Raw genomic sequence first — 56196 nt, 5'->3', positions numbered from 1 at the left:
ACCGGATCGAGCTCGAGGCCCGCGCGCGGCTCCGCACCGGCCTCGCGCGCCTCGTGCCCGCCTGGGGCCGGCGCCTCGGGGACGACCACACGCTGGCCCTCGACGCGCTGGGCCAAGTCTCCGACACGGCGCTGACCCGCGAGGCCGAGATCGGCTACGCGGCCTCCGGCCTGCCCAACACCTTCGTGCCGGGCCGCAACCTCGTCTTCCTCACCTTTGCGGCGGCGCTCGCCTACCGGCGGGGGATCCGCCACATCGTCGGCGGCATGTGCGAGACCGACTTCTCTGGCTATCCCGATTGCCGCGACGACGCGATCAAGGCGATGCAGGTGGCGCTGAACCTCGGCATGGACCGCCGCTTCGTGCTGCACACCCCGCTGATGTGGATCGACAAGGCGCGGACCTGGTCGCTCGCGCACGACCTCGGCGGCCAAGGCCTCGTCGACCTGATCGTGGAGGACAGCCACACCTGCTACCTCGGCGAGCGTGGGAGTCGCCACGCCTGGGGCTACGGCTGCGGCACATGCCCGGCCTGCCGGCTGCGGGCCGAGGGCCATGCCCGCTTCCTCGCGGCCGAGATCGGCCAGCCGGGCTGAGGCACTTGGACCCGGTCCCGACAGGACCGGCGCGGCTCGCTTGACGCCGCGGATGCATGCGCCTCAATGGTCGGCAACGATCAGGGAGGCGAGACATGCGGGCACCTGCTGCCGCGTCGGGAAACGGCGCGCGTGCCGCGCTCTCGCGCCGGGAGGCGCTCGCGACGGCCTTCGGCGGGTTCTGCCTCTGCTGCCTGCCCGGCCGCGTGCGGGCCGAGGCGCTGGTCCTGGAAGAGGTGGGGCCCGGCGTCTTCGTGCGGCGCGGACCCAACACCGAGGCCGCGCCCGGCAACGCCGACGCGATCGCCAACACGGGCTTCATCATCGGCCGCGACGGCGTCCTGGTGACGGAATCGGGCGGCAGCCTCGCCGACGGGCAGTGGCTGCGCGGCGAGATCCGCAAGCGCACCGACAAGCCGATCCGCCACGTCGTGATGACCCACGTCCACCCGGACCATTGCTTCGGTGCGGCGGCCTTCACCGAGGACAAGCCGTCCTTCATCGGCCACCACGCCCTGCGGGCGGCCCTGGAGGCCCGCGGCGAGTACTACCGCAAGCGCCTGGAGGAGGTGCTCGGGGCCGACAAAGCCGGCACCGTGGTCTACCCGACCCTTGCCGTGACCGACTCCGCGCAGATCGATCTTGGCGACCGCACCCTGCGCGTCACAGCCCATCCGACCGCGCACACGACCTGCGACCTCTCGATGACCGACACGGGCAGCGGACTCCTGTTCACGGGCGATCTGCTCTCGGTCGGGCGCATCCCCTCCCTCGACGGTAACCTGAACGGCTGGCTGAAGGAGATCGAGCGGCTGAAGGCCTCCGGGGCGGCGCAGGCCGTGCCCGGCCACGGCCCGGTGCGCGTCGATCTCGTGCCGGCGCTCGCCGATCTCGCCCGCTATCTCGGCACATTGCGCGAGGAGACCCGCAAGGCGATCGCCGCGGACCTTTCGATCGAGAAGGCCGTCGCCACCGTCGCGCAGTCCGAGCGGGGCAAGTGGGACCTGTTCGACGACTACAATGCCAGGAACGTGACCGTCGCCTACAAGGAACTCGAGTGGGAATAGCCGGCGCGGACCTTACATAAATCTATCCAGGAGGAACGCCATGACGCTCGCAACGAAGCTCGCCCCCCTCGCCTTCGGCGTCCTGCTCGCCACCGGACTGTCGGGCGCCGTCTCCGCCGCCGGCTCCTCCGACAGCGATGCCGAGCGGGAGGCGCGCTGGCGCGACGTCGCCGCCTCGATCTTCAAGGATCGCCAGATCCAGCCGACCGACACGCTCGTGAAGGTCGAGGCGCCGAAGCGCGCCGAGGATGCCGCCCTGGTGCCGATCACCCTGACCATGCCCGAGAAGGACAAGGTGCAGGCGGTGCACCTCGTGATCGACGACAACCCCTCGCCCTACGCCGCCCATTTCCGCTTCGGCCCGGCCGCCGATCCGAGCGAGCTGAAGCTTCGCGTTCGCGTCAACAACTACACGAACGTCCACGCGGTCGCCGAGACCAAGGACGGCGCGCTCTACGAGACGACGAAGTTCGTCAAGGCCTCCGGCGGTTGCTCCGCCCCGATGGGGATGAGCGACGAGGAGGCCATGAAGGGCATGGGCGAGATGCGGATGAAGTTCGCGGGCGAGGCGCAGGCGGGCAAGCCGGTCGAGGCGACGCTGATGATCCGCCACCCGAACTTCTCGGGCATGCAGATGAATCAGGTCACCCGCGACTACACGCCCGCGCGCTACGTCAACAAGGTCACGGTCGACACCGGCACGAAGAACGTCTTCGTCATGGACGGCGACATCTCGATCGCCTCGAATCCGGTGATCAACTTCGCCTTCCTGCCGGCCGGCCCGGTGAAGGTGACGGCGACCGACAACCAGGGCGGTCGCTGGGAGCACAGCTTCACCGTGCCGAGCGCGAGCAACTGAGCCGATGCGGATCGGCCCGAGAGGCGCGGCGGCGATCGCCGCGCTGGTGCTCCTCGCCGCGGCCGCGCCCGCCGACTCGCCGGTGAACGTCCCGGAACCCGACGGGCTCTGGACCGGGCCTCAGCGCGGTTACACGCCCGCCACCCTGACCGGCGCCGCCGTGATCGACGCGGACCGGCTCGCCGCGATGCTGCCGGACAAGCCGGTGCTGCTCGACGTGGTGGTGGCCGACCGCAAGCCCGCGAACTTCCCGGCGGACCGCCCCTGGCTGCCGACTCATCGCTCGCTGCCCGGCGCCGTCTGGATGCCCGGGGCCGGTGTCGCTCCCCTGAGCCCGGAGCGCGAGGCCGCGTTCCTTCGGCGGGTCGAGGCGTTGACCGGCGGAGACAAGGGCCGGGCGGTGGTCACCTTCTGCCGGCCGGAATGCTGGGGCAGCTGGAACGCAGGCCGCCGCCTCGTGCTCGCCGGCTACACCAAGGTCTACTGGTTCCCGGAAGGGGTCGAGGGCTGGCAGGACGACCGCGAGACTGCAGTGGCGAAGCCTGACCCGGCCTGGGCTGCCGTGTCCCCGGAGCCCGAGCGTTAGGTGAGGGTCGGACGCTACGCCGCCCGCCGTTCCTCGGCTCGGGCGACGTGGGCTATCGCCTCGCGCAGCGTCCCAAGATCGGCCTCTGGACGCATCCCGACGGTCGAGAGGTGGCGCCGGAAGGCGCGCGCGCCGGGGCGCCCGTTGAACAGGCCGAGCATGTGCCGCGTCACCGCGTGCAGCCGTTCGCCGCGGGCGACCACGTCCGCGATGTAGGGCTCGAAGGCCTCGATCGCCGCGAAGGCGTCGGCATGCGGCGCCGGCTCGCCGAAGATCTCCGGATCGACTGCTAGGAGGAGCGCCGGCTCGGTATAGGCGGCGCGGCCGACCATCACCCCGTCGACCTCCGCAAGCCTGTCTTGCGCCTCAGCCAAGGTGGCGATCCCGCCGTTGACGGCCATCGGCATGTCTGGATACGCCCGCTTCAGCCGGGCGACGCGGCCGTAATCGAGAGGCGGAACGTCCCGGTTCTCCTTCGGCGAGAGGCCCTGGAGCCAGGCCTTGCGGGCGTGCACCACGAGCCCGTCTACGCCCGCCGCGGTCACGGCCTCAGCCAGTGTGTCGAGGGCGACTTCGGGGTCCTGATCGTCGACGCCGATGCGGCACTTCACCGTCACAGGCACCCGCACGGCCGCCTTCATGGCGGCGACGCACGCCGCCACGAGGGCGGGCTCGCGCATCAGGCAGGCACCGAAGCGTCCCTCCTGCACCCGGTCGGACGGGCAACCGACGTTGAGGTTCACCTCGTCGTAGCCGAGATCGGCGGCGATGCGCGCCGAGGCGGCGAGCGCCTCCGGGTCGGAGCCGCCGAGCTGCAGCGCCACCGGGTGCTCCATCGCGGAGAAGCCGAGCAGCCGCTCGCGCGGCCCGTGCAGGACGGCGCCGGTGGTGACCATCTCCGTGTAGAGCCGGGCGCGGCGCGAGAGCGTGCGGTGGAAGGCGCGGCAGTGCCGGTCCGTCCAGTCCATCATCGGCGCCACACTGAACCGCCAGCCGCTGAGGGCATTCAGTTTCTCAACGGCACCAGTCACTTGGATTCCTCTGGCTCATGCGCTCGGTCGGGCTCAGGCGGGCTCAAACGCCCTCGATCGGTGCGTGCTGTAGTCCCATGCTGTAGCTCTAGCCTCCATGCTGTAGCTACCGCGGGGACCTCGTGGGCACCATCATCGTGCGCAAGCGCAAGGATGACTCGCTCGGATACCACGCCCAGGTGGCCGTCCAAACAGATGGGCAGGCGCATCGGGAGACCAAGACCTTCGACCGCCGCCCGGCAGCTGCCGCCTGGATCAAGAGGCGCGAGGCCGAGCTGGAGGGATCGGGAGCGCTCACCCGAGCCAAGATCGGGGATCCGGCGCTCGGTGCGGTGATCGACCGCTACGTTGCCGAGTCGCGCCGAACGCCCGGCGAGGCGAAGGCGCAGGTGCTGCGCAGTCCGTCTCGGCGAAGATCGCCGGAGCCGTCGTCCCTTTTTGGGGGCCAGAATGGCGCCCGCGACGAGTGTGAGGCGCAGCGCCATTTCAGCCACCGCGTGGTTGAGCTGAGGGGCCTGCAGCGCCTCGGCCTCGGCCTAGAGGGCTTCGGGCCGAGGCACGAAGCGCGTCGCGCCATACGACAGGAGGTCGAGAGCGAGGCCAGGGCCGTGGGCCTCGGTGACCACGTGCGCGGCCAGGATGGTAGCGGATGTGACCGGGGCGAGGTCGGGCACGCGCACGAGGCAGTGACGGACGCTGTTCACGCGTGATTCTCCGCGGTGTAGGGGGCTGGACACGGGGATGGGGGCATAGCGGTGCAGGGCACGCGATGGGCCAAGACGGAGCGGACGCAGCCCTCGACCGGCTGACGGTTCGGATGCTGAGCGAGGTGGTGCGCACGCTCGGCGCGGAACTGGTGCGTGCCGATCCGGTCGGCGGCCTGCGGCGGCTGCAGCGCCTGCACGACGAGATTGCCGCAGCGGCGCGTCAGGTAGAGGCGGACCATCCGGACCTGATGCGGGCAGGTGTCGTCGAGGGCGCGACGCATCGGGTCTGTACGGTTCTGCAGTCGGCCGGCGCGTGGCCGCGGACGTTCGGCTGAGGGCGCGCCCGCCCCGGCATCGCGGTGGGTGCGCGCATTGGTTGCAGTCGCAACGCTGGAGTTCGCCTGCGAACCGGCTAGGCTTCGCTCAACAAAATGGGGCGACGCCAGTGGCTGGAATCGGTCAACGTGATATCACGAAGTTGTCTGCAGACATCATTGCAGATGCTGCCGAAGCTGAGATAGCGTTCGACTTCCTGAACGCCGTGTTCCAATCGGTCGCCGCCGTCATGCTCGACGCGATGCCCGCTGAGGGACGAGATATCCTCCAGATGCTCGATCGAGAGATCAGTACCGCTGCGCGACAGATCGAGCAGGTCCGGCCGGATTGGGCGCGTAAGGGCGTGGTGAGGGGGGCCGAAGGCCGCGTGTGCGCCATTCTGGAGGCGCTCAGCCGCGAACACGGCTCCATAGCTTGAGCCAAGGCGCGCACTCACAGCGATCTCACGTCGATCACAGTTGTGCGGGAGAGGGTGCGGTCGGTGCGCCGCACGCGGGTAAGACCGTCCAGGCGGTCGAAGCCGGAGGCCATGAAGCCGACCATGGGGCGTTGCGGCGTGACGAAGCCGAGCCCGCGCCGCTTCCGGCGCTCGGCCGTGGCCGGCAGGATGAGGTTGCCCTCCGACCGCTGGTCTTGGCGAGCGCACAGGCCCGGCGCGCCCTCGATTACGGCAATGCGAATGCGGTCGCTTTTGCCGGCGCAACCAGCCGCTACGGCGGCGGCGTAGCGGCCCTCGCCCGGCCGCCAACGCCGCCGGATCGAGCGGCAAACCCCTCGCTATGGAAGCTTCGGTGTGCCCAATCCGTTGAGGAGAGCGGCAAGTTCGGCCTGCCCCGATGTACCAGTCTTGGCAAAGACGGGCTTCAATTGGCTGCGGACCGTGTTCTCCGCGACGCCGAGCCGTGCCGCGGCTCCCGGGACGCCGAGCCCCTGCGCGATGCTCTGGGCCACGCGCGCCTCGGCCGGCGTCAGATCGAACAGCCCCTGGACGAGTGCAGCGGCCGGCAGGCGATCCGTCCCGGCGGTTGTGATGACGACGAGGCAGGCTGTGCGCGCGAAGACATCGCGCGCACAGCCTGCCACGGGGACGAGGTGCAGGATCGCCGGCGGACGCTCGGCCCCGGCTGGGACAGGGATCGAGGCTCCCGCGGCCGCTGCGGGGGCCGCCCGCGTACGCGCGAGATAATCCTGTACCTGCGCCTGCGCCGACCGGTGCATCACGACGAAGCGACCGGGAGCGTCCTGGATCAACGTGGGCATCAGCGCCGCGAAGCCGGCGTTGCAGGCGAGCAGGCCGCCCGTGAGTGAGACCGCGGCTGCAGCGAGCCCGAGGGCTTCAAGGTCGCTCACGGTCGCTTCGTAGCGGCTCTGCGTATAGCGCGCGGCAAGCAGGGCGGCGCGGGCGAGGTGGGGTCGGTAGAGGTCTAGATTCTCGGCCTGCTCTCGCAGGAAGGCGCCCTGGCTGTGGCGCCGCTCGATGTTGATGACGAGCGTGTCGCCGTTCGGCACGGCGATGGCTGTGCCGAGGTGCCAACCGCCGCCGGACCGGCGCATGTAGTCGTACATCGGTTCGGCATCGAGCTCGTCGTGCGTGAACAGGTCGAGATCGGTGAGAAAGCCGGCATGGTCGCGCCGGACGCCGCGTTCGACGAGCGGGTTTTTGGCCATCCAGCCGCTCGCCAGGAACTGCTCGAAGAAGTTCGCCGTCTGCGGCGAGGCGGTCCAGCGCGTCGCCTCGGACGTTGCGGTGAACAGCATGCCACCCCAGGCCTGCGCCATCCCCGACAAGCGGTCGAGCAGCGCCGGCCAGCGCTCCGGGATGTGCGCCGTCTCGTAGATGGCGTCGATGAGATCTTCGTTCGGTCGTTGCATAACGCGGATGCGGGAAGATGAGAGCCTTCCTAGACTCTTGTATCGCACACCACGCTTCAAGAGATTTTCGCGTATCGACGCTTCAATTCGAGCTGTCGATGCAAATGCGTGACAGATCCCTTGGTCGGATCAAACGCTCAGCACTTGGTTTCCACTACGCAAGTTTCGCAAATTGCTACTTCCTCTTCCGGCCGGAGGTCCGCAGCGCGATCGACGCATCAGGCTACCGTGATGGCCGTGGCACGACGAGCCGGTTCACGGCCGTGCCGATGTTCGCCGCCTCGCCTGACATGACCGTGGTGGCGACGTGGATGAGCGAGGGAAGCTGGAGCGAGTGCTTCCTGGTATTGGCTGCGACCCGGCTCATCGCACTCGCCGCCAACGGCACTTCCCGGGACTGAGGACTTTCAGGAGGGGGGCATCAGCGCCGCCGTCGAGAGGCGGTGGAAGGAGCTGATCCGGCAGCGCGGCGGACCGGCGCTGCCGAGCTGCCGGGGCGGCGGATAGGGGGCTCTTGCATCGCACGCCACCGCCCCGCCCGCCTCCGAGACGGGCGCGGTGGACCTATGCGCGGCCTTTGCACCTCTATGTGCCGCCGGGCTTAAGGCCAGCATCGTCGGCGAGAGCTTCGAGCAGGCGCTGGCCCACGCCATCGGCACGGGCCTCAAACAAAGCCGCCGGTGAAATGCCCAATCCAATCACGGATTGGCCGCACCGGCCTCCATACGCTGCAAAGCCTCGTCCCAAACCGGGAGCGGATAGACGTGATGGAAGTAGTCGAAGCAGCGAAACATGGCTTCGGGACTTTCTGGATACCGTGTTACGACATCCATGATCGTGTGCTTGAGGAAGGTCGCGTGCTTCGCGTCCTCCGTCGCGTGCTCGATCACGAAGCGCAGCCCATCGCGCGGGAGGTTGCGCCCAGCGATGATCGGCAGCGCGGCCTGCGTGACCAGTGCGGTCAGTTGCTCGAACAGGTACTCAGCGCCGAGATAGCCGAGCGGATCCTCGACCTGAGCCATTCTCCACCACACGGCAGCGACCGCGAAGGTGGCGGGCAAGGGTGGAGCAGCCACAGCCGCGGGTGAGCCGCCGAGCTTCGCGTGATCCTCGTGCGCCCAAAGCCCGTGCTCGGCCTCCTCAGCCTTGTGGCCGCAGAGTGCCTGAATCAGTCTGACATCCGATTTTGGCAGCCGCCCGAACATGTGAAATCCGGCCTCGGTCGTGTGGGCTTGATACCACGCCACCGAGCGGATGATCTCGCGCACCAATCCAAGAATCGTCTCGCGCGGCGTCTGTGGATCGGAGATCAGGCGCCAACCACGCCACTCACGGACCTGTTCGTAGATTTCGGTGACACGTCGGTCGAGTTCGCAGAACGTCGCCTGCGCGGCTTCCGAGTAGCGAATGGGAGGCATGGCATTCATCGTGTCTCTCCGCAAAACGGCTATCGCTTAAGGTCTATGTCTTCAGGTTCAGAGACGCTGCGCAGTATAGGACTGCCAAAATACAATCCGCAGTTCGCCGGCAACCGAGTCGAAATATGATCCGGGGAACGGGCGATAGGCACCGAATCGTGTAAAGAGAGGGACCAATTCCGACCGGGCCGCCAAAATGGCTAGTGATTTTCTGTTGATTTTGCCGACTGCATCGATCGCCTGAAACAGGGACCTCAAGCGGGCGATCGCCGGCATGCCTCTGCTCATGACGAGGCGAGAGATCAGGATGGTGTGATCCAACGCATCGGGGGGTAGTCGCGATTGCTCCAACAGTGCGTTGAGGTGAACGTCGGCCTGCGCATCGGAGGCTCGCGTCAGGCGGACGGCCAGAATGCACCTGTCGCCTCTTGTGAGGTGCAGATGCAGACTTACCGCATCGACCGGCTCAATCAGAGTTTTACGCTCGGCATTCGCGAAGGCATAATTTTTTCGATCTCGCTCAATGTAATACTGATATCGCAAAGACCCGATGCATTCGATGTTGGTCAATCCTTCCGCGGCAACGAAGGCCGAATCACGCCGACTGCTTGACTCTGCGATCTGCCACCTTCCGGCATCGGTGAGATGTCTATGGGCGTATCCCCTGGCAAAAACCTCGCCACATTCGGGCCCAACATGGTGAAACCGATCGATTGCGAGATTGTCCATCGGAGGATCTGCCGAAAGAGGGTTTTCCGGTCTTTTAGACGGCGCGAATTGAGTGGCGTGACCCGAACGGGTGATGTTGCATGCGGCGCCTCCTCCGAGTGTCGCTGCAGGCGAGAGCGGAGAGCGTCCGCGCGATGGGGATGGGAAGCATGATCGACGAGGCGGTGCTCGACGGCATCTACGAGGCGGCGCTCATGCCCGAGGCGTGGCCCCGCGCGCTCGATGCCGTCGCGGCGCTGGGTGGTGCGGCAGGCACGATCCTGTTCGTGACCGATCAGTCTCAGATCAGCCGCTGGACAGCTTCCGCCTGCTTCGTGAGCGTCATGGAGGCCTGGGTCGGCGGGGGCTGGGGCGCCCGATCGCAGCGCGTCCCTCGCATGATCGGCCTGCGCCACCCCGGTTTCGTGACGGAGCACGATCTCTACCGCGACGACGAACTCGACGCGGATCCAAGCTACACCGATTTCCTCCGCCCGCGCGGCATGGGATGGGGAGCGGGCGCCTTCGTCCCCTTGCCGAGCGGAGGTGCGGCTGTGTTCAGCGTCGAGCGGCGCCTGGAGGCCGGGCCGATGAGCCGCGGCGAGGTCGCGCGGCTCGATGCCATCCGCCCCCACTTGGCACGCTCGGCCCTGATGGCGGCCCGGATGGGCCTCGAGCGTGCCCGCACCGCAATGGCCATCCTCGACCGTCTCAGCCTACCCGCGGCTCTCCTTCACGCCGACGGCCGCGTCCTACTCGCCAACGCGCAGCTCGACGAAGCAACTGCGTACGTTGTGGCTCGCGCTCATGGCCGGATCGGCCTTCCGTCATCCCGCGCGCAGGCCCTGTTCCAATCCGCCGTGGCTGCGAGCCGCGGCAGCGAGGCCGCCCGCTCGATACCGCTGGCGGCCCGCGAGGGCCACGGTCCGGCGATCCTGCACCTCCTGCCGCTCCGGCGTTCTGCGCAAGACCTCTTCGCGGGGGGCGCCCTGCTGATGGTTCTGACGCGCCTAACCAACGCGCCGCTGCCCGAGATATCGCTGCTCGAGGGCCTGTTCGATCTGACACCATCCGAGGCGAAGCTCGCCGCGGCCCTGTGCGCGGGCTCCACGATCGACGGTACGGCGGCAGAGCTGGGCCTGTCGCGGGAGACGCTGCGCACCCAGCTGAAACGCGTCTTCGCCAAGACCGGGACCGGGCGACAGGCCGAGCTCGTCAATCTTCTGGGCGGCCTGAAGCGGCCCTACTGAGACTCGGGCGCCGCGCAACACCACCTCTCTGGGCGATCGACCCGTTGCGGTGACTTGAGGCCGGCTCATCGCCAACCAAATCTCTGCCGAGACAGCGCGGCGAGGATGACGGCCCAGTGCACCAGGCCGGGCCCAGGGGCGCCTGCGCGCTTCGATCATGTCGAGCGGGAGGTCGACGCGGTACGCGCCCCGGTTGCCCGCGTCGAGGATCGGCCGATCACACGTGTTGAGCGGTTGGAGAGCAGGCCGAAGCGTTGATGACCGCCGTCAACATCTGTTCACGCTCGCGCGGGCCCTGGCTCGGGCCGGGGCGCCGTTCTCGTCGGTTCCTGGGCAGGGGCATGCCGCCGGGATGACCGGTTCCAGTCTCGGATGGACTTTTCGTTTCAGCGGAATGCAGTGAAGTCTCAGGCAAGGGTCTGAACGCGTACCATCTCAATCGCCGCCGCGGCGCTCGACACGGTGCTGACCCTCGCCAACTCAGGCTTTTTGCCGGATACGATCACCGTCCTCACAGCGGCTCGGCGAATGCGGATCGGTCTTAATCTTTCCGTAGTGAGACCAGCGCCATTTTCTTTATCGTCGTCGCTGCGCGGGCCGAAAGGGCCGGGCACGCGCCCGTCAGACCCGCCAGGGTCTGGAAGCGCCGTGGATTGCCCTCCCGGGGGCAAAGGCATGATGCCGTTCCGCGAGCCCCGGTGCGAGCCCGGATGTCCGATAGGTTCCCAGACCGCTCGCCACGAGGTTCGTGCGTACCATGACCAGCATCCTGACCAACAACTCGGCCACGATCGCGCTCCAGACCCTGCGCTCGATCAACACCCAGCTCGACACGACCAGCAACCGCGTCTCGACCGGCCAGCGCATCAGCTCGGCCGCGGACGGCGCCGCCTACTGGGCCATCGCCTCGACCCTGAAGACCGACAACGGCTCGCTCAGCGCCCTCAAGGACGCGATGAGCCTCGACAAGAACTCGGTCGATGCCGCCTCGGCCGGTCTCAACAAGGTGATCGACCAGCTCAAGACGATCAACAACGCGCTCGTCTCGGCCTCGACGACCAACACCGACCGCGCCAAGCTGCAGAACGACATCAAGGTCGCTCTCGACGCGATCAAGAACTACTCTGACAACACCGTGATGAACGGCTCGAACTGGCTCTCGGTCAAGTCCGACGCCACCGGCTTCGCCTACGACAAGGACCTGGTCTCGGCCTTCTCGCGCAAGGACAAGTCGGTCTCGATCTCGACCACGACGCTGGAGACCGGCAGCTTCGTGCTCTACGATGCCGCCACGACCAGCGCCACCAACACGACCCTGACGGCCGCCTTCGCGGCGGTCGCCTCGAACGCCTCCGTAGCGCCGAGCACCGGCCCGGGCGTGACGGTCGCGGTGGGCAGCGCGACCGGCGCCGTGGGCGGCTTCATGGACACGAAGTACGAGATCACGATGTACGGCGGCTCCACGGCCACCGAGTCGATCGCGGACTTCGACATCAAGTCGCTCGGCGCGTCGGATGCGGACCAGTCGAAGATCACCGGCTACCTGAAGATCGTCGACGCGACGGTCCAGCAGCTCCTCACCGGCGCCTCCAAGCTCGGCTCGATGTCCACCCTGCTCAAGTCGCAGCAGGAGTTCACGCAGCAGCTGATGGACATCAACACCTCGTCGATCGGCTCGCTGGTCGATGCCAACATCGAGGAGGAGTCGACCAAGCTGAAGGCCCTGCAGACGCAGCAGCAGCTCGGCATCCAGTCGCTGTCGATCGCCAATTCCAGCTCGCAGAACGTCCTCGCGCTGTTCCGGTAAGCCGGCCGGAATCGCAACAGAGCTGACGATCAGAGGGCCGCGCTTCCACAGGGAGCGCGGCCCTCGCGCATTGCGGGGACTCGGCTCGGAGCAGCCACGTGCAGCGGGCGCGGCGCGTCCAGCGCATCAGCTTCGCGCAGCCGAGCGTCCGACAGGCCAGCCGGCGTTGGCTCGTAGCGCCTGGGCGGAGCCACGTATTGTTCAGCAGCATGACGGCCGCTGCGATCCCCGCCCACGGCGGGTATGCCGAAGGGTGGACGGTCGACGGTCCGTCCTGATTGACCACCTCCCCCACGGTGCCGGGGGCGGACACGCGCTCGCCGATCGCGAACATGAACCACCGCGGCAGGCCCGGTGATGGTGTCATCTCGTTGGCGGTCTCGTCCTACTTTGCCTTCACCATGGCCCGCCCCTAACTTGGCTTGGCGTCAGGATTGGCCAGTGCCTCCGCAGCGGGCTTACACGACTGGACCGCCGCGGCGAGGTCGAGCAGGTAGCTGCCACTGATCGAGTACTCGCCCGTCTCCGGCTTCGCCAGTACAGCACCGACCGCGGCTTTGATCTCGTCGTCCGCGATCTCGGCGGGCTTGCGGAACTCGCCCGTGGTCGTCTGATCGGCCACCGTGGCGGCGCGGCGACCATAGGCGGACGTTCCACGTCCATCCAAAACGTGGCAGCCGGGCGGGCCCGGCGTTCCCGCCGCACCCGATCGCACCCTGATGCTTCATGGTGATACCGCCGTCTCGGCTTCGATAGGAAGCTTGAAATACGGCGTCGGCAATCGTCTTGCCGCCCACGCTAGATGACAGCACCGCACTGGTATCTCGGGAGCGGTCCAAATTTCTCAGTCCCTGTAGCCGTCAGCGCTCAGTCGGCATCTGCCGATACCTCGAGCCGCAAGGCGCACCTTTTTGCAGATGCGGCAGCGAGATGTATCGCTCGTCTGAGGAAAGGGGAGAGTTTGCAGTATCGTAATCTGATGGCGCCGCCTATTGGGAATTTTTTAACCAATTCATTCTGATAAAAGCAATCGAAAGTTGCAAACGACGCCGAGATTCTGATGTTCCGCAGACCTGCATACAACGAAGCACAAGCCAAGCTCGAAGCGCTCGACCGCTCGCTGGCCATCATCGAATTCTCACTGGACGGCATCATCCAGTACGCAAATCAGAACTTCCTCGCTGTCGTTGGCTACTCGCTCGACGAAATCCGAGGCAAGCACCACAGCATCTTCGTTGAGGAGAGTGTCGCGAGGACTCCTGACTATGGAGCTTTCTGGACCAAGCTCCGTGGTGGCGACTTCGTCTCCGGCGAGTTCATGCGCCTGGACAAGGCTAAGCGGCGCGTCTGGCTGGAAGCTAGCTACAACCCGGTCCGAGGTGCTGACGGCAAGCCGGAGAAGGTTGTGAAGTTCGCCTCGGACATCACCGCCAAGAAGAACGAGACCAGCCGTCTGCTCACCATGATCGACGACATGCCCGTCGCGGTCATGACTGCCGATCCGAAGAACGAGTTCAAGATCAACTACTTGAACGCCACCTCCCGCAGAACGCTTGGTTCTATCGAGGAGCACCTGCCGATCAAGGTGTCCCAGATGATGGGTACCTCCTTCGACGTATTTCACAAGAACCCGCATCATCAGCGCAACATGCTGGCTGATGCGAGCCGACTGCCGCATCGGGCCAAAATCAGGGTCGGGCCCGAGACGCTGGACCTGCAAGTGTCCGCCATCAAGGACCCAGAGGGCAACTACATTGGTCCGATGCTGACCTGGGCCGTGGTGACCGCGCAAGTTGCCATGGCTGCCGAGGTCTCACGCGTGGTGGAGGCGCTGGGGACAGCCATCGGTGAGATGCAGAAATCGGCCAAGGGTCTGAATCGCTCCGCCGACGAGGCGAGTGCGCGCGCATCCTCGGTGGCCGCCGGATCCGAGCAGATGACAAGTTCGATCCGCGAGATCTCGGGACAGGTCGGCCGTGTCTCGGAGCGGGCGCAGCAGATCGCCACGCAGGCTGCCACGACCGACAACACGGTGCGTCTCCTCGCCGAGAACGCCGGCAAGGTCGACACGGTGGTTGGCATGATCAAGTCGATCGCTGACCAGACGAACCTCCTGGCTCTCAACGCCACCATTGAAGCGGCTCGTGCCGGCGCTGCCGGCCGCGGCTTCGCGGTGGTGGCCGCCGAGGTCAAAGAACTTGCCGCACAGACCGCCAAGGCGACCGACGACATCACGCATCAGGTCCAGGCGATTCAAGGCGCGACCGGGGAAGCCGTGGCGGCCATTGAGATGATCACCTCTGCCGTGGGCGAGCTGTCGAAGCTGACCCTGGCCATGGCAAGCGCCGTCGAAGAGCAGGCCGCCTCAACCCACGAGATGTCAGGCAACATCACTGGGGTGTCCAGCGCGGCGGGTGAGACGGGCCAGTTGGCCGAGAGCGTGCGCTCGATCTCGGAGCAGCTTGCTGCCCACTCGGCTGGGTTGAGCTCGACGATGCAGAAGTTTCTGCAGGCCAGCTGATGAGGGCGGGCATGCGGAGGCTCAGCAAGGGGTCGTGAGCGGCCGAGAGAGTGATGTCGATTTCGACACACCCAACGACCGGAAGCGGATCGGCGGGAAACCACTCGACCGTTTCGCCTCTCCCCGTCACATCGACCGCTCGAAAGTAGACCTTCCCGGAGCCCGCAGCAGGGTGATAGCAGCGGTCCCGGCCCGAAGCCTCCGGACCGGAGCGCCGCAGGATCGGCGCTCGAACACTGAGAGCGGAATGCCGCATAGGTGCAGGAGCGATCGCCGATCTTCGTCCGATCGCCGGACGGGTCTGAGCAGCGTTCAAAGCCGCGTCCGCAGGAACGACGCGGCTCCCCGCAAGCATGCGCCATCTCGTTGAAGCCGTCGGGCTGGCGGCACTTCCAATTCGGCTTCCGCCGCAAGGCGCATCATCGCGCGCTGGGAGATTGCCTTGATCTCGTCCGGCGGCAGGATCTCCTGCAGGCGAACGCGCAAAGTCTCGATGCCGATATAGGAGACGTCCTTGATCGGATCCGCAATAAGCGCGGCGAGCTTCGAGTGCGTGGCCAGGAAGAGCTCGGCCATCGCCTGGTCTTTCGCTGACCTGCCGCGACGCGCCGCGTCGGCCTGGGCCTATGCCCTCTGCCAAGCAGCATGAGTGGTCAAAGTCGAGCCAAGCCGCGGGCACGACCGCTCCGGCCTGCGCTCTCAGCAGAGCCGCTCGCGGAGTTCGACTGGTCGGGCTCTGCGAAGCCCGCCGATCCAGCCGACCATGATCAGCATTCTGACGTTCGCAGGGGGATCACGTGAATGCGTTGAGCTTCTCCGCCAAGGCATGTTTGCCGTAGACGAATTGGGCGATGACGGCCTGGACTGCCCGCTCGGATGGGGTCAGGCCTTCCGGCTCCTTGAAGAAGACGGCGTCCGCCCAGAGCAGGCGATCACCGCGGACGGTGCCTGACGGGACAACATAGCCGGCGCGATGGGCGTGCACGATATCGATGAAGGCAAACCCCCGCGCACGCAGGAAGATCTCGACGTCCGAGAAGAAGCACTGCCCCTTGTAGATCTCGGCGAACGACGCCTCGCAGTGGACGACGAGGGTGCGGGCAAGGGCTGCCTCGGCGCCTTTCAGTGCCTCAAGCTCGAATCCCTGGATGTCGAGTTTGAGGAAGTCGATGCGCTGATGCGCCGGCAGAACGTCGTCCAGCTTCCGCGTGGAGGCGTCCTCGGTCCGAACCGTGTCGAGGTACGCGAGCTCCACGAATTGGCTTGTCAGGCGCTCGTTCAAGGGCAAGAGGGACGACGTTGCGTCGTAGTTGTTGATGTAGAATGTTCGCCGCGAGCCGTCGCCGATAAAGTACGGGAGCATCTCGAGCGCCTCGTCTGCCTCCGCCGTTTTCCGATCCTGAAGACGCTCCGCCAAGGGTTCGAACCCGATCACCCGTGTCCGGTAGCCGGCCGCTTCGAGTGGCGCATAGGCGTGGGATTCGTCGCTCAACCGTTGCGCGCCGATGTCCACGATGGTGATCGGCTCAGCAAGATCCGCGGGGGCAGGTGCCGGCCCGCGTGCCGGATCGGAGATCAGGGCCGACATCCGCGCTGCGAATTCAGGGCTCCGCGTCAGCGTCCCGACAACGTCCATGAGATCGTGCGATTGCTTGAGCAGACCGATGTGGTAGGCGAGCCCTGCCTCCTCTGGCTCACGTCCGAGGAGGACGCGATAGACGGCTGAAACCGACTTGGCGAAATCTGCGGGCGCAGTTGGGATGGACGCTGTCATGGATGCCCTGATTCGGCGTGCCGATCCCGAACCGAGCGATTGGCCGCGCATGACGTAGCTCCATACGCGAGGCCCGGAAACCTGTTAAGCCGGACGGCACGGGATGGCTGGGTGTAAGCTGGGCGCCTCCGCCGGGCTCAGACCCTCGACGCGCCAGCGCCGGACGATGTGCGCGGAGGTCGGGACTGCCACCACACCGTCGGCCAGGTGGCTCAGGCGAGATGCACGCGAAACGGCAGCATCCGCCACCTGATGGACGCGAACACGGTTCCGCTTCTCTCTCGGATGCTGCTTCAGCCGTCCGGTCCAACACCGCGCCACGCTCAAGCGCTACCTGGCGAGGGCGCCAAGTCTGTCGACGGATCCGGTCACGTCACGGTCGCTCCCCTGCAGACCGGCCCGGGCTGCAGCGTTACGGGCGCCGGAGAAGCGGGCCCGGCAAGGAGGCGCAAATCGCCCGCCAGAGCGACGTGCCTCCCTGCCGGGCGGTCGCGCGGACTGCGGAGGTTGCAGCCCACGCTTAAGGTGCCTCAGCCCTCGATGATCCGCTCACCGAGCTTCCGGTCGACGGTGGCCACCGTACGGTCGATCTCGGCGTCGGGCTCGCCGAGCTGGTGCGCGATCAGCTTCACCAGGAGATCGACCCGCTCGATAAAGGGCGCGCCGTTCGCTACCGCGCGGGCCGCCGAGGAGGGCTTGAGCAGGCTCTCGGCCGCCTTGGCGTACTTCTCGAAGGGCACCTGATCGGCCGGATCGGCGCCGAGTCGCCGGGCGAGCGCGTCCACGTGCTCGTAGATCGCGCGGGACTGGGCGAGGTCGCCGTGCACCGCGTCGCGGATCGAGCGCGGCTCGTCGGGCGTGATGCAACGATAGTTGCCGGTCAGCAGCATCGACCATTTCGCCAGCGGCACGAACAGCGAGTCGAACACCTTGAGCTTGACCGGCACGTCCTGGCCGTCCAGGCGCACCGCGTCGATATCCGCCTCCAGCTCGCGCAGGAGCCGGTTGTGTGTTTCGTCCGCAAAGGTCGCCGCCTTGAAGTTAGTCGGCAGGCCGACATGCAGCACGTTCGCCCCCTCCTCCGGCGGGCGGAAGGCCTGCGGGTCGGGCGAGCACAGCGAGACGAGGCCCGGCTCGAACCGGTCCCAGACGCCCGCATTGGTGTAGGCCTCCTCGAGGTCCATGCCCGCCAGCCCCGGGATCCGCTTCAGGTACGGCAGGGGCGGCATGTTCATGATCGAGAGGCAGGGCAGCTTCGCCGCCGCGATCTTGATCATCAGCACGCGGATCGTGTGGTTGTTGTACTGCGGCTCCTGCATGGCGAGACCGACGAGGTCGTAGCGGGAGACGTCGACGTCCTCCGGCGGCGTGGCGTCGAGCTTGCCGGGCAGGTCGTGCGAGTGGATCGCGCGGTGCTCCGGCTCGTCGCGCAGCTTGATCCGCACCTCGGTGCCCTCGCGGTTGATCAGGTCCGCCGTCTTGCGCCGGCAGACCAGGGTCACGTTGTGACCGGCCATCAGCAGCTTGGTCGCGAGCAGGGAGCCGTAGGAGGCTCCCAGGATCAGGATGTTTCTCGGCACGTCTCTACTCCCCGGCGTTCGTTGTACGGCTTGTTGTTCGCTGCCGGGCGCTGAGCCCTCGGGCCCATCGCTCCTCGCGCGCGATCGAGGGATGGCAGCCGGTCCGGGAGAAGGCAACCCGCCCGGCGCTCTGGACCCGCTCTTTGGCATGCCAGCACGGGGACGACGCACCGTTGCGCGCGCGAGCGTTCAGCTTCGCGGGTGCGCCCGCGCACGAATGTGGCGAAACCTTGGCCGTAAACAGACGTTAACTGCCCAACACAGCCACTCGAGCCAAGGAGGCCGACCATGACCAGCCTGAAGACCCGCCTGACCGTCGCCGCCGTCGCGAGCCTCACCGCCGCCGTCGCCCTGGCGGCCTATGCCCAGACCCTGGCGCTGCCGATGCACTTCGTCTGACGGCACGCCGGAGGCGCGGCACCCGCGCCGACGAGATCCGGCGGGTTGAACGACGCGGCCCGGACATCGCGCATGTCCGGGCCGCGCGCGTCTCGCAGACCGCGCCCGGCGAACTCGGATCTGCGTGGAATGTCATGAAAGAGTGGTGCGGGCGGTCGGATTCGAACCGACACGTATTGCTACGGCGGATTTTGAGTCCGCTGCGTCTACCGTTTCGCCACGCCCGCACGCGCGCGAACCCTGCATGAGCCATCCAGAGTCGGGCAGGCCTCCCTTATCGCAGGCCGAAGCGGAGCGCTAGACAGCCATGCACGGCGGCGGTGCCCCGGGACCTTGCCGGACGCCGCCGCGATAGATAGCTTCCTATCGGTTTCGATGTGTCCCGGGCGAGTGTTCCCCGGCGCGGGCTCCCGGGAACGGCGCGGTGACGACAAAGGATCTGCGCCGGCTTCGGCAGGCTTACACCCAGACGCTCCTCCTGGCGGGGCGGCAGTGGCGGCGCCTCGCGGACAAGGCCGCCGAGGCGCACGGGATCTCGGAGGCGAAGGCGTTGCCCCTGGTGCTGATCGCCCGGATGGGAGGAGAGCCCCGGCAGAACGCGCTCGCCGAGGCCCTCGGCATCGAGGGCCCCTCGCTGGTGCGCCTCCTCGATCAGCTCTGCGCGGCGGGACTGGTCGAGCGCCGGGAGGACGCGACCGACCGGCGCGCCAAGATGCTCAGCCTGACACCCTCCGGAACGGCCCTGGTCGCGGCGATCGAGACCGACCTCGACCGGTTGCGCGAGACGGTCTTCGGTGGGGTGAGCGCGGCCGAACTTGAGGCGAGCCTCAGGGTGTTCGAGGCCGTGCAGGCGCCGCTTCGCGCGGGCGCAGCGGAGGACGGGGAGGCACCCGCCCGATGACCGTTCCAGGCTGGCGCGACTGGGCCTTCGCGATCAAGACGTTTGCCGCGGCGATGCTGGCGCTGTTCCTGGCGTTGTGGATCGACCTGCCCAAGCCCTACTGGGCGGTCGGCACGGTCTACATCACGAGCCAGGTCCTGGCCGGTGCCACCCGCTCGAAGGCGGTTTACCGGGTGGGCGGCACGCTGCTCGGCGCCATCGTCACGGTCATCCTGGTGCCGAACCTCGTCAACGCGCCGGAGCTGCTGGTTCTGGCGATCGCACTCTGGGTCGCGCTCTGCCTCTACGTCTCGCTGCTCGACCGGACGCCCCGCAGCTACCTGATGATGCTCGGGGGCTACACGGCGGCGCTGATCGGCTTCCCGTCGGTCGGCGAGCCCGGGGCCGTCTTCGACACCGCCGTGGCCCGGGCGCAGGAGATCACGCTCGGCATCCTCTGCGCCAGCCTGATGTCCTCGGTGGTCCTGCCCCAATCGGTTGCCCCCACGATCGCGGGGCGGCTGGAGCTCTGGCTGCGCGACGCGCGCGGCTGGGTGCGGGACGTGCTGGGCCGCGGGCCCTCGGACGCCGATAGCCAGGCCAAGCGGCTGCGGCTGGCGGCGGACGCCGTCGCGTTCGATGCCCTGGCGACGCCCCTGCGCTACGACATGACGGGCGCCGAGCGCTCGGCGGAGGCCATGGCGATCCTGCGCCAGCACATGCTGATGTTCCTGCCCATCGTCTCGGCGATCGCCGACCGGATCGAGACCCTTGAGCGCGAGGAGGCGCTGCCAAGGCGCGTCCGCGACCTCCTCGACGCGATGGCCGTCTGGATCGAGGCCGGTATCACGGATCCGGCCGAGGCCGCGCGGCTGCGGCGCGAGGCGGAGGCGCTCGCGCCGGACCTCGGCCCGCTTCCCGGCTGGCACGACCTCGTGCTGGCGAGCCTCCTGGCGCGCCTCGTGGACTTCATCGACCTGCGCCAGGACGCGCGGCTCCTGCAGCGTCACATCGCGGACGGCACACCCGTGACCGAGGACCTCGCGTTCCGCTACACGGCCGCGGCCCGTACGATCCGCCACCGCGATCACGGCATGGCCGTCCTGTCCGCGATCGGCGTGTTCCTCTCGATCGTGATCGCCGCCTCGATCTGGATCGCCACGGGCTGGCCGGACGGCGCCGGCGCGCCGATGATGGCCGCGGTCGCCTGTAGCTTCTTCGCGGCCCAGGACGACCCCGCCCCCTTCATCCTCGGCTTCGCCAACTCGGCGATCGTCGGCGCGCTCGGGGCCGGGGCCTACCTGTTCGCGGTCCTGCCGCTCGCCACCAGCTTCGAGATGCTGGCGCTGGCGCTCGCCCCGGGCCTGCTGCTCTGCGGGGTCTTCATGACGCAGCCGCGGACGGCGCCGCTGGCAATGGGCGCGGCGGTCAACGGCTCGACCATGATCGCGCTCCAGAGCAGCTACAGCGCGGATTTCGCCGCTTTCACCAACTCCGCCATCGCGGTGATCCTCGGCATGTGGACCGCGGCGCTCGTCACGCGCCTCGTGCGGTCGGTCGGCGCCGGCTGGGCGGCCCGGCGCCTGCGGCGGGTCAACCGGCGCAGCCTCGCCCGGGCCGCCGAGCGCCGCGGCGCCCAGAACGGGCTCGAACTCGCCGCGCTCATGCTCGACCGCGTGGGCCTGATCGCGCCGCGCCTCGCCGCCCTGCCGCCCGAGGACACGGAATGGACCGCCGACCTCCTCGCCGAGGTCCGCGTCGGCATCAACGTGGTCGAGCTGCGGCGGGACCGCCGACAGCTCTCGGCCGAGGGGCGGGCCGCCGTCGAGCGGCTTCTCGCCGCCCTTGCCCGCCATTTCCAGGGCGGCACCGCGGCGGCGCCGGCGGCCCTTCTCGACACGATCGACGGGGCGCTCGACGCAGTCTGCCGCGATGCCGGCCAGGACAAGGGCCGGATGACGGACCGGAGCGCCGGCCGGGCCGCGCTGATGGGGCTCGTCGGGATCCGCCGCGGGCTCTTCCCGGACGCGGCCGCCTACCGGCATCCCCATCCCTCGGCGGCGCGACCGGAGCTTGCGGCATGAAGGGCGAACTCGACCTCTACGGCGTGTTCGTGCCGAGCCTCGCGGCCTGGATGCTGCTCGCCTTCGTGATCGTGCTGCCGCTCCGGTGGATCCTGGCGCGAGCCGGGTTCTACCGCCTGGTCTGGCACCGGCCGCTCTTCGACCTCGCCCTTTACGTCCTGCTCCTCGGCGCCGTCGTGTCCGCCGCGGTGCCGCTCATCTCGTGAGCGCGCCGCCCGATCCCGCCGCCCTGCCCCTGGACAATCGTGATGCCCCGGTTCCTCGCCCTCGCCGTCCGTCTCCTCGTCACGCTCGGGATGGTCGCCGCCGCCCTCGTCGTCGGCCTTGCCCTCTGGGACTACTACATGGAGGCGCCCTGGACCCGGGACGGGCGCGTGCGCGCCGACGTGGTGGCGGTCGCACCCGACGTCTCCGGCCTCGTCACCGAGGTGCTGGTCGAGGACAACCAGGTGGTGAAGCGGGGCGACGTCCTGTTCCGGATCGATCCGGACCGCTTCGCCCTGGCGCTGCGCCAGGCGGAGGCGGTGGTTGAGGGCAAGCGCGCGAGCGCCGAGCAGGCGGCGGCCGACTATGCCCGCTACGCCAAGCTCAGCGACGCCGCCGTGTCGCAGCAGCGGGTCGAGGCCGCCCGCGCCGCCGACCTGGAGGCGAAGGCGGCCTACGATCAGGCGATGGCGGACCGGGATCTCGCCAAGCTGAATCTCGAGCGCTCCGCCGTGAAGGCCTCCGTCAACGGGCGGATCACCAACATGGAGCTGCGCCCCGGCGCCTATGTCAGCACCGGTCGCGGCGTGATGGCGCTGATCGACAGCGACACCCTGCGGGTCGAGGGCTATTTCGAGGAGACGAAGCTGCCGCGCATCCACGTCGGCGACCGGGCCCGGGTCCGTCTGATGGGAGAGACGGCGACGCTCACGGGGCGGGTCCAGAGCTTCGCGGGCGGCATTGAGGACCGGGAGCGCACGGCGGGCTCGAATCTCCTAGCCAGCGTGAACCCGACCTTCGCCTGGGTCCGCCTCGCCCAGCGCGTGCCGGTCCGGATCGCCCTCGATCCGGCGCCCGAGGGCGTCCGCCTCGTCTCCGGCCGCACGGCCACGGTCGCGGTGGAGCCCGGGGGCAATCCGGCGGGCTTCGACCTGACGCGGCTCTGGCGCGGCGCCGCGTCGCCGGCCGCCCGGTAGGGCTCCGCTCGGACCACATGCCGCTGCGTCCGGCCCCCTGATCGACGCCCGCCAGCACCCTAGTTTGGAGCCGATCTGAAGTGTCCGCGCTGCCGCCGGCCCGCTCGGGCCGGTCGCCGGACGACACGCTCTGAACCGGAGGGACTCGATGGTGGATGCATCCGCCGCAGCGGCGCCGGCCGCCGGCAGCGACAGGCCTGTCATGGCCTCCGTGGCCTTCACGGTGAACGGCCAGAGGCGCGATCTCGAACTGGATACCCGCACCAGTCTGCTCGACGCCCTGCGCGAGCACCTGCACCTGACGGGATCGAAGAAGGGCTGCGACCACGGCCAGTGCGGCGCCTGCACGGTGATCGTGGACGGGCGGCGCATCAACGCCTGCCTCACGCTCGCGGTGATGAACCAGGGCGCGCAGATCGTGACGATCGAGGGGCTCGGGCAGCCTGACGCCCTGCACCCGATGCAGGCCGCCTTCGTGCGCCACGACGGCTACCAGTGTGGATACTGCACGCCGGGCCAGATCTGCTCGGGCGTCGCGGTGCTGGAGGAGATCCGGGCCGGCATCCCCAGCCACGTCACCGCCGACCTCGAGGCGGCGCCGGAGATCACCGAGGCCGAGATCCGCGAGCGCATGAGCGGCAACATCTGCCGCTGCGGCGCCTATTCCAACATCGTCGAGGCGATGACCGAGGTCGCCGGGAGGCGCGCATGAAGGCCTTCAGCTACGAGCGCCCGGCGAGCCCCGCCGAGGCAGCGGCAGCCGTCGCGAGCAACCCGCACGCGAAGTTCATCGCCGGCGGCACCAACCTGCTCGACCTGATGAAGCTCCAGATCGAGACGCCGACCCATCTCGTGGACGTGAATGGGCTCGGGCTCGACGGGATCGAGGAGACGCCGGAGGGCGGCCTGCGCATCGGCGCTCTCGTGCGCAACACGGACCTCGCGGCCGACGCCCGCGTGCGAAAGGATTACGGGGTGCTCTCCCGCGCCCTGCTGGCGGGCGCCTCGGGCCAGCTGCGCAACCGGGCGACCACGGCCGGCAACCTGCTCCAGCGCACGCGCTGCCCGTACTTCTACGACACCGCCCAGGCCTGCAACAAACGCCGGCCGGGCTCGGGCTGCTCGGCTCTCGACGGGGTGAACCGGACGCTCGCCGTGATCGGCTCCAGCGAGGCCTGCATCGCCACGCATCCGGGCGACATGGCGGTGGCCATGCGCGTGCTCGACGCGACCGTCGAGACGGTCGATGCGGCGGGCGCGGAGCGCCGGATCCCCATCGCCGAGTTCCACCGGCTGCCCGAGGACAGGCCGGAGGTGGACACCACCCTGCGGCCCGGCGAGCTGATCACCGCGGTCACCCTGCCGAAGCCGGTCCCCGGCACGCACATCTACCGCAAGGTCCGCGACCGGGCCTCCTACGCCTACGCGCTGGTCTCGGCGGCGGCCGTCATCGGCCCGGACGGGACGGGGCGCGTCGCCTTCGGCGGCGTCGCCCACAAGCCGTGGCGCGTCGAGGCGGCCGAGGCCGACCTGCCCAAGGGCGCCAAGGCCGTGACCGATCAGGTCTTCGCCAAGGCCCGGCCCACCCACGAGAACGCGTTCAAGCTGAAGCTCGCCGAGCGCATCCTCGGCGCGGCGCTCAATCAAGCGAGGGCCTGAGCCATGAAGTTCGACTCCCCCGCGGGCCAGAACCCGATCGACCGCCTCAAGGTCGTGGGCCAGCCGACCGACCGCATCGACGGCAAGTACAAGACCACGGGCACCGCCCCCTACGCCTACGAGCGCCACGACGCGGCGCCGAACGCGGCCTACGGCTACGTGCTCGGCTCCGCCATCGCCAAGGGCCGCGTCACCGGCATCGACACGGCAGCGGCGCTGAAGGCCCCCGGCGTGCTGGCGGTGGTGACGACTCTCGACACGCCCCGCCTCAAGCGCGGCGTGATGAACACGGCCTACCTCTTCGGCGGCGACGTCATCCAGCACTACCACCAGGCGCTCGCCGTCGTGGTGGCGGAGACCTTCGAGCAGGCCCGCGCGGCGGCCTTCCTGGTGCATGTCGACTACGCGCCTGAGGCGGGCCGCTTCGATCTCGCGGAGGCGGCCGGATCGGCGGAACCCGTGCCGGCCGACAGCGGCGAGGGCAGCGGCGCCGACGGCGAGGAGCGGGTCGGCGATTTCGAGACGGCCTTCGCCGAGGCACCCGTGACGCTCGACCAGAGCTACACGACCGCCGACGAGAGCCACGCCATGATGGAGCCGCACGCGACCGTCGCGGCCTGGGAGGGCGACCGTCTGACGCTCTGGACCGCCAACCAGATGATCGGCTGGGGCCACGGCAGCATCGCCAAGATCCTGGGGCTGCCGAAGGAGAAGGTCCGGCTCGATTCGCCCTACGTGGGCGGCGGGTTCGGCGGAAAGCTGTTCGTGCGCGCCGACGCGATCCTGGCGGCACTCGGCGCCAGGGCCGCTGGGCGCCCGGTCAAGGTCGCGCTGACGCGCCCGCTCATCGCCAACAACACCACGCACCGGCCGGCCACGATCCAGCGGGTGCGCATCGGCGCCCGACAGGATGGGACGATCACCGCGATCGCGCACGAGAGCACCTCGGGCAACCTGCCCGAGGGCAGCCCCGAGACCGCGGTCAGCCAGACCAAGCTCCTCTACGCGGGCGCGAACCGGCTCACCGCGATGAAGCTCGCCGAACTGGACCTGCCCGAGGGCAACGCCATGCGGGCGCCCGGCGAGGCGCCGGGGCTGATGGTCCTCGAAGTGGCCATGGACGAGATGGCGGAGAAGCTCGGGCTCGACCCGGTGGCGTTCCGCATCCGCAACGACACCCAGGTCGATCCGAACAAGCCGGACCGGCGCTTCTCGCACCGCGACCTCGTGGGCTGCCTGCGCCTCGGGGCGGAGCGCTTCGGCTGGGAGAAGCGCGACGCGCGGCCGGGCGCGGTCCGGGACGGGCGCTGGCTCGTCGGGATGGGGATGGCCTCGGCCTTCCGCAACAACCTCGTGATGAAGTCGGGCGCGCGGGTGCGCCTCGACGGGGCCGGCACGGTCACCGTCGAGACCGACATGACCGACATCGGCACCGGCAGCTACACGATCATCGCCCAGACCGCGGCCGAGATGATGGGCGTGCCGCTGGAGCGGGTGGTCGTCCGGCTGGGCGATTCGGACTTCCCGGTCTCGTCCGGGTCCGGCGGCCAGTTCGGCGCCAATTCCTCGACCGCGGGCGTCTACGCCGCCTGCGTGAAGTTGCGCGAGAGCGTTGCGCAGCGCCTCGGCTTCAACGCCACCGACGCGGTTTTCGAGGACGGCGAGGTCCGCTCCGGCAACCGCGCCGTGCGGCTCACCGAGGCGGTGCGGGACGGCGAGATCGCGGCCGAGGACACGATCGAGTTCGGCAAGCTCACCGAGCAGCAGCAGCAATCGACCTTCGGCGCGCATTTCGTCGAGGTCGGAGTCGATGCGGACACCGCCGAGGTCCGGGTGCGGCGAATGCTCTGCGTCTGCGCGGCCGGGCGCATTCTCAACCCGAAATCCGCCCGCAGCCAGGTCATCGGCGGGATGGTGATGGGAACCGGCGCGGCCTTGATGGAGAAGCTTGAGGTCGACACGCGCCGCGGCTTCTTCGTGAACCACGATCTGGCGGGCTACGAGGTGCCGGTCCATGCCGACATCCCGCACCAAGAGGTGATCTTCCTCGACGAGGTCGATCCGATGTCCTCGCCGATGAAGGCGAAGGGCGTGGGCGAACTCGGCATCTGCGGCGTCGGCGCCGCGGTCGCGAACGCGATCTACAACGCCACCGGCATCCGCGTGCGGAACTACCCGATCACGCTGGACAAGCTCCTCGACCGGATGCCGGACGCGGCCTGATCCCGCGCCTCCTGCCCCTCTTCCCATGCGCGGGGAGAGGGGATCGTTGGCCCTCCATGCGAGCGGACGGAAACCTGCCGCATCTCCCGCCGGAGATAGCGCGGATGCCCGCTGGCATCCGCCGCACGGCTGTGCTCAAAGGGCCGCGCTCTCCCGACCGTACGACCCCGGACCCGCATGATCCGCCGCCTCTACGAGTGGATACTCGCGCTCAGCGGAAAGCCGTCCGCGCCCTGGGCACTCGGCGCCGTCGCCTTCGCCGAGAGCTCGTTCTTCCCCGTCCCGCCCGACGTGATGCTGGTTCCGATGGCGGTGAGCCGTCCGGACCGGGTCTGGTTCTACGCGACGATCACCACCGTGGCCTCCGTGCTCGGCGGCCTCGTCGGCTACGCCATCGGCGCGCTGCTCTTCGACTCGCTCGGGCAGTGGCTGATCAAGATCTACGGCCTGCAGAACTCGGCCGCGACCTTCCAGGAATCCTACGCCTCCTACGGGCACTGGGTGATCCTGCTGAAGGGCCTGACGCCGATCCCCTACAAGCTCGTGACCATCACCTCGGGCTTCGCTCATTACAGCCTGTTCTGGTTCACGGTCCTGTCGGTCGTCACCCGCGGGGCGCGCTTCTTCCTGCTGGCGGCCCTTCTCGGCCGCTACGGCGTGCAGATCCGCGGCGTACTCGACCGGCACCTCAACGCGGTCGCGGCGATCTCCGTCGCCGTGATCGTCCTCGGCTTCGTCCTGTTCAAGGTGATCCTGTGATCGACGAGATCGCGCTGTTGCGTCTGAAGCGGGCGGCGCTCGCCGTCCTGATCGGTTCCGTCCTCACCGTCGGCGGCGCCCTCGTGCTGGAGCACGGTTACGGCTACAGCCCGTGCAAGCTCTGCCTGACCGAGCGCCTGCCCTACTACGCGGCGATTCCGCTCGCGGTGGCGGGCCTGTTCCTTCCCGAGCGCCTCGCCCGTCTGGCGCTGGGGCTCGCGGCGGCGGGCCTGCTCTACGGCGCGGGCCTCGGCGTCTACCACGCGGGCGCCGAGTGGGGCTTCTGGCCGGGCCCGACCGATTGCGGCGGCGGCAGCGCCAACCCGGCCGATCTCGGCAGCTTCCGCGACGCCCTCGCGAACACGCGCGTGACCGATTGCTCGACGGCGGCGCTGCGCATCGTCGGGCTGTCGCTCGCCGGCTGGAACGCGGTGATCGCCTTCGCGCTCGCCTCGGTCGCGGGGACAGCCGCGCTCAGTTCCGGTCGTCGGGCACGATCGGCAGCGCCGCGACGCTGATCCCTTCCTCGATCAGGGCGCGGGCCTCCTCGGGGCTCGCCTGCCCGTGGATCGAGCGCTCCTCGCTCTCGCCGTAGTGGATCTTGCGCGCTTCCTCGGCGAAGCGCGGGCCCACGGCTTCCGAATTCGCGACGACGTGGGCGCGGAAGGCCCTCAGCATCGCGCGCACCTGCCGTTCGGGCTCCGAGATCAATGGCACGGTCGCCGTAGACGTAGGCTGCGGGACGGGTGCGGGAAGCTGATCGGTGCGCGCGAGCCGCGGCGCCATCAGAGCTTTCCCGACCTTCGTCGTGTCGCAGACCGGACAGGCGACGAGGCCGCGGGCGGCCTGGTCGTCGTAGGAGTCGGAGGACGGGAACCAGCTCTCGAATTCGTGGCCGGCCTCGCAGACGAGGGCGTAGCGGATCATGATCGTGGGTCGTGACGGGGACAGTGCCGGACGTGGCTGTTCGGGCGGGCGGGCGCAATGGGTGCGGCGTTCGGTCGGACCGCGTACCGATCGTGATTAGCGCGTCGGAGGAGACAGACCCCTCCCCCAACGCGCGTGGAGAAGAGATCCAGCGTTCTCAGTCCGCGGCGCCCACCCGTTCCACCCGAAATGGCTTGGCGTGCTGCAGCGTCGGGATCCGTGCCCGCGCGTCGGCCACGCGCGCGAGGTCGATCTCGGCCAGGATCACGCCGGGCTCCGCCCCGCCGGCATCCGCCAGCACGCGGCCCCAGGGATCGACGATGATCGAGTGGCCGTAGGTGTCGCGCCCGTCCTCGTGATGCCCGCCTTGCGCGGCCGAGATCATGAAGGAGCCGGTCTCGATCGCGCGTGCGCGGTGCAGCACGTGCCAGTGCGCCTCGCCGGTCTGCTGGGTGAAGCAGGCGGGCGCTGTCATCACGTCGGCGCCCGCCTCGGCCAGCGCCCGGTACAGGGCCGGGAAGCGGATATCGTAGCAGATGCCGAGCCCGATCGTCGCGAGCGCCGTCCCCGCCACCACCGCGCAGGCCCCGCCCGTATAGGTCGCGGATTCGCGCCAGCGCTCACCGTTCGGCAGGTCGACGTCGTAGAGGTGGAGCTTGTCGTAGGCTGCCAGAATCGCGCCGTCGGGCCCGATCAGGAAGGCGCGATTGGCGACCTTGTCGCCGTTGCGGACCGCCAGCGACCCGATCTGGATCACTGCGCCGGTCTCGCGGGCGGCCTCCCGGAGCGCGCTGAGCGTCGGGTCGGCCTCCTGCTCGGTCACGGCCGCGAACAGGCGCTCGCGGCTGCGCTCGACCAGCGAGGTCATCTCGGGCGTCTGGATGTACAGCGCGCCGGCCTCTGCCGCCTCGCGCACGCCGGCCACCGCGGCGTCGCGGTTCACGAGCGGGTCGCGGCCCGAGCGCATCTGCACGCAGGCGGCGACGAAGCGTCCGGGCTCAGGCATCGGCCGGGTCCTTCAGGAGCGGGTCGAGGCGGCCGCCGCGCTCCAGCGCGTAGAGGTCGTCGCAGCCGCCGACGTGGGTCTCGCCGACGAAGATCTGCGGCACGCTGGTGCGGCCACCGGCCCGCTGCACCATCGTGGCCCGGGCGCCGGCGGTCTTCTCGACGTCGATTTCCTGGAAGGCGACGCCCTTCTCCTTCAGCAGGCTCTTGGCCGCCGAGCAGTAGGGGCACCACGCCGTGGTGTAGATCGTGACCGGCTGCATGGGCGTGTCCTGAGCTTGGAACACGTCCATATAGGGCAGGCGCGAGCGGCCTGCCTATGGTGCGCCGGCAACGCCTCAGGCGGCCAGCAGCTTCTCCACCTCGTTGACGAGGTCCCGCAGATGGAAGGGCTTCGACAGGACCTTGGCGTCCTTAGGGGCCTTCGAGTCCGGGTTGAGCGCCACCGCGGCGAAGCCGGTGATGAACATCACCTTGATGTCCGGGTCGAGCTCGGTGGCGCGGCGGGCCAGCTCGATCCCATCCATCTCCGGCATCACGATGTCGGTGAGAAGCAGTTCGAACGGCTCCTCGCGCAGGCGGTTGTATGCCGAGAGACCGTTGTCGAAGGACAGCACGTCGTAGCCGGCGTTCTGCAACGCCTTGGCCAGGAAGCGCCGCATGTCGTTGTCGTCTTCCGCCAGCAGGATCTTCATCGGACGGTTCCGAACCCTTCGAGTCGCACGCGTTCATTCCATAAAGGGAGCCGGTGGTAAACAAGGCGTTAGGATCTGGCGGGCCGCCCGCGTGACGTGGCGCACCGCCGCGCGTGTGCCACAGCGTCCGACCCGCGCCGCAGTGGACAGGGCGTCCCGCCCGCCCCACAGTGTGGGCATGCCGACTGGCCGACCTGCTGGGGCAAATCCGCCGCGATGATACCGTCCTCCCCGGACCCTGCCGACGTTCTGGGCTTCGCGCCCCCCTTCGCGGTCGATGAGCCGGCGCGCCACAGCCTGCCCTTCGTCTTCAACACCGGCCATTCGGGCGCGGTCTACCCGCCCGGCTTCCTCGCCGCCTCCCGGCTGCAGCCTCTGGCGCTGCGCCGCTCGGAGGACGCCTATGTCGATCGCCTGTTCGCCTCGGTCGTCGCGATGGGCGCGCCGCTGCTGCGGGCCAACTTCCCCCGCGCCTATCTCGACGTGAACCGCGAGCCCTACGAGCTCGACCCGCGCATGTTCTCGGGCCGCCTGCCGCCGTTTGCCAACACGCGCTCGATGCGGGTCGCCGGCGGCCTCGGCACAGTGCCGCGCGTGGTGGCGGACGGGCAGGAGATCTACGGCGGACGGCTCGACGTCGAGGAGGCGGTCGAGCGCATCGAGCGGCTCTACAAGCCCTATCACCGAGCCCTGCGCGCCCTGATCCAGCGCACGGCCCGGACCTTCGGCCAGTGCATCCTGATCGATTGCCATTCAATGCCGTCGTCGAGCCTCGGGCGCGAGGCGGACCCGAAGGCCGACATCGTGCTGGGCGACCGCTTCGGCACGGCCTGCGCGCCCGCGCTGACCGAGCGGGTCGAGGCCGCCTTCCGGTCCCGCGGCTTCGTGGTGGTGCGCAACAAGCCCTACGCGGGCGGCTTCATCACCGAGCACTACGGCGAGCCGAACCTGGCCCGTCACGCGCTCCAGATTGAGATCAACCGCGGCCTCTACATGAACGAGGCCAGCCTTGCGGTGACGCCGGGCTTCGGCGCACTCGCCGATGCATTGCAGGACATCGTCGCGGAGGTGGCGCGCGGAATCGGCGATCTCTCGCCGCAGCGCATCGCCGCCGAGTAGCGGGCATCCGGAAAAGAAAAAAGGCCACTCCCGAAGGAGCGGCCCGAAGTCTAGGGAGGAAACGCCCAAGAAGGGCTGCGGGACCGCGACGCCATCGCGATCTCGCAATGCAAAATTTAAAGTGCGCCGCACAAAACGCAAGCCTTTACCGATGCCGGAACCCTGCCTGTCGCGCATGGCTCGATCGCTTGCGATGCAAATGCGCCCGGACGCTTATCGATCGCGCGCGATCATCTTGCTCGTTGCCTTTTGACCGACCCCTCAGGCCTCGCCGAGGAGCCGCTCGATCTCCGCCTTGAGCGGTCCAGCGAGGTCGGACCGCTCCAGGGCATAGGCGAGGTTGGCGGTGAGGAAGCCGATCTTCGAGCCGGTATCGTAGGTCCGGCCCTCGTAGCGCATGCCGTGGAAGCTCTGATCGGCCATCAGCTTGATCATCGCGTCGGTGAGCTGAATCTCGCCGCCGGCCCCGGTCTCGCCCTTCTCCAGGATCGCGAAGATCTCGGGCTGGAGGATGTAGCGGCCTGAGATGATGTAGTTCGAGGGCGCCGTCCCCTGCTTCGGCTTCTCGACCATGCCGGTGATCTCGAAGGTCTGGCCGAAGGTCTCGCCGACGTTGACGATGCCGTACTGGTGGGTCTCTTCGGGCTTCACCTCCTCGACCGCGATGACGTTGCCGCCATGGCGGTCGTAGGCCTCCAGCATCTGCCCCATGCAGCCGCGGCTGAGCATGTCCGGCAGCAGCACGGCGAAGGGCTCGTCGCCGACGATCTCGCGGGCGCACCAGACCGCGTGGCCGAGGCCGAGCGGCGCTTGCTGGCGGGTGAAGCTGGTCTGGCCGGCCTTCGGCAGGTCCCGCTTCAGCTCCTCGTAGGCCGCCTGCTTGCCGCGCTCCTGCAGCGTCCGATCGAGTTCGTACGCGATGTCGAAATGGTCCTCGATCACCGCCTTGCCGCGCCCGGTGACGAAGATGAAGTGCTCGATGCCGGCCTCCCGCGCCTCGTCGACCACGTGCTGCACCACGGGGCGGTCCACCACCGTGAGCATCTCCTTCGGCACGGCCTTGGTCGCCGGCAGGAAGCGCGTGCCGAGTCCGGCGACGGGGAGGACGGCCTTGCGGATGGGTTTCATCGTCGGAACCTGATCGTGGACGGGACGGCGCGGCCCGCGCGAACGCGGTGATGCGTCCGCAGAGATAGCACGACTTTTGCCCTATCAAGGTCTATTGAGACCTCGACGGCGAAGCTTGACCCCGAAAGGGTTGGGGATCCCGGATGGTTCGGCGGGAGTGCGCGAGGATGACGGTTCTGGTCACGGGTGGCGCCGGCTATATCGGCAGCCACATGGTGCTGGCGCTCGTCGATGCGGGGCAGGACGTCGTCGTGCTCGACGACCTCTCCACCGGCTTCGACTGGCTGCTGCCGCCAGAGGTGACGCTCGTCCGCGGTGACGTGGCCGACGCGGATCTCGTGGCCCGCACGATCCGCGAGCACGGCTGCGACGCGCTCGCCCACTTCGCCGCGCGCATCGTGGTGCCGGACTCGGTCGCCGACCCACTGGGTTACTACCTCGCCAACACCGTGAAGACGCGTGCTCTGATCGAGACCGCTGTGCGGAGCGGCATCCGGCACGTGATCTTCTCATCGACGGCCGCCGTCTACGGCGAGCCCGCGACCGTGCCGGTACCGGAGACCCTGGAGACCAACCCGATCAATCCCTACGGCCGCTCGAAGCTGATGAGCGAGTGGATGATCGAGGACGCGGCGCGCGCGCACGGCTTCAGCTACGTGGTCCTGCGCTACTTCAACGTGGCGGGCGCCGATCCGCGCGGCCGTTCGGGCCAGTCGACGCCGAATGCCACGCACCTGATCAAGGTGGCGACCCAGGCCGCGCTCGGCCGGCGCGGCCACATGGACGTGTTCGGCACCGATTACCCGACGCCGGACGGGTCCTGCCTGCGCGACTACATACAGGTCTCCGACCTCGCCGAGGCGCACCGCGTCGCGCTGGAGCACCTGCGGGCCGGTGGGGCCAGTCTGACGCTGAATTGCGGCTACGGGCGCGGCTACTCGGTGCTGGAGGTTGTGGACGTGGTCAAGCGCGTCTCGGGCCGGGATTTCGAGGTGCGCCTCAGCCCGCGCCGGCCGGGCGATCCGGCCCGGATCGTGGCCGGCTCGGACCGGATCCGGGCTGAACTCGGCTGGGTGCCGCGCCACGACGACCTGGAGGGCATCGTGCGTCAGGCCCTCGACTGGGAAGACCAGCTCGCCAAGCGCAACCGGATCTGAGCCGGTGCCGCGGCGGATTCTCGCCTGCCTCGTGCTCGGGCTCGCGCTCGCGGGCCCGGCCGCCGCGCAGGGCACCGGACCGGGCCCCGCCGCCGCCCGTGACGCCGGCTTCTCCGCATTCCTGGCGGCGCTGCGGCCGGACGCTGCGGCGCGCGGCATCTCGCCGAAGACCTTCACGGCCGCCTTCGCCGACATCCCCGGCCCCGATCCCGCGATCCTGGCGCGCACGCGCCGCCAGGGCGAGTTCGGCCGCCCGGTCTGGGACTACCTCGTCGGCGCCGTCTCGGCCGGGCGGATCGCCCGGGGCCAGGCCCGCGCGCGGGCGCTCGACGCCACGCTCGCGGCGATCGAGGCGCGCTACCGCGTGCCGCGCTGGATCGTGCTGGCCTTCTGGGGCGTGGAATCGGATTTCGGCGCGAGCGGCGGCAGCGTGCCGACGATCCGCGCCCTCGCCACGCTGGCCCAGGCCCGGCACCGGGGCGACCTCTTCCGCAACGAGCTGCTCGACGCGCTGGCCATCCTCGAGCGCGGCGACATCGCGCCGGACCGGATGAAGGGAAGCTGGGCCGGCGCCATGGGGCAGGTCCAGTTCCTGCCCTCGACCTATCTGCGCCACGCGGTCGATTTCGACGGCGACGGCCACCGGAACATCTGGACGAGCGAGGCGGACGCGCTCGCCTCGATCGCCGCCTACCTTCATAATCTCGGCTGGAAGCCCGACATCTCCTGGGGCTACGCGGTCGCGCTCCCGCCGGGCTACGACCTCACACGCTACGCCGGCGATCTCGCCGACTTCGCCCGGGCCGGCGTGCGGCGCACGGACGGCGCGCCCCTTCCCGCCTCGGGCCGGGCCAGCCTGTTCCTGCCGGGCGGCCTCGGGGCGCCGGCCTTCCTGATCACCGACAACTTCGAGGTGGTCCGGGCCTACAACACCTCGGATTCCTACGCGCTCGCGGTCGGACACCTCGCGGATCGGCTCGCCGGCGGCCCGGCCCTCGCGGCACCCTGGCCGAGTGCGGCGACGCGGCTCGATTCGGCCGGCCTGAAGGCGCTCCAGACCGGCCTCAAGGCGGAGGGCCTGTACGAGGGCGAGGCCGACGGGCGCGCCGGCCCGAAGCTGCGCGAGGCCCTGCGCCGCTACCAGATCCGCGAGGGTCTCACCGCCGACGGCTACGCGACGCCGGGCGTGCTGGAGCACCTGACGGCGCGACGGTAGGGCAATCACCTATGTGAAATTCCGTTCTGCCCCGCCCGGCTATCGTGACGATGCGCGCGGGCAGGGCGCGCGGAGCGAGCATGCCGCAGCGTCTCATCAGGAAGCTCGAGCACTTCACGCGCCTCTCGGACGCGGACAAGGACGCCCTGAACGGGCTGGGCAGGAAGGTGCGCCTGTGCGAGGCGGGCACCGACATCATCCGCGAGGGCGACACCCCGGAGAACGTCAACCTGTTCCTCGACGGCTGGGCCTACCGCTACAAGCAGCTGGAGGACGGCCGCCGGCAGATCGTCGCCTTCTTCGTGCCGGGCGACCTCTGCGACCTGCATGTCTTCGTGTTCCGGGAGATGGACCACGCCATCGCGGCGATCACCCCCGTGCGGCTCGCCGTGATCCCGCGCGAGCATCTGCTCAATCTGATGGACCGGCATCCCCGCGTGACGCGGGCGCTGTGGTGGGAAACCCTGGTCAACGCGGCGATCCAGCGGGAATGGACCTTCAACCTCGGACGCCGCACGGCGCTGGAGCGGCTGGCGCACCTGTTCTGCGAGGTGTTCCTCCGCCTGCGCGCCGTCGGCCTGACGGAGGGTAACACCTGCCCGTTCCCGGTGACTCAGGTCGAGCTCGCGGACGCGACGGGCCTGACCAGCGTGCACGTGAACCGCACGCTTCGGGAGATGCGGGCCTCGGGGCTGATCGTCTTCAAGGGACGCCAGTTCACGGTTCCGGACTTCCTCGCCTTGCGCAAGGTGGCCCTGTTCAATCCGAACTACCTGCACCTCGACCACGAGGGCGCCTATCTCAACGCCAACGCCTAGGGAAACCGCCCGACGGCGTTGGGGCGCGCGGCAGGACCCGATGCGTCGCCGGATGACCGAGCGGGTGGCGGGTACTGTGCGGGCCACCCGGACGCGCCGGTCGCGGTTCTCCTCGCCGGCCGTCCGAGACGAGGACAGCCGGCGGCAGGTCGTCACGCCAGCGGCGGAAGCTGCATCTCCTTCCGGAGAGCCTTGTCGAAGGCGCTCGCCGGAACGAAGCGGCGCAGGAGGCTGACCTGCCGCGCCTTCGGTCCCGCGGCGTAGCGGCGCTTCGGCACCTCCGCGGTAGCCGCCTTCACGACGACCTTCGCCACGACCTCGGGCGCGTCGGCGGTCTTCATGACCTCGCTCAAGAACTTGCCGCGCCCGGCGCGGTCCGCCGCGTAGATGTCGAGGGGCTTGTCGGGCCGGACCAGGTTCTGGTCGAAGGCGGTGCGCGTGAAGGCGGGCTCGACGAGCACGATCCGGATGCCCTGGCCGCGCACCTCGTGGTCGAGCGACTCCGAGTAGCCCTCGACCGCGTGCTTGCTGGCGCCGTACAGCGCCATGAAGGGGGCCGGTATCAGGCCCTGCACCGAGCTGACGTTGACGATGCGGCCGCCTCGTTGCGCCCGCATCAGCGGGAGAACCGCCTGCGTCGTCCGGATGACGCCGAAGAGGTTCACGTCGAACATGGCCTGGGCCTGCGTGACCGAGGTCTCCTCGGCCGGGCCGCTGATGCCGAAGCCGGCGTTGTTCACCAGAAGGTCGATACGGCCGGTCTCGCCGAAGACCGTCTCGACCATGACGGCGACGGATGCCTCGTCCGTGACATCGCAGACCAGCATCCTGATTCCGTTGCTCTTGTCTGGGGCGAGCTTCCGGCTCGTCCCGAACACGCGGTAGCCGGCGGCCTGTAGCGCCTTGGCGGTCGCCAATCCGATGCCGGAGGCGGCCCCGGTAACGATTGCGGTCTTGATGCTTCCCTGAGCCACGATGCCCTCCCATTGTCGCGACGGGCTGCCCGTCGAACGTCGAAATAAATTACATACGTCATTTTAAAAAGGCAAGCCGCGGCGGTTCGTCGAGGCGGCTTGCCGCGCCGGTCGAAGCGCAGGGCCTTCACGACCGCCGTTCAGCGAGCCGGCACCTCGACGCGCGCGCCCCACACATTGATCACCTGAGAGGTCGTGGCGGGCGCGAGGTTCTTGCGCGCGTCTGCGGGATCGACCTGGCCGGAAACGTAGGTGCGCCGGGGGGCGTCCGAACGGTCCGCATCCTGTACCGGGTTCGCGACCGCGCCCGGATCCGTGCTCGAACCGGGGACGCTGAACGTATGGCCCCATGTCTGGAAGGTTCGACCATCCTGAGCGCTGGCCGAAGCGGTGACACCGGTGGCGATCGCGGCGGTGACGATGATGGAACGCGTGCTCATCGAAGTTCTCCCTATCGACCGAGCGTTCGGCCCTGGTTCTCCCCGGGGAGCCGCGGCGGCCTGGCCGTGATAGAGTTGATATAACCCTATTCGGCAGGTCGCCGTGCGACGGCACACATAGTTGGTATCAACCTTATAGATCCCTGTTTCCTACACCTGCGTCGAAGCTGGGCGGACCGCATGTGCACCTATATGGTTGGTATCAACCGTCGAATGGACTTGTGATGTCGACTGATCCCGCCCTCACCGCGACACTGGCCGCATCCGTCGAACGGAGCTGCTACAGCTTCGCGGCGCAGAAGGCCGCGCGGGCCCTCGGGCGCCGGTATGATGCCGCCCTTCGACCCACCGGCCTGTCGAATTGGCAATTCACGCTGCTGATGATGCTGGTGCGCGAGGAACCGCCAACCATCAGCGCCCTGGCTCAGCACCTGGCGACGGACCGTACGACCATCACGGCCAACTTGAAGCCCTTGGAGCGCCGCGGTCTGGTGACCGTCCAGGGCGATGCGGAGGATCGTCGCGTCCGGCGGGTCGCCCTCAGCGACGCAGGCCGCACGCTCCTGACCGAGGCATATCCCCTCTGGCAGCAGGCTCAGGAGGCGGTTACCCGGCAACTCGGCTCAGTCGATCAGAATGCCTTTCGGGCTGCCGCCACGGCCCTCGCGGGTTGAGTACGGCTCGATCGTTCCTGTCGTTCAGCCGCGTCGGGATGAGAGCTCGTCGCGCCGGTTGACCGCGAGGCCGACCAGGAGCACCAGCAATCCGAGCGCCGGAGCGGCCATCACGACCGGGTCGCCGGCACGCAGGTGACTCGCGACGCCGCCGGCCATCAGGGCGGCCAGGACGATCGCCCCGTAGGCGACGTAGCCCCGGATCCAAAGCAGGCCGGCGCCGAGCAGCTGGGTGAATCCCACCGCGTACATGAACCAGGATGCGTAGCCGAAGCGCGCGAAGTTCTGGACCTCGAAGTCGGAGGCCGTGAGCTTCATCCCGGCCGCGACGACGAAGACCGTCGCGAGCAAGAGCCGGAGCGCTCGGTCGCCGAGACCGCGCCGGGTGGATGTGGCAGGCATCGACGGCGTTTCCTCCAGCAGGATGGTCAGCGCCTCGCGACCGCACCCGCGGCAGGCGCGAGCCGCAAGGGCGTCGAGGACGTTTGGTCGGTCGGGCCGCGCGGAATCATCCTGCCCGTCGCGAAGGCTGCCGCGTTGATGAGTCCCATGGTGACGAACCCGGCCGACAAAGCGAGGAAGGTCCCGCCCAAACCGAACCCGAGTGCCGAGGCGACCCAGGCGCCGCCGAGCGCCACCCCCAGGCGAAGCAGGCTGGCGGTGAGCGGCCAGCCGACGCGGCCCGCGCCCTGGGCGGCAAAATAGAGGGCCAGGCCGGCACCGAAGAACCCGTAGAACGGGCCGACAATCCAGAGGTAGAGCGAGCCTGTGGCGAGCATAGCCGGCTCGTCACCGAACAAGCCGAGCCAAGCGACCGGATGCAGGGCGCCCGCGATCCCGATAGCCTCCGTGAGGATACCTGCGACGACGGCGCCCGTCAGTGCGGCCTGACGGGCGCGGGCATAATCGCCGGCGCCAAGCGCGGTGCCGACGACCGCCGCGATGGGTGAGCCGAGACCGAAGACCAGGGGAACCAGAAGGTATTCGAGGCGCGCGCCGGTCCCGTATCCGGCCACGGCCGCCGGTCCATCCGCACCGACGAAGGCGGTGGCGGCGATCACCGTGACGTTGGAGGTCACGCTGGCGATCCCCGAGAGCAATCCGATGCGCAGGATCTCCCGGGACGGGCCCCAGGTCAGTTTCGGCAGGCGCCGGCTCGGGCGCAGCACGCCGCGGCCGGACCAGATATAGGCCGCGAAGAGCGCGGAGCCCGCGGCGTAATAGAGCGCGAACGCCACGCCGCCGCCCGCGACACCGAGCCCGGGAAACGGTCCCCAGCCGAAGATGAGCGCGGGTGAGAGCGGGACCAGTACGACCGCCCCGACGCATGTGACTGCGGCCGGGAACGCCATGTTGCCGGTGCCGCGGATCACCGCCGCCAGCGCGTTGAACAGCCAGATCAGGACCGCACTGCCGAGGACGATGCCCGCATAGGTGGTCGCGGCCTGGAGAGAGCCTCCGGCCCCGCCCATCGCCGCGTAGAGGGTCGGCCCGAACGGAAGGGCGACGAGGCTCGTCGCGATGCCGAGCGCGAGTCCGAGCATCGTCGCGTGCCAGGCCAGGAGCGCGGCCTCCGCCGGCCGGTCCGCACCCAGCGTGCGCGAAACCGCCGATTGGATGGCGCCCCCCATCCCGCCGGCCGAGAGCATCTGAACCAGCATCACCACCGGGAAGACCAGGGCCATCCCGGCCAACGCGTCGGTCCCGAGCGTCGACACGTAGTACGTCTCGATCAATCCGACGCAGGTCTGGACCGACATCACCAGGATGTTGGGCAGGGCCATCCGGGCCAGGGTCGGCACGAGCGGGGCCGTGAGCAGTCGACGCGTCCTGATGTCCATGAGGTCCCCGCGTCACAGTCCTCAGCACGCCTTCCGGGTGCCCGGCAGGTCTGCCGCCGAAGAGGGTGCTTATATTATAGTCATAATATATCGTGATGCATGACGCCAGGCGGCGTAACTCACCCTCCGGTGATGAGGTCCCCTTGGAAGGGCGCGGTTTCGCAATGCCTCAGCCGGTGATGGTGCTGCGGGCCGCCTTGAGCAGTTCGTCGGCCAACGCTTCGTCGTCGACCCCGCGCGCCAGGACAACTGCCCCGACCATGGTTGAGAGCGCGACCAGGGACCGTTGCCGGCGACGCTCCTTCGACATCTTCGGCAGCCTGTCCGCGATGAGGCCCGCGAGCCCTTTGACGGCATGGGTGAAACGAGCCCGCAAGGCGCTCCCGGACGGCTCGCGCCCGATATCGTTCACCAGTGCGGCGACCGGGCATCCCCGGCCGGGCGTGTGCACGTGGCCGATCGACAAGTAGTTCTCGATGAAGGCATTGAGGTTCGCCTCGTACTCGGCGCGGATCGCGACATCGAACGCCTCCGCCGCGAGGGCATCCTTGTTGGCGAACTGTCCGTAGAACCCACCGTGGGTCAGGCCGGCGGCCGCCATGATGTCCACGACGCCGATGCCGTTGAGGCCCCGCTCCCGGAACAGGGAGGATGCGACCTCCACGACCCGCTGGCGGTTGAGCTTGGCCTGCTCCTGCGAAACCCTCGGCATCCTATCGTCCTTCGCGGTTGCAGAGATTCATATAGATGCAAGAAATCATATATTGAAGGGCTCATCGGTGCCGGGTCGCTCGATGCGGGCGTGTCATCCCAGGCTATCCGCACACGGCAATCGACCGACCTGCGCGAGGGGGCAGAGCGCGGGCCGGTCGATGCACCGCGCGTTCGGAGGACAAACGCGCGATCTCGGGACGCCCCTCGGACGGGACATCTATGGCGTTCTGCCGCGCCACGGGCCGCGGCCGTCTTCGCAGGTAGGCAGGCCGCAACGGACGAGCCGTTGTGACCAATCAGCAATCTCGCCTCTGCGGCCGACTCCGCGATGGCCGCTCGGACTTCAACCGTGCGATCATTTAATATTACGATTATCATCTATCGTCAATGGCCACGGAGCCGATGATCGCGGCGGTGGACCGGCGTTCACGCCGTGTGGGGCCCTGCGGGCGGATGGGCGCGCAGGATCCCGACCGCGAGGGCGGCGACGTCGAGATCATCGAGGGATGTCACGACGAGGTCGGCGCCGGCCGCACTCAACCCGGCCGCGTCGCCGAGCCGGGCGATGCCGAGGGCGGCCATGCCGCCGGCCACGGCCGCCGCGATGCCCGCCGGGGCGTCCTCGACGACGACGCACTGGGCCGGCTCGGCGCCAGCGGTGTCGGCCGCGAGCAGGAACAGGGCCGGATCGGGCTTGCCGCGGGGCAGGTCGCGCCCGCTTACATCCGCGTCGAACAGCGACAGCAGCTGTCGCCCGTCGGGCAGGTCCACGCGCGCCAGCATCGCGTCGGCGTTCTTCGAGGAGGAGGCCAGCACCCGGCGCATCCCCGTCCGCTCCAGCCCCAGCGCCAAGCGAACCGCGTCCGGGAAGGCCGCGAAATCCCCTTCCGCGATGAGGCGCTCGATCGCTGCCTGCTTCCGGTCCGCGTAGAGGGCAGCCGAGGCCGCAGCCCCTGGGCCGCCGAGTCGCTCCAGGGTGGCCCGCGCGCCCTCCAGGCGGGGCTTTCCGGCGACATGGGCCTGGTAGAAAGCGGTGGTGAAGCCTGCCGGATCGGCGAACCCCGCCAGCGCCTCGCGCCAGGCCTGCTCGTGCGGCGAATCCACCAGCACACCGTCGACGTCGAAGATCACTGCGCGGAGCGTTCGAGTCATGGCGATTGCGCTCACTCGCTCTCGGCGCGCGGCGGCCTGCGCAAGGCCTTGGCGACGACCGGTTCCTGCGGCGTGAGGCGCACGCACGCGTCGCCGTGCCAGACGATCAGCTCCTCGCCCGCGATGAGCCGGTACGTCGCGGTGGCGCGGTCGATGTCGACGCCGATCCTCCGTCCGCGCACCGCCAAAGTGAAGCGCAGCCGAGCCCAGCTCTCGGGCAGGCAGGGATCGAAGGTCAGGCGGCCCCCGGCGTCGCGCAGGCCCGCGAAGCCGTAGACCAGCGCCAGCCAAGTGCCGCCGATCGCCGCGATATGCACCCCGTGCATCATGTTCCCGCCGATGTCGGACAGGTCCATCGCCAAAGCGAAGTCGAAATAGTGGAGCGCCTTCTCCGCCAAGCCGATCTCATTCGCCACGATGCTCTGGATGCAGACGGAGAGCGAGGAATCGTGGGTGGTCAGCGGGTCATAATAGGCGAAGTTGCGTTGCTTAGCCTCCGGACTGAACTGGTCGCTCAGCAGGAACATGGCCAGCACCACGTCGGCCTGCTTGATTACCTGGGCGCGGTAAAGGTTCAGCGGGTGGTAGTGCAGTAGCAGCGGGTAATTCTCCTCCGGCGTCGCCGCGAAGTCCCAGGTCTCCAAGTCGAGGAAGCTGTCGTCCTGCGGGTGGATCCTCATCCGCTCATCATAGGGAAGGTACATCCGGTCGGCGGCGGTCTCCCAGGCGTCCGGCTCGGCCGGGTCGAGGCCGGTGCGGCGCAGGAGAGAGACGTAGCCCTCGGGGTTGTCGTGCTCCAGGGCCCGCACGGTCCGGGCCGCGTAGCGCAGGTTGTCCCGCGCCATCAGGTTGGTGAAGCAGTTGTTGTTGACGAGCGCCGTGTACTCGTCCGGGCCGGTCACGCCGTTGATGCAGAAGCGGCCGTCCATCCGCTCCGAGAAGAAGCCGAGATCGCACCACAGCCTGGCGGTCTCGACCAGCATCTCGGCGCCGTAATCGTGGAGAAACTCGAGGTCGCCCGAGATCTCGACGTATTTGCGCAGTGCGTAGGCGATGTCGGCATTGATGTGATACTGGGCCGTCCCGGCGGCGTAGTAGGCCGAAGCCTCCTCGCCGTTGATGGTCCGCCACGGGAAGGTTGCACCGCGATGGCCGAGTTCGCGGGCTCGGGCGCGGGCCTTGTCCAGCATGGCGTAGCGAACCTTGAGCAGGCTCCGAGCCATAAGCGGGTTCGTGTAGACCAGGAACGGCAGGATGTAGATCTCCGTGTCCCAGAAGTAGTGCCCCTCGTAGGTCCGCCCGGTCAGGCCGCGGGCCGGAATGCCATGCCCCTCCGCCCGTTCGGTGGCCTGCATCAGCTGGAACAGGTTCCAGCGTAGCGCCTGCTGCGTGCGCGGAGTCGGGGCCTCCACGGTCACGTCAGCCCGCTCCCAGAAGCGGTCGACGTCTTGGCGCTGGCGGGCGAGGATTGCCGGAAAGCCGCTCTGGATCGCGCCGTCGAGCCCCCGTCCCACCTGCGCGCGGATCTGCTCGGGGCTCGCCGTGGCGCAGTAGTGATAGCTCAGGAACTTGTGAATACGGATCGACCCGCCCGGTGGGAGGACGCCCCGGAAGACGAGGGCCGCGAGGTCGTCGGTGCAGCTCACCCGCGTCGTCAGGGGGCACTCGGCGGCGACCGCGTGGTCCATGCCGCAGCCGAGCACGAGCTCCGAGCTGCGGGTGCGATAGGACAGGATCGCCCGCAGCGCCTCGGAGCGCGTGCCGGCCGGGTGCAGTACCCGCCCGACGAAGCCCTCTGCCAGGCGCGGATCGGAGGTGTCGGTGGCAAGCGGCTGGTCGTTGCGCAACTCGGAGGTGATCGCGACCTCCGCCTCCCCGGCTTCGACGGTTAGCACGTACTCGATCGCCGCGAGGTCGCGCTGCGCCAGGGAGACGAGGCGGCAGGTCCGAAGACGCAGCGACTTGCCCGCCGCCGTCACCCAGCGCACGTCGCGGTCGAGTGTGCCGGTCCGGAAGTCCAGGACCCGCCGGTAGGAGAGGATCTCGGCCTCGGGCAAGGCAAAGGGCTCGCCGTCGACGGTCAACCCCATCGCGATGCCGTCGGGACAGTTCAGGATGCTCTGGCCGCGGGACGGGAAGCCGTAGGCCCGCTCACCGTACACGATGGGGCGGTGCTCGTAGAAGCCGTTGAGGTAGGTCCCGGGCTCGGCCACCGGCCTGCCCTCGTCGGCGATCCCGCGCAGTCCGAGATGCCCGTTCGAGAGGGCGAACATCGTCTCGGCCTGGCCGGTGAGATCGTGCGCCAGACGGGCGTCGAAGCGCACGGCCTCGATCGCCCAGGGGTTCGGCGGAAAGACGTCGTCGGGCGGGATCAGGCGCGGGCGCAGCATCGGTCGTCCGTTCTCTCCGGTCTCGGGATCCCGCGGTTCTCGCGTCTGCGGCCTCGGCGGTTGGTCGAGCCGGGCGGCGCGGAGAGAGCACCTCGGTCGATGCGGGGCCCGACGAGGATGGTGCAGCCGAAGCCACGACAACCAGGGAACGCAATCCTACCGGTTGAGTTCCAGGTGATGAAGGTATCTCCAAATATTTCCGACGCAAATCCCATTGACGACACACAACCATACGGTGTTATCGTAGGTCGACAGCGCAACTCCGCCTGCTTAGCAGCAGATTTCGGGGACAGAATGTCATATGTTAGAGCCGAGCTATCGCATCATGGGCGGTGTTTTGCTGGCATCGACGTCGTGAGAAGGCGTCATCGTCACCGCTGTTCGAAGCGTGACGATTGGTGGCGCACGCCCGGCTGATGGATCCGAGACAGTCGGGCCCTGTGGCGCCCGCCGGGTTCGCCGCGAGTCGCGCCCCCCGCGCGGGGCGGGCGCGCCCTGCGAGCCCCGCCCCCCAGGATTGATTCTTCGACCGCAACGAGGAGCAAGGACGATGTCGTGTCGCGTGTCGCCCCCTGCCCCGGTGCCGTCCTCCCGCTTCGTCAGCGGACGAGCGCGATGATCGGCGTCGTCCTGGTCGTGAATGCCGGCAGCTCGTCCATCAGGTTCAAGCTGTACCGCGTCGCGGACGGCGCGCCCGCCGCTCTTCTCTCGGGCGCGATGAGCGGCATCGGCAGCCGTCCGGCGCTCGACGTGAAGGACGGGGCCGGCAGGGTCGTGGAGCAGTGCAGCTTCTCGACCAAGGAGGTCCCCGACGCCGCGGCGGCCCAGCACGTCCTCGCCGACCGGCTCCAGCACCTCGTCGGCGAGGCCACGATCACGGCGGTCGGCCACCGCGTCGTCCATGGCGGGCCGACCTACGCGGAGCCGGTCCTGATCAACGATGCGGTGCTGCGCCAGCTCGAGGGCTTCATTCCTCTGGCCCCGCTCCACCAGCTCCGCAACTTAGACCCGATCCGCGTCCTGCGGCAGCGCCGACCCGACCTGCCGCAGGTCGCCTGCTTCGACACGGCCTTCCACCGCGGCCAGCCGGAGGCGTCCGACCGCTTCGCGCTGCCGCGCGCCCTCTACGACGAAGGGGTGCGGCGCTACGGCTTCCATGGCCTGTCCTACGAGTATGTTTCCGGACGCCTGCGCGCGATCGCCCCCGAGGTCGCGACCGGTCGGGTCGTGATCGCCCATCTCGGCTCCGGCGCCTCGCTCTGCGCTCTGCACGACGGACATCCGCGCGAGACCACCATGAGCTTCACCGCGCTGGACGGGGTGCCGATGGGGACGCGCTCCGGGAGCCTCGATCCCGGGGCGGTGCTCCACCTTATCGAGCACAAGGGCATGAGCCCGTCCGAGGTCGGGCACATGCTCTATCACGAGAGCGGGCTCCTCGGCCTGTCCGGCCTCAGCGGCGACGTGCGCGCGCTGCTCGCGAGCAACCGGCCGGAGGCGGGACTCGCCCTCGACGTCTTCTGCCGGCGGGTGGCGCAGGCGGTGGCGGCGCTCGCGGTGACGCTCGGCGGCCTCGACGCGCTCGTGTTCACGGCCGGCATCGGCGAGAACGCGCCGCCGATCCGCGAGCGGATCGTGGCGGCTCTGGGCTGGACGGGCTTGAGGCTCGACGCGGAGGCGAACCGCGCCGGCGCCGAGCGGATCGACGCGCCGGAGAGCCGGGCAGAGATCCGGATCGTCCCGACCGACGAGGAGCTGACGATCGTGCGCCACACGGTGCGTCTGCTCGCCCGGACCGCACCGGTGGCGACCGCATGAACTGGTCCCTCCGCCGCGTCCCGCTCTGCGCGATCCTCCTCGCCGCCGGCATCGTCCTGGCGCCCCAGCCGGCCGGCGCGGAGCCGGCCGCGGGCGCGAGATCGCGCCTGATGAGCCTGATCAACCGGCTGCGCGGCGCGACCATGCCGGAGGGCATCGCCAAGTCCAACGGCCGCATCGAGGCGACCCAGATCGACGTCGCGGCGAAGTATCCGGGCCGGATCGCCAAGCTCTCGGTCAAGGAGGGCGACGACGTGAGCGCCGGCCAAGTCGTCGCCACGATCTCCTCGCCCGAGACCGAGGCGCAGTTGCGCGGCGCCCAGGCCCAGGTCCTGCGCGCCAAGAAGGCCCTGGCGGAGGCCGTGGCCCTGATCGCCCAGCGCCGAAGCGTGCTCACCTTCGCGGAGACCGACTTCAATCGTGGCAAGGAGCTGGTCGGCAAGGGCTACATGACCAAGCAGGTCTTCGACCAGCGCAAGGCCGCGGCGGACGCCGCCAGGGCCGCGCTCGACGCCGCCGTGGCGCAGGAGGATCAGGCGAAGTTCGCCGTCCAAAGCGCGGAGGCCGACGTCCAGCGGCTCGAGGCGATGCTGGTCGATCTCGTGCTGCGAGCGCCCCGCGACGGGCGGGTGCAGTACCGGCTGGCGCGGGAGGGGGAGGTGGTGGGCGCCGGCACCCGGGTCCTCACGCTCCTCGACCTCGCCGACGTCTACATGACGATCTACCTGCCGGCGGCCCAGGCCGGCCCCCTCGCGCTGAACGACGAGGCCCGCATCATCCTCGATCCGGTGCCGCAATACGTGGTGCCGGCGACGATCAGCTTCGTCGCCGCCGACGCACAATTCACTCCGAAGAGCGTCGAGACGGCGGAGGAGCGCGAGAAGCTGACCTTCCGGATCAAGCTCCAGATCGATCCGCAGGTCCTCAAGACCTACCGCAAACGGGTGAAGACCGGCGTGCGGGGCCTCGGCTTCGTGCGCACGAAGCCCGACGTCGCCTGGCCCGCCGACCTCGCGGTGAGGCTGCCATGACGGGGCCGCCCGGACGAGTGCCCGCGACCGGGCTCGGTGCAGACGCGGTCGTCCGGCTCGATCACGTCGCGCACCGCTACGGTGGGACGATAGCCCTCGACGACGTGTCCCTGGCGCTACCCTCCGGACGAATGGTCGGGGTGATCGGTCCCGACGGGGTCGGGAAGTCGACCCTGCTCGCCGTGGTGGCTGGGGTGCGCCGGATCCAGGCGGGCCGCGTCGAGGTCCTGGGCGGCGACATGGCGGAGCGGCGCCACCGCGCGCGGCAGGGCGCGCGCATCGCCTACATGCCCCAGGGGCTCGGCCGAAACCTTTACCCGACGCTCAGCGTGTTCGAGAACATCGACTTCCACGGCCGGCTGTTCGGTCAGGGCCGGGCCGAGCGGCGGGCGCGCATCACCGATCTCCTGACCGCCACCGGCCTCGACCCGTTCGAGGCTCGGCCGGCCGGCAAGCTGTCGGGTGGCATGAAGCAGAAGCTCAGCCTGTGCTGCGCGCTGATCCACGATCCCGACCTCCTGATCCTCGACGAGCCGACCACCGGCGTCGATCCGCTCTCGCGCGGGCAGTTCTGGGACCTGATCGGGTCGATCCGGGCGCGCCGGCCCGGCATGAGCGTCGTCGTGGCGACCGCCTACATGGACGAGGCCTCGCGCTTCGAGTGGCTGGTCGCCATGGACGGCGGCAGGGTCATCGCCGCCGGCACGCCGGCCGACCTGCTCGCCCGGACGGGCCGGCCGGACATGGAAGCGGCCTTCATCGCGCTCCTGCCGCCCGAGAAGCAGGCCCGGCACCAGCCCGTAGTGCTGCGGCCCCGCCCGATCGAGCACGGCGCGGTGCCGGCGATCGAGGCCGAGCATCTGACCCGGCGCTTCGGCGACTTCACGGCGGTCGACGACGTCAGCTTCCGCATCGCCCGCGGCGAGATCTTCGGCTTCCTCGGCTCGAACGGCTGCGGCAAGTCCACCACGATGAAGATGCTCACCGGGCTCCTGCCGGCGACGGAGGGGTCCGCGCAGCTGTTTGGCCGGCCGGTCAGCGGCGACGACATGCAGACGCGCCGCAACGTCGGCTACATGTCGCAGGCCTTCTCGCTCTACGGCGAGCTGACGGTGCTGCAGAACCTCCGGCTGCACGCCGAGCTCTACCACCTGCCGCCGCAGGACCGCCCGGTGCGGATCGCGGAGTTGCTGGCGCGCTACGAGCTGGAGCCCGTCAAGGACGCGCGACCCGACAGCCTTCCCCTCGGCATCAAGCAGCGGCTGCAACTGGCGGTGGCCGTGCTGCACCGGCCGTCCCTGCTCATCCTCGACGAGCCGACCTCGGGCGTCGACCCGATCGCCCGCGACGCCTTCTGGCGCACCCTGATCGCCCTCTCGCGCGACGAGGGCGTCACCATCTTCCTCTCCACCCATTTCATGAACGAGGCGGAGCGCTGCGACCGCATCTCGCTCATGCATGCCGGCAAGGTGCTGGCTGTCGGCACGCCGACCGACCTCGTGCGCGAGCGCGGCAGCGCTTCCCTCGAAGACTGCTTCATCGGCTATCTCGCGGAGGCCGCCGGCCTCGCGCCGCGATCCCCCGGGATGGAGGCCCCTACCCCTGCCGGTCCACCGAGCCGCATCCCGCCGCCCCGTGTCCCGCTAACCGGCGCCCTGCCGAGCCGCCGCTTCGATCCGCGCCGCCTCTGGGCCTATGCGCGGCGCGAGTCGATGGAGCTTCTGCGCGATCCGATCCGCATCGCCTTCGCCTTCGCCGGGCCGATCCTCCTGATGATCGCCTTCGGCTACGGGATCTCGTTCGACGTCGAGCGGCTGCGCTTCGCGGCCTTGGACCAGGACGACAGCCCGGAAAGCCGGCAGCTCGTCGAGGCCTTCACCAGCTCGCGCTACTTCAGCGCGCAGGCGCCGATCCGCTCGGCCGCCGAGCTGGACGAGCGCTTCCGCAGCGGCCAGGTCCAGGTCGCCCTCGAGATCCCGCCCCGCTTCGGCCTCGACCTCCAGGCCGCCCGGGTGCCCGAGGTCGCCGTCTGGCTCGACGGGGCGATGCCGTTCCGCGCCGAGACCAGCCGGGGCTACGTGACCCGGCTGGCGAGCCGGTACGGCCAGGAACTGGTCGTCGAGCGCCGGGGGGTCGCCGCCTCGGGCCAGACCGTGAGCGTCGAGACGCGCTTCCTCTACAACCAGGCCTTCCGCAGCGTGAACGCCATGGTGCCGAGCGTCATGATGCTGCTCCTGATCCTGATCCCGGCGATCATGTCGGCCATCGCGGTGGTCCGCGAGAAGGAGACCGGGTCGATCGCCAACTTCCGATCGACGCCCGTCACCAAGTTCGAGTTCCTGGTCGGCAAGCAGCTGCCCTACGTGGTGATCGCCATGATCGCCTTCGGGCTCCTGGTCGTCGTCGCGCGGCTCGTCTTCGACGTGCCGGTGAAGGGGTCGTTTACCGCCCTCACCCTCGGTACGCTGCTCTACGTCGTGGCCACCACAGGGTTTGGCCAGCTTATCTCCACCTTCATGAAGACGCAGGTGGCGGCGGTCTTCGCCACCGCGCTCCTGTCGGTCATCCCGGCGGTCAACTTCTCCGGGCTGATCGTGCCGATCTCGTCGCTCACCGGCAGCGCGCGGGTGATCGGCCTCTCGCTGCCGCCGGCCTGGTACCAGCCGGTGACGGCCGGCACCTTCACCAAGGGCCTGCCCTTCCGGGAACTCGAGCTCAACCTCGCGGTGCTGGCGGGCTTCGCCCTGCTGTTCCTGGTCCTGTCGCAGCTCTTCCTGCGCAAGCAGGAGGCCTGAGATGGACGCGACCCCGCAGGGCCTCACCACCGCCCCGCCGTCAAGCCTCGCCACGCACGCGGCCAACGTCCTGCGCCTCGTCGTCAAAGAACTCTACAGTATCCGCGCCGACCCGGTCATGCTGTTCCTGGTCGTCTACGCCTTCTCGTTCGCCGTCTACACGGTCGCCGCCGGCGCCTCGACCGAGGTGCGCGACCTGACCATCGGGGTGGTCGACGAGGACCGTTCCGACCTCTCGCGGCAGATCGTGAGCGCCCTCGTTCCGCCGCTCTTCAAGAAGGTCGTGCCGATCACGCCGGCCGAGATCGACCCTGCCATGGATAGCGGCCGGCTGGTCTTCGTCATCGACCTGCCGCCGCGCCTCCAGCAGGACGTGCTCTCGGCCCACCCGACCTCGGTCCAGGTCAACGTGGACGCCACCGCCATGACCCAGGCCGGCAACGGCTCGGTCTACATCCAGACCATCATCGCGGACGAGGTCGCCCGCTTCGCGGCCCGCAGCGACCTCTCGGCGACCGCGCCTGTGCGGGTGGTGACCCGGGCGAAGTTCAACCCGAACCTCCAGACCAGCTGGTTCACCTCGGTGATGCAGGTGATCAACAACATCACCCTGCTCACGGTGATCCTCACCGGCGCCGCGCTGATCCGCGAGCGCGAGCAGGGCACGGTGGAGCACCTCCTGGTGATGCCGCTGGTGCCCGTCGAGATCATGCTCGCCAAGGTCCTGGCCAACGGGCTCGTGATCCTGGTGGCGGCGGGGCTCTCCCTGGTCTTCGTGGTGGAGGGGTGGCTCGGCGTGCCGATCGCCGGATCCATCGCCCTGTTCCTGCTCGGGGCTGGGCTCTACGCGCTGGCGGTGGCGGCGCTCGGCATCCTGCTCGGCACCGTCGCGACCTCCATGGGGCAGTTCGGCCTCCTCGTGATCCCGATCCTGCTGCTGATGCAGCTGCTCTCGGGCAGCAGCACGCCGATGGAGAGCATGCCGGGCTGGCTGCAGGTCTTCGTCCAGGTGGTGAGCCCGACGCCGCACTTCGTCGCCCTCGCGCAAGCAGTGCTCTATCGCGGCGCCGGCCTCTCGATCGTCTGGCCGCAGCTCCTCGCCCTCGCAGCCCTCGGCAGCGTCTATTTCGCCGTCGCCCTCGTCCGCTTCCGCCGCGTGATCTTCGGGGCGTGAGCCCCGCCGAGCTCCGGCGTCTCCCGCGAGGCGCCGTCCCTGCCCTGCCTGCCAGGAGGAGAGTTCCAGTGACCGAGCCAGCGACCCGGCCGACCGACCCGCAGGGACAGGCCCCGCGTTCCACCCCGCTCGAGGGCGAGGACCTCGCCCTCATCGACCGCTACTGGCGGGCGGCGAACTACCTCTCGGTCGGACAGATCTACCTGCTCGACAACCCGCTCCTGCGCGAGCCCCTGCAACCGCAGCACATCAAGGCGCGGCTGCTCGGCCACTGGGGCACCACGCCGGGCCTCAACTTCATCTATGTCCACCTCAACCGGCTGATCCGCGCGCGCGACCTCGACGTGATCTACATCTGCGGCCCGGGTCATGGCGGCCCCGGCATCGTCGCCAACACCTACCTGGAGGGCACCTACAGCGAGGTCTATCCCGACATCGCGCAGGACGCGGACGGGATGCGCCGGCTGTTCCGGCAATTCTCGTTTCCCGGCGGCATCCCGAGCCACGTCGCGCCGGAGACGCCGGGCTCGATCCACGAGGGCGGCGAACTCGGTTACGCCCTCGTCCACGCCTTCGGGGCGGTCCTCGACAATCCCGGCCTGATCGCCGCCTGCGTGGTCGGCGACGGCGAGGCCGAGACCGGGCCGCTTGCCGCCTCCTGGCAATCGGCCGCCTTCCTGAGCCCGGTGACAGACGGCGCGGTGCTGCCGATCCTGCACCTCAACGGCTACAAGATCGCCAACCCGACCGTGCTCGGCCGAATGCCGGACGAAGCGCTCCGGACGCTGTTCACGGGCCTCGGCTACGAGCCCTTCTTCGTCGTCGGCGACGAGCCCGAGGCGATGCACCGAACGATGGCCGCGACGCTCGACCGGGCCGTGGACCGCATCCGGGCGATCCAGGACGCGGCGCGGGCCGGGCAAGCGGACGGCAACCGCCCGCGCTGGCCGATGATCGTGCTGCGCAGCCCCAAGGGCTGGACGGGGCCAAAGACCGTCGACGGCAAGAAGGTGGAGGGGTTCTGGCGCTCCCACCAGGTCCCGGTCGGCACCGCCCGGACCGACGCGGACCATCGCCGCATCCTGGAGGACTGGATGCGGTCCTACGCGCCCGAGACCCTGTTCGACGAGACCGGGCGCCTGCGGCCCGAGCTCGCCGCCCTAGCGCCCGCGGGCCACAGGCGCATGGGCGCCAACCCGCACGCCAACGGCGGCCTCCTGCGCCGGGAACTGAAGCTGCCCCGCTGGCAGGACCACGCCGTGGATGTGCCCGCGCCCGGCGCCGTCACCGCCGAGGCGACGCGGGTGCTCGGGCGCTACCTGCGCGATGTGACCGCGCTCAACGCCGAGGCGCGCAACTTCCGCATCATGGGCCCGGACGAGACCGCCTCCAATCGGCTCGACGCCGTGTTCGAGGTGACCGACCGGGTCTGGATGGAGGAGATCGAGCCCTACGACGTCGGCCTCGCCCGCGAGGGACGGGTGATGGAGGTCTTGAGCGAGCATCTCTGCCAGGGCTGGCTCGAAGGCTACCTGCTGACCGGCCGCCACGGCCTGTTCTCGTGCTACGAGGCCTTCATCCACATCGTCGATTCGATGTTCAACCAGCACGCCAAGTGGCTGAAGGTCTCGCGGGAGCTTGGATGGCGCCGCCCGATCTCGTCGCTGAACTATCTCCTGACCTCACACGTCTGGCGCCAGGACCATAACGGCTTCAGCCACCAGGATCCCGGCTTCATCGACCTCGTCGCCAACAAGAAATCCGACATCGTCCGCGTCTACCTGCCGCCGGACGCCAACACGCTGCTCTGGGTCGGCGACCACTGCCTCAGGACCTACGACCGCATCAACGTGATCGTGGCCGGCAAGCAGCCGCAGCCGCAATGGCTCACGGCCGAGGAGGCGGGCCTCCATTGCGAGGCCGGCATCGGCATCTGGCGCTGGGCCGGCACCGACGAGATCGGCCTGGAGCCCGACGTGGTGATGGCCTGCGCCGGCGACGTGCCGACCCTCGAGACCCTGGCCGCCGTCGACCTCCTGAAGCGGGCGGTCCCTGGCCTGCGCATCCGCGTCGTCAACGTGGTCGACCTGATGACCCTGCAATCGAGCAAGAACCATCCGCACGGGCTGAGCGAGGCTGAGTTCGACAGCCTGTTCACGCGGGACAAGCCGGTGATCTTCGCCTATCACGGCTATCCCTACCTGATACACCGCCTGACCTACAGCCGGGCCAACCACGCCAACCTGCACGTACGCGGCTTCATCGAGGAGGGCACCACCACGACGCCCTTCGACATGGTGGTGCTCAACGAACTCGATCGGTTTCATCTCGCCATCGAGGCGATCGACCGGGTGCCGGGACTGGTCACGCGGGCGGCGCAGGCCAAGCAGGATTTTCGCGATCGCCTGACAGCCCACAAGCTCCACATCCGCGAACACGGCGAGGACCTGCCCGAGATCCTGGGCTGGAAATGGCCCTACGAGACGCGGGGCGGGGAAGGGAAGCCGGCCGGGGACCGATGAGGCGCCGGTTCGCGACGCGCAGCTTGGGCTTCTCCCCGCCTGCGGGGACAGGAGACGGCCCGCGCGACCCCTCCCCCCGACAGGCCCGCGAGAATGGGCGCCCGTCAATGCGCCATCAGGAGCGGGACCGGGGAGGAACGCAGCATCTCCCGCGTCGTCCCGCCGAGCACCATCTCGCGCAGGGGCGAGTGCACGTAGCCGCCCATCACGATCAGGTCGGCCCCCATCGCCGTCACGTGCCGGCGCAGGGTCCCGGCGACGTCCCCGTCCCCGACCGGCAGATTGGTGACGGTCACCGGCACCCCATGATGCGCGAGGCCCGGCGCCACCTCGGCGCCCGGCACCGACCGCGACAGGTCCTTCTCGCCGGCTACCGCCACGATCTCGACGTGCTCGGCGCGAACGAGGAGCGGCAGGGCGTCGTGCAGCGCGCGGGCGGCCTGGGCGCTCCCGTCCCAGGCCACCAGGATCCGGCGCCGCGCGGCCGCCTCGCAGCCGCGCGGGACGACGATCACCGGACGACCGCTCTCGAAGAGCAGGGTCTCGATCACGCCGCGGCTGCCCGCCAGCACCTCCGGCTCGGCATCGACCACGGCGAGGTCGTGGATCCGCGCCTGACCGGTGACGCTCGCCAGCAGGTCGTCGTAGGTCAGGTGCTCGGCCAGCGGCGTGCACAGGATCCCGGCGGCGCTCGCATCGCCCCGAGCCCGCTCGACCACCTCCTGAGCCAGGCTCTGCAGCCGCCGGTTCTCGGCGGCGACCACCATGGCGACGAAGCGGCTGATCCAGGGATGCGGCAGGACCAGCCGCAGCGAGACCGCCTGGACGGTCACGCGCGCCTGCGCACCCTCCGCCAGAGAAAGGCCGTAGGCGAGCGCGCTGGAGGGCGTCTCGTCGCCGAGCCGCTCGGTCAGCGCGACGAGGATGTTCCGCAGGTTCTCGATCATGACTATCCCCGCACGGTGAGAGGGTGAGATCCGGCCGCCCGGACACGCGCACACGGTGCACCGGATCGAGGCCGAGCCGCCTCCTCAATTGATGATCGAAGCGGACGCCACCGCTGAGAGGCCAGCCAATGGAGGGAGATCCGGTGAGCGAGCAGACGAGAGCGTCCCTCCCCCGCGCGGCCGAAGACGAGCCGGATCGCGTCGCGGCTCGCCCCGAGACCCTGCGCGTCGAGGCGGTGCTGGCTGCCCTCGGGACCGACGCCGCCTCTGGGCTCGGCGGCGAGGCCGTGCGCGCCCGGGCGGCGCGATCCGGCCCGAACGCCCTGCGCGCCGGGCCGCCAGTTCCGGCCTGGCGCCGGCTGCTCGCCCAATTCGCCGACCCGCTGGTCCTGCTTCTCGTCGTCGCCGCCTTTGTCTCGGCGGGTGTCTGGGTCGAGGAATCCTTGCGGGACGACCGAGCGGGTCTGCCCTTCGAAGCCCTCGCGATCCTCGCCATCGTGCTCCTCAACGGCACGATGGGCTACGTGCAGGAGGCGCGGGCCGCCCAGGCCATCGCGGCGTTGCGGCGGATGTCGGCGGCCCGGGCCCGGGTGATCCGCGACGGAGTGCGGCGGGAGATCCCAGCCACCGAGCTGGTGCCCGGCGACATCGTCCGGCTCGAGGAGGGTGACGCGATCCCCGCCGACGCACGGCTGATCGAGGCGAATGCCCTGCGCACGAACGAGGCCGCCCTGACCGGCGAGAGCGTCCCGGTGCCGAAGGACACCGCCGCCCTCGCCACCGGCGCGGCCCTGGCGGAGCGGCGCAACATGGTGTTCAGCGGCACCACGGTCAGCGCCGGGAGGGGCCTCGGCGTGGTGACGGCGACCGGGATGCGGACCGAACTCGGGCACATCGCCGGCCTGCTCAACGCGACGCCGGAGGAAACCACGCCTCTCCAGGCCGCCCTCGCCCGGCTCGGCCGGCGCCTCGGGTTGGCGGTCCTCGTGATCGCGGCCGCCATGGCGGCGACGATTATCTTCGCCGAAGGTGTCCGCACCGTCCCGGCCCTGCTCGATACCCTGATCCTCGCCGTCGCGCTCGCGGTGGCGGCGGTCCCGGAGGGCCTGCCGGCGATCGTCACGGCGGCCCTCTCCCTCGGCGTGCTGCGGATGGCGCGTCGGCACGCGATCGTGCGTCGCCTCGCGGCGGTGGAGACCCTGGGCTCGGCCGACGTGATCGCCTCCGACAAGACCGGCACCCTTACCCGCAACGAGATGATGGTCCGGACGGTCGTGACGGCGGGCGGTGCCATCGATTTCGATCCCGCCCCCGCGGGCCTCGACCGGGACGCGGAGCGCCGCGCCGAGGTGGAGGCGGCGCTCCGCGCGGGCGCGCTCGCCAACGACGCCGTGCTGCAGCGGCGCGACGGCGGCTGGACCGTACAGGGCGATCCGACAGAGGGCGCCCTGCTCCTCGCCGCACGGAATGCCGGGCTAGACCTCGACGTCCTCTCCCGCCGCCTCGCCCGCGTCGCTGAGATCCCGTTCTCCTCGGAGCGTCGCCGGATGAGCACGGTCCACCGCGACGACGGTCGGCGGCTCGTCGCCGCGAAGGGCGCCCCCGACACGGTCCTGTCGCGCTGCACGCGCGAGCGCGCCGGTGCGCAGGACCGGCCGCTCACAGGTGAGCGCCGCGACGCCATCCTGGCCGCCAATGCGGCGCTCGCCGGGCGGGGCCTGCGCACCCTGGGCGTGGCCGAACGATCCCTGCCGGCGGGCGAGGCCGCGCCGCCGGACGACAGCGTCGAGCGGGATCTGGTCTTCCTCGGCCTGGTCGGCATGAGCGACCCGCCCCGCCCGGAGGCGCGCGAGGCGGTGGCCCGCGCCCGGGCCGCCGGCATCCGGCCGATGATGCTGACGGGCGACGATCCGCGCACCGCTGCCGCGATCGCGGCCGAGATCGGCATTCCCGGCGACGGGACCGTCCTCTCGGGGGCGGACCTCGAAGCGTTGTCGCCGCAGGGCCTCGACGCGGCCGTGCGCACCATCTCGGTCTATGCCCGCGTCGCGCCCGCGCACAAGCTTCGGATCGTCCGAGCGCTCCAGCGCAACGGCCTCATCGTCGCCATGACCGGCGACGGCGTGAACGACGCGCCCGCCCTGAAGGCGGCGGAGATCGGCATCGCCATGGGGGTGACCGGCACCGACGTGTCCCGGGAGGCGGCCGACATCGTGCTCGCCGACGACAACTTCGCCACCATCGTGGCGGCGGTCGAGGAGGGCCGGTCGATCTTCGCCAACATCCGCAAGGTCCTGCGCTACCTGCTGTCATCGAATTTCGGCGAGGTGGCGACGATGGCTTTCGGCGTGCTGCTCGCCTC

52 protein-coding genes and 1 tRNA gene (2 of these 53 cut by a window edge) are annotated in these 56196 nt (G+C 69.4%); 31 read left to right on the top strand and 22 right to left on the bottom strand.

What is annotated here, in order from left to right; genetic code table 11:
• The 4 genes from queC to DK427_RS12110 form a co-directional block, all read left to right on the top strand.
• Positions 1–596, top strand: partial view of a 7-cyano-7-deazaguanine synthase QueC gene (queC, locus tag DK427_RS12125; protein ID WP_109954125.1) — the 3' portion only. 121 nt of this gene lie to the left of the window's left edge; 596 of the gene's 717 nt are visible here — the last part of the coding sequence; the start codon falls outside the window, past its left edge; its stop codon occupies positions 594–596.
• A 95-nt stretch (positions 597–691) separates the two neighbouring features.
• A complete protein-coding gene (locus DK427_RS12120; RefSeq protein ID WP_109951484.1) occupies positions 692–1663 on the top strand; it encodes a quinoprotein relay system zinc metallohydrolase 2 in 972 nt (323 codons plus the stop codon).
• Positions 1664–1703: 40 nt separating this feature from the next.
• A complete protein-coding gene (locus tag DK427_RS12115; protein WP_109951483.1) occupies positions 1704–2522 on the top strand; it encodes a quinoprotein dehydrogenase-associated SoxYZ-like carrier in 819 nt (272 codons plus the stop codon).
• 4 nt (positions 2523–2526) lie between these two features.
• Positions 2527–3108 (top strand): rhodanese-like domain-containing protein, encoded by a 582-nt coding sequence (locus DK427_RS12110; RefSeq protein ID WP_109951482.1) that lies wholly within the window; start codon positions 2527–2529, stop codon positions 3106–3108.
• 14 nt (positions 3109–3122) lie between these two features.
• Here the strand turns inward: DK427_RS12110 and dusA are convergent, their stop codons facing one another.
• Positions 3123–4139 (bottom strand): tRNA dihydrouridine(20/20a) synthase DusA, encoded by a 1017-nt coding sequence (gene dusA, locus DK427_RS12105; protein ID WP_109951481.1) that lies wholly within the window; start codon positions 4137–4139, stop codon positions 3123–3125.
• 122 nt (positions 4140–4261) lie between these two features.
• Between dusA and DK427_RS12100 the strand changes: the two genes are divergently transcribed.
• From DK427_RS12100 to DK427_RS12090, 3 genes are all read left to right on the top strand, one after another.
• On the top strand, positions 4262–4849 hold the full coding sequence (locus DK427_RS12100) for a hypothetical protein (RefSeq protein ID WP_109951480.1): 588 nt from the start codon (positions 4262–4264) through the stop codon (positions 4847–4849).
• A 107-nt stretch (positions 4850–4956) separates the two neighbouring features.
• Positions 4957–5181: a hypothetical protein gene (locus DK427_RS12095; protein WP_162559777.1), complete on the top strand. Its 225-nt coding sequence runs from the start codon at positions 4957–4959 to the stop codon at positions 5179–5181.
• A gap of 143 nt (positions 5182–5324) precedes the next feature.
• A complete protein-coding gene (locus DK427_RS12090) occupies positions 5325–5600 on the top strand; it encodes a hypothetical protein (protein WP_109951478.1) in 276 nt (91 codons plus the stop codon).
• Positions 5601–5959: 359 nt separating this feature from the next.
• Here the strand turns inward: DK427_RS12090 and DK427_RS12085 are convergent, their stop codons facing one another.
• Positions 5960–6961, bottom strand: coding sequence for a helix-turn-helix transcriptional regulator (locus tag DK427_RS12085; protein WP_245930901.1), 1002 nt, complete (start codon positions 6959–6961; stop codon positions 5960–5962).
• A 110-nt stretch (positions 6962–7071) separates the two neighbouring features.
• Here DK427_RS12085 and DK427_RS26285 point away from each other — a divergent pair, with 110 nt between their 5' ends.
• Positions 7072–7455 (top strand): hypothetical protein, encoded by a 384-nt coding sequence (locus DK427_RS26285; RefSeq protein ID WP_162559776.1) that lies wholly within the window; start codon positions 7072–7074, stop codon positions 7453–7455.
• Positions 7456–7752: 297 nt separating this feature from the next.
• Here the strand turns inward: DK427_RS26285 and DK427_RS12080 are convergent, their stop codons facing one another.
• Both DK427_RS12080 and DK427_RS26280 read right to left on the bottom strand, forming a co-directional pair.
• Positions 7753–8481, bottom strand: a complete 729-nt coding sequence (locus DK427_RS12080) for an iron-containing redox enzyme family protein (RefSeq protein WP_109951476.1) — start codon at positions 8479–8481, stop codon at positions 7753–7755.
• A gap of 48 nt (positions 8482–8529) precedes the next feature.
• On the bottom strand, positions 8530–9201 hold the full coding sequence (locus DK427_RS26280; RefSeq protein WP_162559775.1) for a hypothetical protein: 672 nt from the start codon (positions 9199–9201) through the stop codon (positions 8530–8532).
• A 149-nt stretch (positions 9202–9350) separates the two neighbouring features.
• Between DK427_RS26280 and DK427_RS12075 the strand changes: the two genes are divergently transcribed.
• Both DK427_RS12075 and DK427_RS12070 read left to right on the top strand, forming a co-directional pair.
• On the top strand, positions 9351–10430 hold the full coding sequence (locus DK427_RS12075; protein ID WP_109951475.1) for a helix-turn-helix transcriptional regulator: 1080 nt from the start codon (positions 9351–9353) through the stop codon (positions 10428–10430).
• Between the two features lie 757 nt (positions 10431–11187).
• Positions 11188–12237 carry a flagellin N-terminal helical domain-containing protein gene (locus DK427_RS12070; protein WP_109951474.1) on the top strand — a complete coding sequence of 350 codons (1050 nt, stop codon included), beginning with the start codon at positions 11188–11190 and terminating at the stop codon, positions 12235–12237.
• Positions 12238–12649: 412 nt separating this feature from the next.
• Here the strand turns inward: DK427_RS12070 and DK427_RS12060 are convergent, their stop codons facing one another.
• On the bottom strand, positions 12650–12859 hold the full coding sequence (locus tag DK427_RS12060) for a hypothetical protein (protein WP_109951472.1): 210 nt from the start codon (positions 12857–12859) through the stop codon (positions 12650–12652).
• 438 nt (positions 12860–13297) lie between these two features.
• On the opposite strand from DK427_RS12060, the gene DK427_RS12055 reads away from it, so the two are divergent.
• Positions 13298–14758 carry a methyl-accepting chemotaxis protein gene (locus tag DK427_RS12055; protein WP_109951471.1) on the top strand — a complete coding sequence of 487 codons (1461 nt, stop codon included), beginning with the start codon at positions 13298–13300 and terminating at the stop codon, positions 14756–14758.
• A 312-nt stretch (positions 14759–15070) separates the two neighbouring features.
• Here DK427_RS12055 and DK427_RS12050 read toward each other — a convergent pair whose 3' ends face one another.
• The 4 genes from DK427_RS12050 to DK427_RS12035 form a co-directional block, all read right to left on the bottom strand.
• On the bottom strand, positions 15071–15334 hold the full coding sequence (locus DK427_RS12050) for a hypothetical protein (protein ID WP_109951470.1): 264 nt from the start codon (positions 15332–15334) through the stop codon (positions 15071–15073).
• Between the two features lie 217 nt (positions 15335–15551).
• Positions 15552–16532, bottom strand: a complete 981-nt coding sequence (locus DK427_RS12045; protein WP_109951469.1) for an FkbM family methyltransferase — start codon at positions 16530–16532, stop codon at positions 15552–15554.
• A gap of 530 nt (positions 16533–17062) precedes the next feature.
• Positions 17063–18112 (bottom strand): ketopantoate reductase family protein, encoded by a 1050-nt coding sequence (locus tag DK427_RS12040; RefSeq protein WP_109951468.1) that lies wholly within the window; start codon positions 18110–18112, stop codon positions 17063–17065.
• Positions 18113–18654: 542 nt separating this feature from the next.
• Positions 18655–18738, bottom strand: a tRNA-Leu gene (locus DK427_RS12035).
• Between the two features lie 197 nt (positions 18739–18935).
• Between DK427_RS12035 and DK427_RS12030 the strand changes: the two genes are divergently transcribed.
• The 9 genes from DK427_RS12030 (at position 18936) to DK427_RS11990 (ending at position 27815) form a co-directional block, all read left to right on the top strand.
• Positions 18936–19412, top strand: a complete 477-nt coding sequence (locus tag DK427_RS12030; protein WP_204165305.1) for a MarR family winged helix-turn-helix transcriptional regulator — start codon at positions 18936–18938, stop codon at positions 19410–19412.
• Positions 19409–21475, top strand: a complete 2067-nt coding sequence (locus DK427_RS12025; RefSeq protein ID WP_109951467.1) for an FUSC family protein — start codon at positions 19409–19411, stop codon at positions 21473–21475. Before DK427_RS12030 ends, DK427_RS12025 begins: the two co-directional genes overlap by 4 nt.
• Positions 21472–21681 carry a DUF1656 domain-containing protein gene (locus DK427_RS12020; RefSeq protein WP_109951466.1) on the top strand — a complete coding sequence of 70 codons (210 nt, stop codon included), beginning with the start codon at positions 21472–21474 and terminating at the stop codon, positions 21679–21681. The genes DK427_RS12025 and DK427_RS12020 overlap by 4 nt, the downstream gene beginning before the upstream one ends.
• A 42-nt stretch (positions 21682–21723) precedes the next feature.
• A complete protein-coding gene (locus DK427_RS12015; protein WP_109951465.1) occupies positions 21724–22656 on the top strand; it encodes an efflux RND transporter periplasmic adaptor subunit in 933 nt (310 codons plus the stop codon).
• A gap of 148 nt (positions 22657–22804) precedes the next feature.
• Positions 22805–23368: an aldehyde dehydrogenase iron-sulfur subunit PaoA gene (gene paoA / locus DK427_RS12010; RefSeq protein WP_109951464.1), complete on the top strand. Its 564-nt coding sequence runs from the start codon at positions 22805–22807 to the stop codon at positions 23366–23368.
• The gene (locus DK427_RS12005; RefSeq protein ID WP_109951463.1) at positions 23365–24315 is read left to right on the top strand and encodes an FAD binding domain-containing protein; all 951 of its coding nucleotides are present in this window, start codon (positions 23365–23367) and stop codon (positions 24313–24315) included. The genes paoA and DK427_RS12005 overlap by 4 nt, the downstream gene beginning before the upstream one ends.
• Positions 24316–24318: 3 nt before the next feature.
• Positions 24319–26538: an aldehyde oxidoreductase molybdenum-binding subunit PaoC gene (gene paoC / locus DK427_RS12000; protein ID WP_109951462.1), complete on the top strand. Its 2220-nt coding sequence runs from the start codon at positions 24319–24321 to the stop codon at positions 26536–26538.
• 177 nt (positions 26539–26715) lie between these two features.
• Entirely contained in the window at positions 26716–27297 is a 582-nt protein-coding gene (locus DK427_RS11995) for a YqaA family protein (RefSeq protein WP_109951461.1), read from the top strand.
• Positions 27294–27815, top strand: a complete 522-nt coding sequence (locus DK427_RS11990; RefSeq protein ID WP_109951460.1) for a disulfide bond formation protein B — start codon at positions 27294–27296, stop codon at positions 27813–27815. The genes DK427_RS11995 and DK427_RS11990 overlap by 4 nt, the downstream gene beginning before the upstream one ends.
• Here the strand turns inward: DK427_RS11990 and DK427_RS11985 are convergent.
• The 4 genes from DK427_RS11985 to cpdR all read right to left on the bottom strand — a co-directional run bounded on the left by DK427_RS11985 (position 27772) and on the right by cpdR (position 29924).
• Positions 27772–28224, bottom strand: coding sequence for a DUF1178 family protein (locus DK427_RS11985; protein ID WP_109951459.1), 453 nt, complete (start codon positions 28222–28224; stop codon positions 27772–27774). The two genes, DK427_RS11990 and DK427_RS11985, sit on opposite strands and share 44 nt — an antisense overlap.
• A gap of 157 nt (positions 28225–28381) precedes the next feature.
• On the bottom strand, positions 28382–29230 hold the full coding sequence (locus tag DK427_RS11980; protein ID WP_109951458.1) for a carbon-nitrogen hydrolase family protein: 849 nt from the start codon (positions 29228–29230) through the stop codon (positions 28382–28384).
• Positions 29223–29492: a glutaredoxin 3 gene (grxC, locus tag DK427_RS11975; RefSeq protein ID WP_109951457.1), complete on the bottom strand. Its 270-nt coding sequence runs from the start codon at positions 29490–29492 to the stop codon at positions 29223–29225. Before grxC ends, DK427_RS11980 begins: the two co-directional genes overlap by 8 nt.
• A 75-nt stretch (positions 29493–29567) precedes the next feature.
• Entirely contained in the window at positions 29568–29924 is a 357-nt protein-coding gene (gene cpdR, locus DK427_RS11970) for a cell cycle two-component system response regulator CpdR (protein ID WP_003603128.1), read from the bottom strand.
• Positions 29925–30140: 216 nt separating this feature from the next.
• Here cpdR and DK427_RS11965 point away from each other — a divergent pair, with 216 nt between their 5' ends.
• Positions 30141–31043, top strand: a complete 903-nt coding sequence (locus tag DK427_RS11965; RefSeq protein WP_109951456.1) for an N-formylglutamate amidohydrolase — start codon at positions 30141–30143, stop codon at positions 31041–31043.
• A gap of 261 nt (positions 31044–31304) precedes the next feature.
• Here the strand turns inward: DK427_RS11965 and DK427_RS11960 are convergent, their stop codons facing one another.
• Complete coding sequence (locus DK427_RS11960) at positions 31305–32171, bottom strand: UTP--glucose-1-phosphate uridylyltransferase (RefSeq protein WP_109951455.1); 867 nt, start codon at positions 32169–32171, stop codon at positions 31305–31307.
• A gap of 167 nt (positions 32172–32338) precedes the next feature.
• Between DK427_RS11960 and galE the strand changes: the two genes are divergently transcribed.
• From galE to DK427_RS11945, 3 genes are all read left to right on the top strand, one after another.
• Complete coding sequence (gene galE, locus DK427_RS11955; protein ID WP_109951454.1) at positions 32339–33328, top strand: UDP-glucose 4-epimerase GalE; 990 nt, start codon at positions 32339–32341, stop codon at positions 33326–33328.
• Positions 33329–33332: 4 nt separating this feature from the next.
• The gene (locus tag DK427_RS11950; protein ID WP_109951453.1) at positions 33333–34544 is read left to right on the top strand and encodes a lytic murein transglycosylase; all 1212 of its coding nucleotides are present in this window, start codon (positions 33333–33335) and stop codon (positions 34542–34544) included.
• Between the two features lie 80 nt (positions 34545–34624).
• Positions 34625–35362: a Crp/Fnr family transcriptional regulator gene (locus DK427_RS11945; RefSeq protein WP_109951452.1), complete on the top strand. Its 738-nt coding sequence runs from the start codon at positions 34625–34627 to the stop codon at positions 35360–35362.
• Between the two features lie 152 nt (positions 35363–35514).
• Here the strand turns inward: DK427_RS11945 and DK427_RS11940 are convergent, their stop codons facing one another.
• Positions 35515–36336, bottom strand: coding sequence for an oxidoreductase (locus DK427_RS11940; protein WP_109951451.1), 822 nt, complete (start codon positions 36334–36336; stop codon positions 35515–35517).
• Between the two features lie 140 nt (positions 36337–36476).
• Positions 36477–36776 (bottom strand): hypothetical protein, encoded by a 300-nt coding sequence (locus tag DK427_RS11935; protein ID WP_109951450.1) that lies wholly within the window; start codon positions 36774–36776, stop codon positions 36477–36479.
• 224 nt (positions 36777–37000) lie between these two features.
• Between DK427_RS11935 and DK427_RS11930 the strand changes: the two genes are divergently transcribed.
• Positions 37001–37450 (top strand): MarR family winged helix-turn-helix transcriptional regulator, encoded by a 450-nt coding sequence (locus DK427_RS11930; RefSeq protein WP_109951449.1) that lies wholly within the window; start codon positions 37001–37003, stop codon positions 37448–37450.
• Positions 37451–37474: 24 nt separating this feature from the next.
• Here DK427_RS11930 and DK427_RS11925 read toward each other — a convergent pair whose 3' ends face one another.
• The 5 genes from DK427_RS11925 to DK427_RS11905 all read right to left on the bottom strand — a co-directional run bounded on the left by DK427_RS11925 (position 37475) and on the right by DK427_RS11905 (position 43547).
• Positions 37475–37852 carry a DoxX family protein gene (locus tag DK427_RS11925; RefSeq protein WP_109951448.1) on the bottom strand — a complete coding sequence of 126 codons (378 nt, stop codon included), beginning with the start codon at positions 37850–37852 and terminating at the stop codon, positions 37475–37477.
• A 26-nt stretch (positions 37853–37878) separates the two neighbouring features.
• Positions 37879–39291, bottom strand: coding sequence for an MATE family efflux transporter (locus tag DK427_RS11920; RefSeq protein ID WP_109951447.1), 1413 nt, complete (start codon positions 39289–39291; stop codon positions 37879–37881).
• A gap of 169 nt (positions 39292–39460) precedes the next feature.
• Positions 39461–40003 carry a TetR/AcrR family transcriptional regulator gene (locus tag DK427_RS11915; RefSeq protein ID WP_109951446.1) on the bottom strand — a complete coding sequence of 181 codons (543 nt, stop codon included), beginning with the start codon at positions 40001–40003 and terminating at the stop codon, positions 39461–39463.
• Between the two features lie 428 nt (positions 40004–40431).
• Complete coding sequence (locus DK427_RS11910) at positions 40432–41157, bottom strand: HAD family hydrolase (RefSeq protein ID WP_109951445.1); 726 nt, start codon at positions 41155–41157, stop codon at positions 40432–40434.
• Between the two features lie 11 nt (positions 41158–41168).
• A complete protein-coding gene (locus tag DK427_RS11905; RefSeq protein ID WP_109951444.1) occupies positions 41169–43547 on the bottom strand; it encodes a glycoside hydrolase family 65 protein in 2379 nt (792 codons plus the stop codon).
• 615 nt (positions 43548–44162) lie between these two features.
• Here DK427_RS11905 and DK427_RS11900 point away from each other — a divergent pair.
• From DK427_RS11900 to DK427_RS11880, 5 genes are all read left to right on the top strand, one after another.
• A complete protein-coding gene (locus DK427_RS11900; protein ID WP_109951443.1) occupies positions 44163–45365 on the top strand; it encodes an acetate/propionate family kinase in 1203 nt (400 codons plus the stop codon).
• Complete coding sequence (locus DK427_RS11895) at positions 45362–46396, top strand: HlyD family secretion protein (protein ID WP_109951442.1); 1035 nt, start codon at positions 45362–45364, stop codon at positions 46394–46396. Before DK427_RS11900 ends, DK427_RS11895 begins: the two co-directional genes overlap by 4 nt.
• Positions 46393–49191: a ribosome-associated ATPase/putative transporter RbbA gene (gene rbbA / locus DK427_RS11890; protein ID WP_109951441.1), complete on the top strand. Its 2799-nt coding sequence runs from the start codon at positions 46393–46395 to the stop codon at positions 49189–49191. The genes DK427_RS11895 and rbbA overlap by 4 nt, the downstream gene beginning before the upstream one ends.
• A 1-nt stretch (position 49192) precedes the next feature.
• Positions 49193–50365: an ABC transporter permease gene (locus tag DK427_RS11885; RefSeq protein WP_109951440.1), complete on the top strand. Its 1173-nt coding sequence runs from the start codon at positions 49193–49195 to the stop codon at positions 50363–50365.
• A 68-nt stretch (positions 50366–50433) separates the two neighbouring features.
• Positions 50434–52887, top strand: a complete 2454-nt coding sequence (locus DK427_RS11880; protein ID WP_109951439.1) for a phosphoketolase family protein — start codon at positions 50434–50436, stop codon at positions 52885–52887.
• Positions 52888–52991: 104 nt separating this feature from the next.
• Here DK427_RS11880 and DK427_RS11875 read toward each other — a convergent pair whose 3' ends face one another.
• On the bottom strand, positions 52992–53834 hold the full coding sequence (locus tag DK427_RS11875; protein ID WP_109951438.1) for a universal stress protein: 843 nt from the start codon (positions 53832–53834) through the stop codon (positions 52992–52994).
• 143 nt (positions 53835–53977) lie between these two features.
• Here DK427_RS11875 and DK427_RS11870 point away from each other — a divergent pair, with 143 nt between their 5' ends.
• On the top strand, positions 53978–56196 hold the 5' portion of the coding sequence (locus DK427_RS11870; RefSeq protein ID WP_425452584.1) for a cation-translocating P-type ATPase. The gene runs 631 nt beyond the window's last position; only the first 2219 of its 2850 coding nucleotides appear in the window; it begins with the start codon at positions 53978–53980; the stop codon falls past the right edge of the window.

Source organism: Methylobacterium radiodurans, from assembly GCF_003173735.1.
Lineage (GTDB): Bacteria > Pseudomonadota > Alphaproteobacteria > Rhizobiales > Beijerinckiaceae > Methylobacterium > Methylobacterium radiodurans.
Note: the sequence above shows the minus strand (reverse complement) of the source record. Positions and strands in the feature narration are given on the sequence as shown.

Excerpts from the sequence above, each read along its gene's own strand:
- DK427_RS11875 (WP_109951438.1), bottom strand. The coding sequence starts at position 53,834 with ATGATCGAGAACCTGCGGAACATCCTCGTCGCGCTGACCGAGCGGCTC.
- DK427_RS11900 (WP_109951443.1), top strand. The coding sequence starts at position 44,163 with ATGATCGGCGTCGTCCTGGTCGTGAATGCCGGCAGCTCGTCCATCAGG.
- galE (WP_109951454.1), top strand. The coding sequence starts at position 32,339 with ATGACGGTTCTGGTCACGGGTGGCGCCGGCTATATCGGCAGCCACATG.
- DK427_RS11930 (WP_109951449.1), top strand. The coding sequence starts at position 37,001 with ATGTCGACTGATCCCGCCCTCACCGCGACACTGGCCGCATCCGTCGAA.
- DK427_RS12080 (WP_109951476.1), bottom strand. The coding sequence starts at position 8,481 with ATGAATGCCATGCCTCCCATTCGCTACTCGGAAGCCGCGCAGGCGACG.
- paoA (WP_109951464.1), top strand. The coding sequence starts at position 22,805 with ATGGTGGATGCATCCGCCGCAGCGGCGCCGGCCGCCGGCAGCGACAGG.
- paoC (WP_109951462.1), top strand. The coding sequence starts at position 24,319 with ATGAAGTTCGACTCCCCCGCGGGCCAGAACCCGATCGACCGCCTCAAG.
- DK427_RS12085 (WP_245930901.1), bottom strand. The coding sequence starts at position 6,961 with ATGGCGCAGGCCTGGGGTGGCATGCTGTTCACCGCAACGTCCGAGGCG.
- rbbA (WP_109951441.1), top strand. The coding sequence starts at position 46,393 with ATGACGGGGCCGCCCGGACGAGTGCCCGCGACCGGGCTCGGTGCAGAC.
- DK427_RS11965 (WP_109951456.1), top strand. The coding sequence starts at position 30,141 with ATGATACCGTCCTCCCCGGACCCTGCCGACGTTCTGGGCTTCGCGCCC.
- DK427_RS12005 (WP_109951463.1), top strand. The coding sequence starts at position 23,365 with ATGAAGGCCTTCAGCTACGAGCGCCCGGCGAGCCCCGCCGAGGCAGCG.
- DK427_RS12020 (WP_109951466.1), top strand. The coding sequence starts at position 21,472 with ATGAAGGGCGAACTCGACCTCTACGGCGTGTTCGTGCCGAGCCTCGCG.
- cpdR (WP_003603128.1), bottom strand. The coding sequence starts at position 29,924 with ATGAAGATCCTGCTGGCGGAAGACGACAACGACATGCGGCGCTTCCTG.
- DK427_RS11895 (WP_109951442.1), top strand. The coding sequence starts at position 45,362 with ATGAACTGGTCCCTCCGCCGCGTCCCGCTCTGCGCGATCCTCCTCGCC.
- DK427_RS26280 (WP_162559775.1), bottom strand. The coding sequence starts at position 9,201 with ATGGACAATCTCGCAATCGATCGGTTTCACCATGTTGGGCCCGAATGT.
- DK427_RS12045 (WP_109951469.1), bottom strand. The coding sequence starts at position 16,532 with ATGACAGCGTCCATCCCAACTGCGCCCGCAGATTTCGCCAAGTCGGTT.
- DK427_RS11915 (WP_109951446.1), bottom strand. The coding sequence starts at position 40,003 with ATGCCGAGGGTTTCGCAGGAGCAGGCCAAGCTCAACCGCCAGCGGGTC.
- grxC (WP_109951457.1), bottom strand. The coding sequence starts at position 29,492 with ATGCAGCCGGTCACGATCTACACCACGGCGTGGTGCCCCTACTGCTCG.
- DK427_RS11905 (WP_109951444.1), bottom strand. The coding sequence starts at position 43,547 with ATGCTGCGCCCGCGCCTGATCCCGCCCGACGACGTCTTTCCGCCGAAC.
- DK427_RS11910 (WP_109951445.1), bottom strand. The coding sequence starts at position 41,157 with ATGACTCGAACGCTCCGCGCAGTGATCTTCGACGTCGACGGTGTGCTG.
- DK427_RS11925 (WP_109951448.1), bottom strand. The coding sequence starts at position 37,852 with ATGCCTGCCACATCCACCCGGCGCGGTCTCGGCGACCGAGCGCTCCGG.
- DK427_RS12120 (WP_109951484.1), top strand. The coding sequence starts at position 692 with ATGCGGGCACCTGCTGCCGCGTCGGGAAACGGCGCGCGTGCCGCGCTC.
- DK427_RS12050 (WP_109951470.1), bottom strand. The coding sequence starts at position 15,334 with ATGGCCGAGCTCTTCCTGGCCACGCACTCGAAGCTCGCCGCGCTTATT.
- DK427_RS11980 (WP_109951458.1), bottom strand. The coding sequence starts at position 29,230 with ATGCCTGAGCCCGGACGCTTCGTCGCCGCCTGCGTGCAGATGCGCTCG.
- DK427_RS12115 (WP_109951483.1), top strand. The coding sequence starts at position 1,704 with ATGACGCTCGCAACGAAGCTCGCCCCCCTCGCCTTCGGCGTCCTGCTC.
- DK427_RS11960 (WP_109951455.1), bottom strand. The coding sequence starts at position 32,171 with ATGAAACCCATCCGCAAGGCCGTCCTCCCCGTCGCCGGACTCGGCACG.
- DK427_RS11885 (WP_109951440.1), top strand. The coding sequence starts at position 49,193 with ATGGACGCGACCCCGCAGGGCCTCACCACCGCCCCGCCGTCAAGCCTC.
- DK427_RS12110 (WP_109951482.1), top strand. The coding sequence starts at position 2,527 with ATGCGGATCGGCCCGAGAGGCGCGGCGGCGATCGCCGCGCTGGTGCTC.
- DK427_RS12070 (WP_109951474.1), top strand. The coding sequence starts at position 11,188 with ATGACCAGCATCCTGACCAACAACTCGGCCACGATCGCGCTCCAGACC.
- DK427_RS12055 (WP_109951471.1), top strand. The coding sequence starts at position 13,298 with ATGTTCCGCAGACCTGCATACAACGAAGCACAAGCCAAGCTCGAAGCG.
- DK427_RS11920 (WP_109951447.1), bottom strand. The coding sequence starts at position 39,291 with ATGGACATCAGGACGCGTCGACTGCTCACGGCCCCGCTCGTGCCGACC.
- DK427_RS12025 (WP_109951467.1), top strand. The coding sequence starts at position 19,409 with ATGACCGTTCCAGGCTGGCGCGACTGGGCCTTCGCGATCAAGACGTTT.
- DK427_RS26285 (WP_162559776.1), top strand. The coding sequence starts at position 7,072 with ATGAGAGCCTTCCTAGACTCTTGTATCGCACACCACGCTTCAAGAGAT.
- DK427_RS11995 (WP_109951461.1), top strand. The coding sequence starts at position 26,716 with ATGATCCGCCGCCTCTACGAGTGGATACTCGCGCTCAGCGGAAAGCCG.
- DK427_RS12095 (WP_162559777.1), top strand. The coding sequence starts at position 4,957 with ATGCTGAGCGAGGTGGTGCGCACGCTCGGCGCGGAACTGGTGCGTGCC.
- DK427_RS12015 (WP_109951465.1), top strand. The coding sequence starts at position 21,724 with ATGCCCCGGTTCCTCGCCCTCGCCGTCCGTCTCCTCGTCACGCTCGGG.
- DK427_RS11935 (WP_109951450.1), bottom strand. The coding sequence starts at position 36,776 with ATGAGCACGCGTTCCATCATCGTCACCGCCGCGATCGCCACCGGTGTC.
- DK427_RS11985 (WP_109951459.1), bottom strand. The coding sequence starts at position 28,224 with ATGATCCGCTACGCCCTCGTCTGCGAGGCCGGCCACGAATTCGAGAGC.
- DK427_RS11945 (WP_109951452.1), top strand. The coding sequence starts at position 34,625 with ATGCCGCAGCGTCTCATCAGGAAGCTCGAGCACTTCACGCGCCTCTCG.
- DK427_RS12075 (WP_109951475.1), top strand. The coding sequence starts at position 9,351 with ATGATCGACGAGGCGGTGCTCGACGGCATCTACGAGGCGGCGCTCATG.